Raw genomic sequence first — 57217 nt, forward strand, 5'->3', positions numbered from 1 at the left:
GTGGTGGGGACCGTCCCAGCTACCCGCGTCGTGACGACCGGGGTGACCGCCCCTCCGGTGGTGGTTTCCAGCGTCGTGATGACCGTGGTGGGGACCGTCCGAGCTACCCGCGTCGTGACGACCGGGGTGACCGTCCCACTGGTGGTGGTTTCCAGCGCCGCGATGACCGCGGTGGCGACCGCCCCAGCTACCCGCGTCGTGATGACGACCGGGGTGGGCGTCCCAGCTACCCGCGTCGTGACGACCGGGGTGACCGTCCCACTGGTGGTGGTTTCCAGCGGCGTGACGACCGTGGTGGGGACCGTCCCAGCTACCCCCGTCGCGACGACCGGGGTGACCGCGGCGGTGACCGTGGTGGGTTCCGTGGCGGCCGTGATGACCGCGGTGGCTACCGCGGCCGTGATGACCGTGGCGGCGACCGCGACTTCCGTGCCGACCGCGACCGCGACCCGGTCAAGCGGCTTCCGATCGACGAGGACATCACCGGTCACGAGATCGACGCCGACGTGCGTCAGGAGCTCCTGAGCCTGCCCAAGGGCCTGGCCGAGGAGGTCTCGCGCAACCTGGTGATGGTGGCCCGGCTGATCGACGAGGACCCCGAGCAGGCGTACGCGTACGCCCGGATCGCCCTGCGGCTCGCCTCCCGCGTCGCCGCCGTCCGCGAGGCCGCCGGTTTCGCCGCGTACGCCACGCAGAAGTACAGCGAGGCGCTCGCGGAGTTCCGCGCCGCCAAGCGCATGACCGGTTCCGTGGAGCTGTGGCCCGTCATGGCCGACTGCGAGCGCGGCCTCGGCCGTCCGGAGCGGGCGCTGGCGATGGCCGGCGAGCCCGAGGTGCAGAAGCTGGACAAGGCCGGTCAGGTCGAGATGCGGCTCGTGGCCGCCGGTGCCCGGCGGGACATGGGCGAGCTGGACGCCGCCATCGTGACCCTGCAGAGCCCGGAGCTGGCTTCGAACTCCGTGCAGCCGTGGACCGCGCGGCTGCGGTACGCCTACGCCGACGCCCTGCTGGCGGCCGGTCGTGAGGACGAGGCGCGCGAGTGGTTCGCCAAGACCGCCGAGGCCGACAAGGACCAGGCGACGGACGCCTCCGACCGGCTCGCCGAGCTCGACGGGGTCGAGTTCGTGGACGCCGCCGTGCCGGACGACGAGGACGACGACCTCGAAGGCCTCGAAGACGTTGACGACGCCGACGGCGTCGACGACATCGAAGAGGACGAGGACGACGCCGAGGTGGCGGCCGCGGAGCGTGCCGCCGACCAGGCCGAGTACTACGACGAGGACGACGAGGAGTACGAGCCCCTCGACGCCCCCGCCGGCGACGCGGAGCGGGCCGAGGGCCGCGACAAGGCCTGACGGCTGAACTGAAAGGGCGGTACCCCCTTCCCGGGGGTACCGCCCTTTCGCATGTCCGCAGTCGGCCGGCGCGGGTCAGTCCAGGCTGCGCAGCACCAGGCCGGTGGCCGGCTTGGGGCCGAAGGACGTGGACTTGCGGGGCATGGTGACGCCCTGGCGGGCCAGGTCCCGGACCACGTCCTCCCGTACGGGGTGCAGCAGCACCGCCGTGCCGCCGTGCCGTTCGGCCATCTCGACGGTGGCGGCGGCGTCGTGGATGTACGAGATGTGCTCCGGCTCGTCGGGGATCCGCCACAGGGTGTCGAGGAGAGCGGCGTGCAGCACCGTCGCGTCCAGCCGGCGCCAGGCCTCGGGGCGGTCGTGGCGGACGGTGCGCTCGATGAGGGCCGGGTCCGGGTCGGTGACCAGGTGGAAGGTGCCGTCGCCGGTGAGCAGGAAGGCGTTGCCGCGTTCCGAGGCGTCGGCGAGCGCCTCCAGGGCGAGCGGGAGCGGGCCCTCGACGGGGCGGATGCGGAACGATCCGTCGAGCGCGGCCAGCGCCTGCGGCTTCGGCAGCCGGCGCAGCATCCGGTGGATGGCGCGGACCTGGAGCGGGTAGCGGGCGGTGTCCACGAGCAGTACGAGGCCGAAGTCCCAGGCGGTGGGAGAGGGGTGCTCCTGCTGGAGGCGCAGGTACGTCGCCCAGCGGTGGTGCCCGTCGGCGATGAGCGCCTGGCGGTGGCCGAGGTCGGCGGTGACGGCGGCCAGGTCGGCGGGGTCGGTGATGGCCCACAGGCTGTGCCGGAACCCGTCCTCGGTGACGGTGGAGAGCAGCGGCTCCCGCTGCGCGGTCCGTTCGATGACCGCGGCCGCGCCCGTGGCGGGGTCGCCGCCGCGGTAGGTGAGGAGGAGCGGTTCGAGGTTCGCGGAGGTGGCGCGCATCAGGCCGGCGCGGTCGGTGACCACGTGCGGCATGACGTCCTCGTGGGGCAGCACGATCCCGTCCTCGGCGGTGGTCAGGGCCAGGGCGCCGATGACGCCGCGCTGGAGCACGCCGGGCTTGCGCTGCTCGTACACGTACAGGGCGGGCTCGGGGTCGGCGCTGAGGACGCCCTCGGCGAGCCAGTGGCGCATGGTGCGCGCGGCCTGTTCGTTGCGGGCGGCGGGGGTGTCGGCCTGGGGGAGGATCAGGCGGACGATGTTGTGCGGGTCGGCGGATTCGAGGTAGTCGACTCCGTCGGGTCGTACGACCACGTCGTAGGGCGGTGAGGTGACGGCGGCCAGGCTGCCGACGCGTTCGGGGTCATAGCGCAGTCCGTGGAAGGGGATCAGGCGCAGTCCTCGGTCCGCGTTACCAGGTGTGGTCATTGGTGCATGGTAAGACGCGTCTCACGGTGCGGGATGATCGGGGGAGTGACTGAGCAGGGCAGCTACGGACAGAATCGATCGAAGATCGAGTGGACGAGGGAGCGGACACGATGACCCGGCAGAGCAGGACCAGTCCCGCGGGCAGTGAGCGGAGTCTGCACCAGGCGTACGACACGGCCCTGCTGGACCTGGACGGGGTGGTGTACGCGGGCGGCCGGGCCATCGCGCACGCGGTGGAGTCGCTCGGGACGGCCCGGGTGCAGGGCATGCACCTGGCGTACGTCACCAACAACGCGCTGCGGACCCCGGACGCGGTCGCGGAGCACCTGTGCGAGCTGGGGATCCCGACGGAGGCGGCCGAGGTGATCACCTCGGCGCAGGCGGTGGCCCGGCTGATCGCCGATCAGGTGGCGCCGGGTTCGAAGGTGCTGGTGATCGGCGGGGACGGGTTGCGGGTCGCGCTGCGGGAGCGCGGGCTGGTGCCGGTGGAGTCGGCCGACGAGGAGGACCTGGCGGCGGTCGTGCAGGGGTACGGCGGCCCGGACCTGGCGTGGGGGCGGTTCGCGGAGGCTTCGTACGCGGTCAACCGCGGGGTGCCCTGGTACGCGTCGAACACGGACCTGACGATTCCGGGGGCGCGCGGGATCGCGCCGGGCAACGGGGCCGCCGTGGAGGTGGTACGGATCGCCACGGGCGCGGAGCCGCAGGTGGCGGGCAAGCCGCTGCCCCCGATGCACCGGGAGACGGTGTTGCGGACCGGGGCGCGGCGGCCGCTGGTGGTCGGGGACCGGCTGGACACGGACATCGAGGGCGCGTTCAACGGGGAGGTGGACTCGCTGCTGGTGCTGACCGGGGTGACGGACGCGGCGCAGCTGCTGCGGGCCGAGCCGAAGCACCGGCCGACGTACGTGGACCGGGACCTGCGCGGGCTGCTGACCGGGCAGCCGGAGGTCGTGGCGGCCGGGGAGGGGTTCCGCTGCGGTGCGTGGACGGCGGTCGCGCTGGACGGCGTACTCACCCTGCGCGGGGAGGACGGTGACCCGCTGGACGGGCTGCGGGCGCTCTGCGCGGCGGCCTGGACGTCGGCCGGGGAGGGCTCCGCGGGGCTGGAGGCGGGGAAGGCGCTGGCGCGGCTGGGGCTGTAGTCCGAGGCCGGGGGATCTCGACTGGGGCAGGGTAGGCTAACCTAACTTCCGTGTTGGTCGAGAGTCCCCCCGAACCGAGCGCCGCGCCCGTCGCCGCCTCCCGCGCCCGCCACGGCGCCCGCGCGGCAGGCCTGTTGGCCGCCCTCGCGGCACTGGCGCTGGTCGCGGTGGCGAGCATCGCCGTCGGCGCCAAGCAGATGCCCCTCGATCAGGTCTGGCACGGCCTGTTCCACTACGCGGGGACCCCGGGTGATGTGGTGGTGCGCGACCTGCGGGTCCCGCGGACCCTCCTCGGGGTGCTGGTGGGCCTCGCCCTCGGCCTGTCCGGCGCGGTGATGCAGGCGCTGACCCGCAACCCGCTCGCCGAGCCCGGCATCCTCGGCGTCAACGCGGGCGCCGCGGCCGCCGTCGTCTCGGCGATCAGCTTCTTCGGGGCCTCCTCGCTCAGCGAGTTCGTGTGGTGGGCCTTCCTCGGAGCGGCCGTCGTCTCGGTCGTCGTCTACGTGCTCGGCGGCAGCCGCAGCGCGACGCCGGTGCGCCTCGCGCTCGCCGGTACGGCGGCCAGCGCGGCCCTGGTCGGCTACATCAACGCCGTGCAGCTGATGGACAGCAAGGCCCTGGACAAGCTCCGCTTCTGGACGGTCGGTTCGCTGGCCTCGGCCACCATGGACACCGTCCGCCAGGTCGCCCCCTTCCTGGTGGCCGGGGCGGTGCTGGCGCTCTCGCTCGGCCGGCCGCTCAACGCCATGGCCATGGGCGACGACACCGCCCGGGCGCTCGGCGCGAACCTGACGCGGACCCGGATCGTCGCGATGACCGCCCTCACCCTGCTGGTCGGGGCGGCGACCGCCGCCTGCGGGCCGATCCTCTTCATCGGGCTGATGATCCCGCACCTGGTGCGCCTCATCACCGGCCCGGACATGCGCTGGGTGCTCGCCTACTCCGCGGTGCTGTCCCCCGTACTGCTGCTGGGCACCGACGTCATCGGACGGGTCGTCACCCGCCCCGCCGAGCTGCAGGTCGGCATCGTCACCGCGCTCGTCGGCGGCCCGGTCTTCATCTACCTCGTCCGGCGCAAGAGGATGGCCCAGCTGTGACGCGGAATACGGCGGCGGAGCCGCGGAAGTCCACCCGGAGCCGGTCGCGGGTGCTGCGCGGACCCGGCGGGACGGCGCTGCGCGTGCAGCCGCGGGCCCTGGCGGCCGGGCTGCTGCTGGCGGCCGTGGCGCTGGTCATGGCGGTCGTGCTGACCGGCACCGGCGACTTCGAGATCGCGCCCTTGGACGTGGTGCGGACCCTGCTGGGCGCGGGCAGCCCCGCCGACGACTTCATCGTCAACGACCTGCGGCTGCCGCGGGTGCTGGTCGCGCTGCTCGTCGGGGCCTCGCTCGGGATGGCCGGTGCCGTCTTCCAGTCCGTGTCCCGCAACCCGCTGGGCTCCCCGGACCTGCTCGGCTTCGGTTACGGATCGGCGGTCGGCGCGCTCACCGTCATCATCGTCTTCCACGGCGGCTCCACCGAGGTGGCGCTGGGCGCGGTGGCCGGCGGGCTGCTGACGGGCGCCGCCGTGTACCTCCTCGCGTACAAGCAGGGCATCCACGGCTACCGGCTCGTGCTCGTCGGGATCGGCGCCTGCGCGATGCTCGTCGCCGTCATCCAGTACCTGCTGACCAAGGCCAAACTCGTCGACGCGACCCGCGCGCTGGTCTGGCTGACCGGCTCGCTGGCGGGCCGGGACTGGTCACAGGTGTGGCCGCTGCTGGCGACCTGCGCGGTGGTGTTCCCGCTCGTCCTCGGGCAGGGCAGGGCGCTGCGGATGATGGAGATGGGCGACGACGCCGCGTACGCCCTGGGCGTCAGGGTGGAACGGACCCGGCTGCTCCTGATGGCGGCGGCGATCGTACTGACCACGGCGGCCGCCGCCGCGGCCGGGCCGATCAGCTTCGTCGCGCTGGCCGCACCCCAGCTGGCCCGGCGCCTGACCCGTTCGTCCGGGCCGAACCTGCTCACCGGCGCCCTGATGGGGGCCGTGGTGCTGCTGGTGTCGGACTGGGCCTCGCAGCGGGCCTTCGGGGCGGACCAGCTGCCGGTGGGCGTGGTGACCGGGCTGGTCGGCGGTGTCTACCTGCTCTGGCTGCTCGTCACCGAGCGCAAGGCGGGACGTATATGAGCGACGTGAGGAGTGGGCAAGTGCAGCAGCGGCTGACCGCGCGGAACGTGACCCTCGGCTACGACCAGCGGGTCATCGCCGAGGACCTCTCGGTGGAGATCCCCGACAACTCCTTCACGGTGATCGTCGGCCCGAACGCCTGCGGCAAGTCCACGCTGCTGCGCGCCCTGGCGCGGATGCTGAAACCGTCGGCCGGGCAGGTCCTGCTGGACGGCCAGGCCATCGCGTCGCTGCCGGCGAAGAAGCTGGCCAAGACGCTGGGGCTGCTCCCGCAGTCCTCGATCGCGCCCGACGGCATCACCGTCGCCGACCTCGTCTCGCGCGGCCGCTACCCGCACCAGGGGCTGCTGCGGCAGTGGTCGCAGCAGGACGAGCGGGTCGTCGCCGAGTCGATGGCCGCGACCGGTGTCGCCGAGCTGGCCGGCCGGGCCGTGGACGAGCTGTCCGGCGGGCAGCGCCAGCGGGTGTGGATCGCGATGGCGCTGGCCCAGCAGACCCCGCTGCTGCTGCTGGACGAGCCGACCACCTACCTGGACATCCAGCACCAGCTCGACGTCCTCGACCTGTGCGCCGAGCTGCACGAGAACCAGGGCCGGACGCTGGTCGCGGTACTGCACGACCTCAACCACGCCGCCCGCTACGCCACGCACCTCATCGCGCTGCGCGCCGGGGTGGTCGTGGCCGAGGGGCCGCCCGCCGAGGTGGTCACCGCCGAGCTGGTGGCGGAGGTGTTCGGGCTGCGCTGCCGGATCATCGAGGACCCGGAGACCGGTACGCCGCTGGTGGTCCCGGCCGCCCGCACGGCGCGGACGCGGCTGCCCGCCTGAACCGGCCCGCGGGGCCGGACCGGGCTGCGGGGCCGGACCGGGCTGCGCGGGTCAGAGCAGGCTCTTGAGGCGGAGCAGGTCGCGCAGGCCCGCCTCCAGCCTGACCCGGCCCGAGGCCCAGGCGCGGGCGAAGTTCAGCTCGCCCGCCACCAGCGCGAGCAGGTCGTCGCCCGTCATCGCGAGCCGGATCTGGGCCTTGGCGGCGGGCGGCCCGGGTGTGCAGGCGTCGACCCGGATCCGGCCCCCGTCGAGCCGGCCGGAGAACGTCCGGTCCAGGTCGGTGATGTGGCAGCTGAGGGAACGGTCGAGCGCGACCGCGCCGCGCACGTCGCCCTGGGCCCGGGTCAGGTTGTCTGAGAGTCGGTCGAGTGCTGCGCGGCACTCCTCGGTGGTAGCCATCGTGATCACGACCGTACCGCAGAGCCGTACGTGGTCGCGGCGCGCTTCGCGGTAGCGTCAGGGGCATGACCGACGAAGCACCGGAAGCCGCCGCGGACGTAGCCGGGGCCCCGGCCGAGCCCGCCGGACCCGCGCCGCTGGGCGTCGTACGCACGCCCACCGGCCACGCCGGGGTGGACGGTCCGCTGGAGCGGCTGGCGGCCGTCGACCACCTCACGGCGGACGGACACGTCGAGGTGTACGAGGATGTGCACAGGGGGTTGCGCGACGCGCTGGACGCGCTGGACGCACCGCCCGTCCCCGGACCGTACGAAAACAGGAGCTGAACCGAACGTGGCAGGAGTGGCACGCCGCCGCCTGGACGCCGAACTGGTACGCCGCAGCATGGCCCGCTCGCGGGAGCACGCGGCCCAGCTGATCGCCGCGGGCCGGGTGACCGTGGGCGGCACCACCGCCACCAAGGCGGCCACCCAGGTCGAGACCAGCGCGGCCCTCGTCGTCCTCAAGGACGACAGCGACCCCGACTACGTCTCGCGCGGCGGCCACAAACTGGCGGGCGCCCTCGCCGCCTTCCAGCCGCTGGGCCTGGTGGTCGAAGGCCGCCGGGCGCTGGACGCCGGCGCCTCCACCGGCGGTTTCACCGACGTGCTGCTGCGCGCCGGGGTCGCCCACGTCATGGCCGTCGACGTCGGCTACGGGCAGCTCGCCTGGTCGCTGCAGAGCGACGAGCGGGTCACCGTCAAGGACCGCACCAACGTCCGCGAGCTGACCGTCGAGCTGCTCGACGGCGCTGCGGTGGACCTCGTCGTCGGGGACCTGTCCTTCATCTCCATCGGCCTGGTGCTGCCCGCGCTCGTCCGGTGCTGCGCGCCCGGCGCGGACCTGGTGCTGATGGTCAAGCCGCAGTTCGAGGTCGGCAAGGACCGGCTGGGCAGCGGCGGAGTGGTGCGCAGCCCCGAGCTGCGCGCGGAGGCCGTACGGGACGTCGCGGCGCAGGCCTGGAAGCTGGGGCTGGGGGTGCTCGGGGTGACCGCGAGCCCGCTGCCCGGGCCGTCGGGCAACGTCGAGTACTTTCTGTGGCTGCGGGCGGGGGCACCGGCACTCGACCCGGGGGATGTCGATCGTGCAGTGGCGGAGGGGCCGCAGTGACCGATGCAGCGGGAACGTCAGAAGCGGGAACGTCAGGAGCGGGAACGTCAGCGGGCGGGGCGGATCCGACGCGGGAACGGACCGTCTTCCTCGTCGCGCACACCGGGCGGCCGGCGGCCATCCGCAGTGCCGAGCTGGTGGTGCAGGGGCTGCTGAAGTCGGGGCTGGGGGTGCGGGTCCTCGCGGACGAGGCGGTGGACCTGCCGCTGCCGCCCGAGGTGGAGCTGGTGGCGGAAGGCACGCCCGGCGCCCTGGAGGGGTGTGAGCTGCTCATCGTGCTCGGCGGCGACGGGACCCTGCTGCGGGGCGCGGAGTTCGCGCGCGGCTCCGGGGTGCCGATGCTCGGCGTCAACCTGGGGCGGGTGGGGTTCCTCGCCGAGGCCGAGCGGGACGACCTGGACAAGGTCGTGGACCGGGTGGTGACCTGCGCGTACGAGGTCGAGGAGCGGATGACCATCGACGTGCTCGTGCGGACCAACGGTGACGTGGTCCACCGGGACTGGGCGCTGAACGAGGCCGCCGTGCAGAAGGTGTCCCCGGAGCGGATGCTGGAGGTGGTCCTGGAGATCGACGGGCGTCCGGTGTCCGGCTTCGGCTGCGACGGGATCGTCTGCGCGACGCCGACGGGCTCGACGGCGTACGCCTTCTCGGCGGGCGGGCCGGTGGTCTGGCCGGAGGTGGAGGCACTGCTGATGGTGCCGATCAGCGCGCACGCGCTGTTCGCGAAGCCGCTGGTGACCTCGCCGGACTCGGTGCTGGCGGTGGAGGTGCAGACCGGGACCCCGCACGGGGTCCTGTGGTGTGACGGACGGCGCACGCTGGAGCTGCCGTCCGGGGCCCGGGTGGAGGTCCGGCGCGGGACGGTGCCCGTGCGGCTCGCCCGGCTGCACCACGCGTCCTTCACCGACCGGCTGGTGGCGAAGTTCGCCCTGCCCGTCTCGGGCTGGCGCGGGGCGCCGCATTAGCGCGCTATTAGCACATCCGTTCGGGGAACTCCCGGAGGGTGACGTCGCATGGCACCGCTGAAACCTCGGTATCGTCGTCCCGTGCTTGAGGAGATGCGGATACGGTCGCTCGGGGTCATCGACGACGCGGTGGTCGAGCTGTCGCCCGGTTTCACCGCGGTGACCGGCGAGACCGGCGCGGGCAAGACGATGGTCGTCACCAGCCTCGGGCTGCTGCTCGGCGGTCGCGCCGACCCGGCCCTGGTACGGATCGGCGCCAAGGCGGCCGTGGTCGAGGGACGCGTCGTGCTGCCGCCGGGCGCCTCCGCCGCCCTGCGGGCCGAGGAGGCCGGAGCCGAACTCGACGACGGCGCCCTGCTGATCAGCCGGACCGTCTCCGCCGAGGGCCGCTCGCGGGCCCACGTCGGCGGCCGCTCCGTACCCGTCGGCCTGCTCGCCGAACTCGCCGACGACCTGGTCGCCGTCCACGGACAGACCGACCAGCAGGGACTGCTGCGCCCGGCCCGGCAGCGCCAGGCCCTCGACCGGTACGCCGGGGACGCGGTCGCCGTCCCGCTGGAGAAGTACACCGGCGCCTACCGGCGGTTGCGCGCGGTGGCCGCCGAGCTGGAGGAGATCACCACCCGGGCCCGGGAGCGCGCCCAGGAGGCGGACCTGCTGCGCTTCGGCCTGGACGAGATCGCGGCCGTCGAGCCGCTGCCCGGCGAGGACGCCGAACTGGCCGCGGAGGCCGAGCGGCTGGGCCACGCCGAATCCCTCGCCTCGGCGGCGCAGGCCGCGCACGCCGCCCTCGCGGGCAACCCCGAGGACCCCGAGGGCATCGACGCCAACACGCTCGTCGCGGGCGCGCACCGGGCGCTGGAGTCCGTACGGGCCCACGACCCGGCGCTGGGCGGGCTCGCCGAACGCATCGGGGAGCTGGGCATCCTGCTGGCCGACGTGGCCGGGGAGCTCGCCGGATACGCCGACGACCTCGACGCCGACCCGCTGCGACTGGCCGCGGTGGAGGAACGCCGGGCGGCCCTCACCCAGCTCACCCGCAAGTACGGGGACTCCGTCGACTCCGTCCTCCAGTGGGCCCAGCAGGGCTCCGCGCGGCTGCTGGAACTGGACGGCGACGACGAGCGGATCGCGGAGCTGACCGCCGAGCGGGACGGGCTGCGGACCGAGCTCTCCCAGCTGGCCCAGGCGTTGACGGACGCCCGGGTGGAGGCCGCCGCGCGGTTCGCCTCCGACGTCACCGCCGAGCTGGCCTCGCTGGCGATGCCGCACGCCCGGGTCACCTTCGACATCCGCCAGACCGAGGACCCCGAGGGGGTGGAGGTCGACGGCCGGCCCGTCGCGTACGGTCCCGCGGGCGCCGACGAGGTGGAGCTGCTGCTGGCCCCGCACCCGGGCGCGCAGCCAAGGCCGATCGCCAAGGGCGCCTCGGGCGGTGAGCTGTCGCGGGTCATGCTGGCCGTGGAGGTCGTCTTCGCCGGGTCCGACCCGGTGCCGACGTACCTCTTCGACGAGGTCGACGCGGGCGTGGGCGGCAAGGCGGCCGTGGAGGTCGGGCGGCGGCTGGCGAAACTGGCCCGCTCGGCGCAGGTCGTCGTGGTCACCCACCTGCCGCAGGTGGCGGCCTTCGCGGACCGGCAGCTGCTGGTGGAGAAGACCGTCGACGGATCGGTGACGCGCAGCGGGGTCACCGTGCTGGAGGGCGAGGACCGGATCCGCGAACTGTCGCGGATGCTGGCCGGCCAGGAGGACTCGCACGCGGCCCGCGCACACGCCGAGGAACTGCTGGCGGCGGCCCGCGCGGACGGCTAGGGGGTGGCCCGGGCCGCGCGGGCGTAGCCCGTGTGGGTGAGGCTGGGGGGCGCACGGTGGTGTCTCCCGCCGGATCCGCACCCGTATGGTCCCGGAACGCGCGTGCGGACTGGCATTCTGGGCGACGTCTCTGACTCCCTCACCCTGGAGCTTCGGCCCGTGAGCAGCTCCCCGGTTCCGCCTCCCGCCCCCGCGCAGCCGTACGGGCGGGAACCGCTGCGTACCGTCCAGGTCCTCGGCGGCGCGGGGGCGGGGAGCTGCGCGCACGTGCGCTCCCTCGCGACGGGGCTCGCCGCCAGGGGCGTACGGGTGACCGTGTGCGCCCCCGTGGAGGCGGAGGGCACGTACGACTTCACCGGCGCGGGGGCCGAGTTCACGCCCGACGCGGCGGCCGCCCTGCGCGCCGCCTGCGCGGGGGCCGACCTGGTGCACGCCCACGGGCTGCGGGCCGGGATGCGGGCCGCGCTGGCGCTGCGCGGGGACCGGCGCGGGCGGCGGGTACCGCTGGTGGTGACCTGGCACGGCGGCGCCCCGGAGGCGGCGGGCGCGCTCGGGCGCATGGGCCGGCTGCTGGAACGGCACGTGGCGCGGGCGGCGTCGGTGGTGCTCGGGGCCTCCCCGGACCAGGTCGACCTGGCCCGGCTGCGCGGGGCGCGGGACGCCCGGCTGGCGGCGGTCGCCGTACCGGTGGCGGCGGTGCCGGAGCCGGCGGAGTCGGAGAAGGTACGGGCGGAACTGGGCGCGGTGGAGCGGCCGCTGCTGATCGCGGTCGGCAGCCTGGTGGCGCGGCGCGGGTACGGGCTGCTCCTGGAGGCGGCGCGGGAATGGCGGACGCTGGACCCGGTACCGCTGCTGGTGATCGCGGGGGAGGGGCCGCTACGGGCGGAGCTGACCCGGCGCATCGAGGCGGAGGGCCTTCCGGTGCGGCTGCTGGGGCGGCGCCGGGACGCGGACCGGCTGCTGGCGGCGGCGGACGTGGCGGTGCTGCCGAGCCGCTGGGAGGGCCGGTCGCTGCTGGCCCAGGAGGCCCTGCGGGCCGGGGTGGCGCTGGTGGCCACACGGGTCGGGGGAGTCCCGGAACTGGTGGGCGACGCGGCGGTGCTGGTGCCGTACGGGGACGCGGCGGCGCTGGCGGCCGCGGTGACGGCCCTCCTCGCCGACCCGGCCCGCCGGGCCCGGCTGGCCGCGGCGGGGCCGGTGCAGGCGGCGACGTGGCCGTCGGAGGACGAGACGGTGGCGCAGGTCCTGTCGGTCTACGACGAACTGATGGACCGCCGGCGGGCCTAGCCGGCCGCTGCCGGCGCCCTGTGGGTCCTGTGGGTCCTGTGGGTCCTGTGGGTCCTGTGGGTCCTGTGGGTCCTGTCCCTGGGCTCCGCCCGGACCCGCGCCTCAAACGCCGGCGAGGCTGATTTTTCAGCCCCGCCGGCGTTTGAGGCGCGGGGTCTGGGGCGGAGCCCCAGGACGACGGCGCGCACCGGCGCCCCCGGCGGAGTCCCGCCCGGCGCCCGCCGGACGGAGTTCGGCGCAGCGGCCCGAAGCCCGGGAGGCCCGCCAGGGCGGGGGCGGTGCGAGGGGCGCGTCAGGAAGGTGCCACGTGGCGGCGGGCGCGGAGGGCCAGGCTGAGGGAGAGGACCGTTTCGGGGTCATCCAGGTCGGTGCCCAGGAGCTCCGAGATGCGGGCCAGCCGGTTGTACAGGGTCTGCCGGTTCAGGTGCAGCTCGCGCGCCGTCTCCGCCTTGCGGCCCGCATGGGCCAGGTACGTCTCCAGCGTCGGCAGCAGCGGCGGCCGCGAAGCCGCGTCGTGGACCCGCAGCGCCCCGATCGCGCGGTCCACGAACGCCGCCAGATCGGGGTGTTCGCGCAACCGCCACAGCAGCAGGTCGATGTCCAGGCGGCGCGCGTCGTACCAGGGCCGGGCCGGCAGGCCGTGGGCCGCGGTGGCCGTCTCCGCCGCGTGGCGCAGGCCCGCCGAAGCCGCCGCCCAGCTGCCGGAGACGCCGACGACCACCGCCGTCGGCGCCCCCGCCCGGTCCAGGCCCGCGCGTTCCACGCCGGCCCGCAGCGCGGCCGCCACCCGGTCCGCGACCGTCGTGCGCTCCGACTCGGTGCGCAAGGACACCAGCAGCGGGACCCGCCCCTCCACCGGCCGCACCCCCAGCAGCACCGGCACGCCGACCGCGGACAGTTCCTCCAGCACCGCCCGGGCCAGCACCGCCCAGTTCCCCGACGGGCCCGGGTCCGACGACAGCCGCATGACGACGGGCAGCAGCGGCCCCGCCCCGGGCCGGAAGCCGAGGACGCGGGCCTGCGCCGGCGCGTCCTCGGCCGAGATGCGGCCCTCCGCGAGGTCGGTGAGGAAGTCGCCCCGGCCGCGCGCGGCCAGCTCGTCCTCCTGGCGCGCCTGCATCAGTACCACCGCCAGCACCCCCGCCGTCCGCTCCGCCGCCATCCGGTGCACCGGCAGCAGCGGCGACGAGACGCCCAGCAGGACGACCCGGGCGCGGACCGAGCCGGTGCCGGGGCCGCCGCCGGGGACGTCGATGACCACGGTGTTGGCGGACGGCTCGGCCTCGCGCTGGCCCCGCAGGCCCTCCCACACCTGGAGCGGGTCCGCGGCGGCGTCGCCGCCCGCCGGACCGGCGGCGTACAGCAGCTGCCCGTCGGGCGTCTCCAGGAAGACCGGGTTCGCCGTGAAGTCGGCCAGGATGCGCAGCACCTGCGGGATCCCGCCACCGCCCAACAGCGCCTCCGTACATCGCCGGTGGACTTCCTCGGCGCGCTGGAGCAGGGCGTAGTGGCCGTTGACGATCTCGGTGTGGACCTCCTCCGTCACCGTGACGAAGGGGACTTCCCGGTGCAGTTGGACGAGCGGCAGGCCGGCCGTGCGGGCGGTCTCGACGATGGTCGCGGGCAGCCGGGTGAAGCGGGGCCCCAGCTCGACGACGAGCGCGGCGATCCCCCGGTCCGCGAGGCGCCGGACGAAGGCCCGCTGCTCGGCGGGCCGGGTGCCCAGCCCCAGCCCGGTGGTCAGCAGCAGTTCCCCGCCCTTGAGCAGCGACGCGATGTTGGGAACCTCGCCCGCGTGCACCCAGCGCACCGTGCGGCCGAGGCGGTCGGCGCAGGCCACCACCTCCGGCAGTCCGCTGCGCAGCCCCGGCAGTTCCAGCGCCCGCTGAACCGTGATGCCGCCCTGATTGTCCATATCGCGGGACGGTACCGCCCGTCGTGTTCCCCGCACATCACCGGGCGGTTTCGGCGCCCGATCCGTCCCCTTCCGGCCCGACAACTCGTATGACACGCAAGGAGATTATCGGACCGCTTGCCGATTGTGGCGTGCGTCACTCACCGACAGAGTGGCGCCCCTCCCGACAGGAACGAGGACGGCATGAGCAGAGATGTCACCGGCACCCCGCCCGCGGCGGCCGCAGCACCCCAGGTCCAGCGGCTCAAGGCCAACTCCGTCGGCCTGGTCGGCGTGGTGTTCATGGCCGTCGCCACCGCCGCGCCGATCACCGCGATGACCGGCAACCTGCCCATCGCGGTCGGCTTCGGCAACGGCACCGGCGCCCCGGCCGGCTACCTCTTCGCGACCGCCGTGCTCACCGTCTTCGCCGTGGGCTACGTCGCCATGGCCAAGCGGATCACCGCCGCGGGCGCCTTCTACGGGTACATCTCGCACGGTCTCGGCCGGATCGCCGGCATGGCCTCCGGCATGCTCGCCGTCCTCGCCTACATCGTCTTCGAGGCCTCGATCGTCGGCGTGTTCTCCTACTTCGCCAAGACCACCGTCCACGACCAGCTCGGCGTCGACCTGCCCTGGATCCTCTACGCCGCCGCGATGCTCGCCGTCACCGCCGTCCTCGCCCACTTCGACATCAACCTCACCGCCAAGGCCCTCGGGGTAATGCTGGTCGCCGAGATCGCCGTGCTGTTCGCCGTCGCCACCGCCGTCCTGATCGCGGGCGGCGGCCCCGACGGCATCCCCGTCGAACCGGTCAACCCGAAGAACGCCTTCACCGGCACCTCCGCCGGGCTGGGCCTCTTCTTCGCCTTCTGGTCCTGGGTCGGCTTCGAATCCACCGCGATGTACGGGGAGGAGTCCCGCGACCCGAAGCGGGTGATCCCCAAGGCGACCCTGATCTCCGTCGTCGGCGTCGGCCTCTTCTACATCTACGTCTACTGGATGACCATCGCCGGCAACGGCCTGGCGAAGTCGGTGGAGCTCTCCGCCTCCGCGAACCCGCTCGACCTGTTCTTCGCACCCACCGCGACGTTCATCGGCGGCTGGGCCGTGAACGCCTTCCAATGGCTGCTCCTGACCGGCTCGTTCGCCTGCGGCATGGCCTTCCACCAGTGCGCCGCGCGCTATCTGTACGCCATCGGCCGTGAGGGCTTCCTGCACCCCGCCCTCGGCCGTACGCACGTCAAGCACGGGTCGCCGTACCTCTCCTCGGTCGTGCAGACCGTCATCGCCACCGCCCTGGTGGCGCTGTTCTGGCTCACCGGCCAGGACCCGTACATCCACCTGTACACGCTGCTCGCGATCCTCGGCACGATGGCGATCCTCATCGTCCAGACGCTCTGTTCCTTCGCGGTGATCGGCTACTTCCGCAAGAACCACCCCGAGGACCGGCACTGGTTCAAGACCTTCACGGCGCCGCTGATCGGCGGGGTCGCCATGGCCGCCGTGGTCGTCCTGCTGGTGGTCAACATGGAGACCGCCGCCGGGCTCGCCGCCGATTCCTTCTTCTTCACCCTCATCCCCTGGATCGTCGGCGCCGTCTTCTTCGGCGGCCTGGGCCTGGGGCTATGGCTGAAATTCAAGGCCCCCGAGCGCTACGAGATCATCGGCCGCGTCGTGCTGGAGGACTCCGCCGAACGGGCCGAGGAACCCGCCCCGGCCGCCGCGACCGCCCGCTGACCGGCACCCCCCATCGGGCCCCCACCGGCCCCCACCGGCTCTGCCCCTCCCCAGCGTCTCCCCCCGACAAGGAGCCCCCGCCATGGCCCGTACGCCCCAGATGAACGCGCTCCGCCGGCTCGCCGCCGAGCACGCGGCCGCCCGCCGCCTCGGCCTGCCCGTGGCCGAGGTCCGCGGCCTCGGCCGCCGCGAGCTGCTCGGCCGGGCGGCCGCCCTCGGTCTCGGAACCGTCCTCGCCTCCGCCCCGGGCGCGTACGCCGCCGAATCCGCCCCCGCCCCGAAGCCGCCCGTCTCACCGGCCCGCGTCGCCGTCGTCGGCGCCGGCATATCCGGCCTCACCGCGGCCCTCACGCTCAAGGACGCCGGCGTCGCCTGCACGCTCTACGAAGCCAACCCCAGCCGGGTCGGCGGCCGCATGTACAGCCAGCGCACGCACTGGGCGTACGGCCAGACCTCCGAGATCGGCGGTGAGCTGATCGACACCAGCCACAAGAAGATCCTGGAGCTGTGCCGGCGCTTCGACCTGCCGGTCGAGGACTTCCTCGGCGGCGGCCCCAACGGCGCCGAGGAGATCCTCTGGTTCAACGGCACCTACTACCCGCGCACCCAGGCCGACGAGGACTTCAAGGCCGTCTACCAGGCGCTGCACCGCGATCTCCAGGACGCCGGCGAGGTCTCCTGGAACTCCAGCACCCCCGCCGGCGTCGCCCTCGACGAGATGACGCTCCACGAGTGGATCGAGACCCGGGTCCCCGGCGGGCACTCCTCGCAGCTCGGCCGGTTCCTCGACGTCGCCTACAACGTCGAGTACGGGGCCGACACCACCCGGCAGTCCGCACTGGCCCTGGTCCTGCTGATGGGCTACCAGCCCAACCCGGGCAACTTCAACGTCTGGGGCCTGTCCAACGAGCGCTACCACATCACCGGCGGCAACGACCGCCTCCCGAACGCCATCGCCCAGGCCCTGCCGGCCGGTTCGCTCGTGATGGGCCGCGAACTGGTCGCCGTGAAGGTGGCGGCCGACGGCACCCAGACGCTGACCTTCAACGACGCCGGGGCGGTCCGCACGGTCGTCGCCGACCACACCGTCCTGTGCCTGCCGCTGCCGGTCCTCCAGCGGATCGACCTGTCCGGGGCCGGCTTCGACCCGCTGATGAAGAACCTGCTGCGCGACGCCCGCATGGGCTACTGCACGAAGCTCAACATGCAGTTCACCGCCCGCCCCTGGCGCGGCACCGGCCCCTGGCCCGGCGTCTCGGCCGGCGACTGCTTCACCGACTCGCCCGTCCAGCAGGTCTGGGACACCACCAAGGTCCAGCCGGGCACCGGAGGCATCCTGCTCCAGTACGGCGGCGGCAGCCTGGCCGGGGCGCTCACCCCCGGCTCGCCGTTCGCCACCGACGCCGACCCGTACGTACGCGACCTCGCGGGCCGGGTGCTGACCGGCGTCGACGCCTTCTTCCCCGGCACCAAGGCCGTGTGGAACGGCCGCGCCCAGCTCTCGGCCTGGCACCTGAACCCGTACTCGCTGGGCGCCTACTCGTACTGGCCCACCGGCTACCTGCACCGGTACGCCAAGTACGAGGGCACCGCGCAGGGCCGCATCCACATCGGCGGCGAGCACTGCAGCTACGACTTCCAGGGCTTCATGGAAGGCGGCGCCACCGAGGGCGAGCGGGCGGCCCGGGAGGTGATCACCGCCCTCTCGTAGCGGCCATGATCCGTCAGACACCCTTTAAGCGGGCTTGACGTTGTGGTTGAAGCGGAAGACGTTGTCCGGGTCGTACTGCCGCTTCACCGCACCCAGCCTGCCCAGGTTCTCCGTGCCGAGCCCCGCGGCCACCCGCTCGGGTCCCTCGTCGCCGATGAAGTTGAGGTACACCGCGCCGGTGCTCCACGGCCGGGCGGCGGCGCGGACGTCCTTGACCCACTGGCGGCACCGCTCGTCGTCGGCCGGGTCCGCCCAGATGCCGGAGGGGTGCACGGCCCAGGGCGCGTCGCGGTAGGGCACCGGCCACTCCTGGGGGCCGGCGGCGATCGCGCCGCCCTGCGGCAGGACCAGGTGCCGGGTGCCCGTCGGCACCGGCAGGGCCTCCCCGCGCGCGCAGAAGACGTCCACGAACTCGTCCGGCAGGCCGGTCAGGTACTCCGCCGACCAGTAGTTCCGCATGTCGGGCGGGTCGTCCAGCATGCACTGGAGATCGGCGTAGGGGATCGCCGTCACCCTCTCCACCTCGTGCGGGATCGCGAGCAGCGGCTCGGCGAGCTTGCGCACTTCCTCCTCGGGACCCGCGTACGTCACCAGCGCGGCCGCCAGCAGCTTCCCGACCAGGGGCGGCGGGATGAACTCCTCGGGCGGCCCGGTCAGGTAGAGAGCGGCCCCGCTCGCCTCGGGCGGGGCCGCTTCCAGGACCTCCCGGAACGTGCGGATCACGTCGCGCCCGTGCTCGGGCAGGTAGATCAGGAACACGATGGACATGGCCGGCAGGTCGTGCAGGCGCAGGGTCAGCGAGGTGGCGACGCCGAAGTTCCCGCCGCCGCCGTGCAGCGCCCAGAACAGCTCGGGGTTCTCGTCGGCGGTGGCCTCCACCACGCTGCCGTCCGCGGTGACCAGCTCCGCGCCCAGCAGGTTGTCCACGGCCAGCCCGAACTTGCGGTCCAGCCAGCCGGTGCCGCCGCCCAGCACGCAGCCGCCCACCCCCGTGGTGGAGGCCCGGCCGCCGGTGGTCGCCAGGTCGTACGGCTGGCACGCCCGGTCCAGGTGGCTCATCGTCGCCCCGCCCTCGACGCGCACGGCCTTCGCCGCCGGGTGGACCGTCACCTCGTGCATCCGGCGCAGGTCGATGACGACGCCGCCGTCGTTGACGGACATCCCGGCGACGCTGTGCCCGCCCCCGCGCACCGCGACGTGCAGGTCCAGGTCCCGCGCGAAACGCACGGCGGTCACGACGTCGGAAACGCTCTCGCACCGCGCGATGACGGCCGGCTTCCGGTCGATCATCGCGTTGAAGACGGTGCGGGCCTCGTCGTAGCCCGGATCACCGGGGGCGAAGACCTCCCCGGCCAGATCCTCGCGGAGCGCGGCAAGGGCCGTGGCCGCCTTGGTGAAGGGTGCCATGACCAACCCCTCCTTCCCTGGAGGGCGAAGAACCCTTCCAGCCTAGGCGGGGGCCACCGTCCCGGCGCGCCGGAGCGCGCCGGGACCCGCGTCAGCCTCCGTACGCCCCGCTCGCCGTCAGCCGCAGCGCGGTGTCGATCAGCGGGACGTGGCTGAACGCCTGGGGGAAGTTGCCCACCTGCCGCTGGAGCTTGGGGTCCCATTCCTCCGCCAGCAGCCCCAGGTCGTTGCGCAGCGACAGCAGCTTCTCGAACAGCCTGCGCGCCTCGTCGACCCGGCCGATCATCGCGAGGTCGTCGGCCATCCAGAACGAGCAGGCCAGGAACGCCCCCTCGTCGCCCTCCAGGCCGTCGACCCCGGCGTCCTCGCCGGCGGTCGGGTAGCGCAGGATGAAACCGTCCTGGGTGGACAGCTCGCGCTGGATCGCCTCGATGGTGCCGATGACCCGCTTGTCGTCGGGCGGCAGGAAGCCCATCTGCGGGATCAGCAGCAAGGAGGCGTCCAGTTCCTTCGACCCGTAGGACTGGGTGAAGGTGTTGCGCTCCTTGTCGTAGCCCTTCTCGCAGACGTCGGCGTGGATCTCGTCGCGCAGCTCGCGCCAGCGCTCCAGCGGGCCGTCCACGTCCCCGCTCTCGATCAGCTTGACGGTGCGGTCCACCGCGACCCACGCCATGACCTTCGAGTGCACGAAGTGGCGGCGCGGCCCGCGCACCTCCCAGATGCCCTCGTCCGGCTCGTTCCAGTGGGTCTCCAGATAGCGGATCAGCTTCAACTGGAGCACCGACGCGTAGTCGTTGCGGGCCAGGCCCGTCATGTGGCCGAGGTGCAGGGCCTCGGTGACCTCGCCGTACACGTCGAGCTGGAGCTGGTGGGCGGCGCCGTTGCCGACGCGGACCGGCCGGGAGTTCTCGTAGCCCGGCAGCCAGTCCAGCTCGGTCTCGCCGAGTTCCCGCTCGCCCGCGATCCCGTACATGATCTGCAGGTTCTCCGGGTCGCCGGCGACCGCGCGCAGCAGCCAGTCCCGCCAGGCGGAAGCCTCGTCGCGGTAGCCGGTGCGCAGCAGGGAGGAGAGGGTGATCGCCGCGTCCCGCAGCCAGGTGTAGCGGTAGTCCCAGTTGCGGACGCCGCCGATCTCCTCCGGGAGGGAGGTGGTGGGCGCGGCGACGATCCCGCCCGTGGGGGCGTACGTCAGCGCCTTGAGCGTGATCAGCGAGCGGACCACCGCCTCCCGGTAGGGGCCGTGGTACGTGCAGTGCTCGACCCAGCCCCGCCAGAAGTCGGCGGTGGCCTCCAGGGCCGCCTCGGCGTCGGGGCACTCGGGGGCGCCCTTGTGGGAGGGCTGCCAGCTGATGGCGAAGGCCACCCGGTCGCCCGGCCCGACGGTGAAGTCGGAGTACGTCGTCAGGTCCTTGCCGTAGGTCTGCGCGTCGGTGTCCAGCCAGACCGAGTCCGGGCCGGCGACGGCCACGGTGCGGCCGTCCACCTTGTGCACCCACGGCACGATCCGCCCGTAGGAGAAGCGCATCCGCAGGGCGGAGCGCATCGGGACGCGGCCGCTGACGCCCTCGACGATGCGGATCAGCTGCGGGGCGTGGTCCTCGCGGGGCGGCATGAAGTCGATGACGCGCACGGTCCCCCGCGGCGTGTCCCACTCCGATTCCAGCACCAGGGAGTCACCGCGATAGCGCCGGCGGTCGGCCCGGGGGGCCGGGGTGCCGGACGGGACCGCGGGGCCGACCCGCCAGAACCCGTGTTCCTCGGTGCCGAGAATGCTCGCGAAGACAGCATGGGAGTCGAAGCGTGGCAGGCATGCCCAGTCCACGGCCCCGTCCCGGCAGACCAGAGCCGCGGTCTGCATGTCGCCGATCAGTGCGTAATCCTCGATGCGCCCGGACACGTTGCATCTCCAGTCGAACAGCCACGTCCGCCCCTGAGGGCGCTTGCAATGCGCGGATGCGCGGTCACTTGTGTGAAGGGATCCCCGCGTCGAGCCTAGATTGCCGGATGTGGCGTGGTTACACCGTATGCCGGACTGCTCGGCGGCGATGTGCAGCGATATTCGAGCAGGATATGACGGCACACTAGTGATCTCCTTAAGCCCCGGGACAATGTGACTCGGCCGAATGGGTGACCAGGGCGGATACCCACGCCCGGCGGGCCCCAACCGGGTCCGGCGAAGGTCCGGGGAGCGTGGCCGGAAGCGGACGGGTCCGGGCGCTGATAGGCTGGTACCCCGTGGACCGGTGGTCTGCCTGTGCGAATCAGGAGCCCCGAAACCGCAGCTTCGGCGCCCCCAGAGACCCTCGGATCTCCGCGGAACGGCGCCGGACGCACCTCACCTCGCGACCACGGGAGCCCCCTCTTGGCTATGCCGCCCGCTGCTTTTCGAAACAGCACAGCCATGACGACCAAGCACATCTTCGTCACCGGGGGTGTCGCTTCGTCCCTCGGCAAGGGCCTGACGGCCTCCAGCCTGGGTGCGCTGCTGAAGGCGCGCGGCCTGCGGGTCACGATGCAGAAGCTCGACCCGTACCTGAACGTCGACCCGGGCACGATGAACCCCTTCCAGCACGGAGAGGTGTTCGTCACCAACGACGGTGCCGAGACCGACCTGGACATCGGCCACTACGAGCGGTTCCTCGACGTCGACCTCGACGGCTCGGCCAACGTCACCACCGGCCAGGTCTACTCGCAGGTCATCGCCAAGGAGCGGCGCGGCGAGTACCTCGGCGACACCGTGCAGGTCATCCCGCACATCACCAACGAGATCAAGCACCGCATCCGGCGGATGGCCACCGACGACGTCGACGTGGTCATCACCGAGGTCGGCGGTACGGTCGGCGACATCGAGTCGCTGCCGTTCCTGGAGACGGTCCGCCAGGTCCGCCACGAGGTAGGCCGCGACAACGTCTTCGTCGTGCACATCTCGCTGCTCCCCTACATCGGCCCGTCCGGCGAGCTGAAGACCAAGCCGACCCAGCACTCGGTGGCGGCGCTGCGCAACATCGGCATCCAGCCCGACGCGATCGTGCTGCGCGCCGACCGCGAGGTGCCGACCTCCATCAAGCGCAAGATCTCGCTGATGTGCGACGTCGACGAGGCCGCGGTGGTCGCCGCGATCGACGCCAAGTCGATCTACGACATCCCCAAGGTGCTGCACACCGAGGGCCTGGACGCCTACGTCGTCCGCAAGCTCGACCTGCCCTTCCGCGACGTCGACTGGACGGTGTGGGAGGACCTGCTGGACCGGGTCCACAACCCCGACCACGAGGTCAAGGTCGCGCTCGTCGGCAAGTACATCGACCTGCCCGACGCCTACCTGTCGGTGACCGAGGCGCTGCGCGCCGGCGGCTTCGCCAACCGGGCCCGCGTCCAGATCAAGTGGGTCACCTCCGACGACTGCAAGACGCCGGAGGACGCCGCCGCGCAGCTGGGCGACGTCGACGCGATCTGCGTGCCCGGCGGCTTCGGCGACCGGGGCGTCAACGGCAAGGTCGGCGCGATCACCTACGCCCGCGAGCACAAGATCCCGCTGCTGGGCCTGTGCCTGGGTCTGCAGTGCGTGGTCATCGAGGCCGCGCGCAACCTGGCGGGCATCGAGGAGGCGAACTCCACCGAGTTCGACGCCTCCACCCCGCACCCGGTCATCTCGACCATGGAGGAGCAGCTGGCCTTCGTCGAGGGCGCGGGCGACCTGGGCGGCACGATGCGCCTGGGCATGTACCCGGCGAAGCTCGCCGAGGGTTCGATCGTGCGCGAGGTGTACGGCGACCAGGCGTACGTGGACGAGCGCCACCGCCACCGCTACGAGGTGAACAACGCCTACCGCGGCGAGCTGGAGAAGAAGGCCGGCCTGGTCTTCTCCGGCACCTCCCCGGACAACAAGCTCGTCGAGTACGTCGAGTACCCGCGCGAGGTCCACCCCTACCTGGTGGCCACCCAGGCCCACCCGGAGCTCCGCTCCCGTCCGACCCGGCCGCACCCGCTGTTCGCGGGCCTGATCAAGGCCGCGGTGGAACGCCAGCAGTCGGCGAAGTGATCGCGTAAGCGCATAACGTAGGCAGCCGGGGCACGCGATCGTGCCCCGGCTGTCGCGTTTCTCCGGAAGGTACTGGGCATGGGGATGACCATGGGCAACGACAACGGCATCGGCACCGGCATCGACATCGCGGACACACCGGAGTCCTGGGAGGTCGTCGCCTCGCGGACCCCGTTCCAGGGCGCGAAGACGGCGGTCCGCTCCGAACAGGTGCGGATGCCGGACCGGGCGGTGGTCCGCCGCGACTACCAGGTGCACCCCGGCTCGGTGTGCGTACTCGCCCTCGACGAGGAACAGCGGGTCCTGGTCCTCAAGCAGTACCGGCACCCGGTGCGGCACAAGCTGTGGGAGCTGCCCGCCGGACTGCTGGACGTGCCCGGCGAGAACCCGCTGCACGCGGCGCAGCGCGAGCTCTACGAGGAGGCGCACGTCGAGGCCCGGGACTGGCGGGTGCTGGTCGACTTCTTCGCCACCCCCGGCGGCTCCGACGAGGCGATCCGGGTCTTCCTCGCGCGGGACCTCGCCCAGGCCTCGGGGGAGCGCTTCGCGGTGTCCGAGGAAGAGGCCGACATGGAGCTGGCCCGGATCCCGCTGGAGGAGCTGGTCGGGGGCGTGCTCGCCGGTGAACTCGGCAACCCCGGCCTGGTCACCGGGGTCCTCGCGCTGTCCGTGGCGCTCGCCCGCGACGGCGGCACCGACTCCCTGCGCCCGGCCCTCGCGCCCTGGCCGGCCCGGCCGTACGAGGCCTAGCCGGCGGCCGCTGGGCCGGACGGGCTGCTGATGTGACGATCGGCTGATCCGATCGGGCGATCTACCCGCCGCGCTCGACACGGACCGTCGCTCTGCGTGAACTACGCTCGGCAACCCTAAGGCAGGGAGAGGAGCGGATCCGTGACGGATTTCGTCGGGCGGCGGCGTGAGCTCAAGGAGCTGCGCGAGGACATCGCGCGGACCGGACTCGACACCCTCTCGGGCCGCAAGGCCAAGGCCCCCCGCGCGCGGGTGCTGCTCATCGCCGGACGTCCGGGATCGGGGCGCACGGCCCTGGCCGAGGAGTTCGTACGGGAGGTCCGCGACCAGTACCCCGACGGGCTGCTGCGCGTACGGCTCACCCTGCCCGGCGGCGGAACCGTCGCCACCGAACGGGCGGTGCGCACCCTGCTGGAGGGGCTGGGGCGGCCCACCCCGCCCGGTGCCTGCGAAGACGACCTCAGCTCCGCCCTGCGCGCCGCCCTCAAGGGCAAGCGGGCGGTCCTGCTCGTGGACGACGCCGCCGACCCGCACCAGGTCGACGCGCTGCTGCCGGACACCCCCGAATGCCTGGTGGTGGTCACCGCGGAGGGGCCGCTCACCGGGATTCCGGATGTCCGCCCCTGCACCCTCGGCGGCCTCGACACCCCCTCGGCGGTCAAGATGCTGGCCGGTGGCATCCGCGACACCCGGATCACCGTCGACCCGCTCGCCGCCGAAGCCCTCGCCCAGGAGTGCGGGGGGCAGCCCGCCGCGCTCAGCCTGGCCGGCGGCTGGCTCGCCGCCCATCCGCAGGCCTCCGTCGCCGACGTGGCCAAGCAGCTCCACGACATGCCGCCCGGCACCGACGGGCCGCTCGGCCGCGCCTTCCGGCTCGTCTACGAGTCCCTGCCGCAGCCCGCCCAGCGCACCCTGCGGCTGCTTCCGCTCGCGCCCGCCGGGATCGTCGACTCGCACACCGCATCCGCCCTCGCCGGCTGTTCCGTCGCCGCGGCCCAGTCCACCCTGGAGGACTTCGCCGGGCTGGGCCTCGTACGGCACGCGCAGGACGGGCTGTTCCTGCTGCCCGGCTGCCTGGCACCGCTGCTGCGGGCGCTGCTGGAGGCCCGGGAGCGGCCGGCCGAGGTGCAGCTGGCCCGCGCCCGGATGCTGGAGCGCACCGTGCGGCTGCTGGGCTCCTGCCGGGCCATGGCCGCGGACGACGAGGAACACGTACGGGAGCGGCTGGACGGGCTGCCGCGCGCGCTGCGCTTCCCCGACCGGCGCGCGGCGGCCACCTGGCTGGACACCCGGCTGCCCGCCCTGACCGCCTCGGCCTCCCTCGCGGTGGCGGACGGGGAGCTCGACACCCTGGCCCGGCGGCTGGTCGCCGCCCTGGTCCGGGCCCTGGCCGAGCACCGCGGCACCACCGCCGCCGCGCCCGAGCTGTACGGGCTGCACCGCCTGGTCCTCGGCGTCGCCGAGCGCCGCGGGCTGCACCGGGAGCGCGCCGCGGCGTTGCTGAACCTGGCCGATCTGGATGCCGAGACGGGCCGTACCCACGAGGCACTGGAGCGCTACCGGGCCGCGCTGGACGCCGGAAAGGCGGCGAACGACCCCTACGCGACGGGCCGCGCGATGGAATCCGTAGGCGGTGCGTACCAGGAGCTGGCGGACTGGCACCGGGCCTGCGACTGGTTCGGCCGGGCCCTGTCCCAGGCACTCGCCCGGGGGGAGCGCGCGGACGAGGCGAGGCTGTACGGACGGCTGGGCAACGTACACACCTATGCGGGCCGGTACGGGGACGCGCTGCGCAGCTGGCGGGCGGCCGCCGCGGGGTACCGGAAACTGGCCGATGTCCCGGGCCAGGCAAAGGCGTTGAGCGAGATGGCGCGCATTCAGGAGTACGCCGGCCGGCCCGCGGAATCGCTGCACACCTGCCGTCAGGCCGTCGAGCTGGCGCGCAGGGCGGGAGACCTGCGGCTCCAGGCCGCCCTCCAGGTGCGACTGGCCGACACGCTCGACCGGCTGGGCGACCCGGCGGCCGCGCGGCTGCACCGGTCCGCGGCCGACAGATTGCTGGGAGACGACCCCGCAGCCTGCGAAATCCGCAGTGATTCCGACTGAGATTATTTGTTTGCAAGGCTAGACAGCGCCTCATCCTTCATTAGACTGGCTTCACCACGTCATCTCGTGGTGCATCCCGTTGCGCGTTCTTGTGGGCGGGTATGTATGGAAGTGCCCCGAAATATCCCCTGAGCCAAGGACCGTGATCGACGATGAAGGTCGGCATCCCCCGCGAGGTCAAGAACAACGAGTTCCGCGTGGCCATCACCCCCGCCGGTGTCCACGAGCTCGTCCGCAACGGCCACCAGGTCTTCGTCGAGCAGAACGCCGGTGTCGGCTCCTCGATCACGGACGCCGAGTACGTCGCCGCGGGCGCCGAGATCCTCGGTACCGCCGACGAGGTCTGGCAGACCGCTGACCTGCTGCTGAAGGTCAAGGAGCCGATCGCGGAGGAGTACCACCGCCTCCGCAAGGACCAGACCCTCTTCACCTACCTGCACCTGGCGGCCTCCCGCGAGTGCACGGACGCCCTGCTGGAGTCCGGCACCACCGCCATCGCGTACGAGACGGTCGAGCTCGCCAACCGCGCGCTCCCGCTGCTCGCCCCGATGTCCGAGGTCGCGGGCCGGCTGGCCCCGCAGGTCGGCGCCTACCACCTGATGCGCTCGGCCGGCGGCCGCGGCGTGCTCCCCGGCGGCGTCCCCGGCACCCACGCCGGCGAGTGCGTGGTCATCGGCGGCGGCGTCTCCGGCTGGAACGCCGCGCAGATCGCCATCGGCATGGGCTTCCACGTGACCCTGCTCGACAAGGACATCAACAAGCTCCGCGAGGCCGACAAGATCTTCGGCACGAAGATCAAGACGATCGTCTCCAACGCCTACGAGCTGGAGAAGGCCGTCATCGAGGCCGACCTGGTCATCGGTGCGGTGCTGATCCCGGGTGCGAAGGCCCCCAAGCTGGTCACCAACGAGCTCGTCGCCAAGATGAAGCCCGGAAGTGTCCTTGTCGACATTGCGATCGACCAGGGCGGCTGCTTCGAGGACTCCCGTCCGACCACCCACGCCGAGCCGACCTTCCAGGTCCACAACTCGGTCTTCTACTGCGTCGCCAACATGCCGGGCGCCGTGCCGAACACCTCGACCTACGCCCTCACGAACGCGACCCTGCCGTACATCGTGCAGCTCGCGAACCTCGGCTGGGTCGAGGCGCTGCGCCGTGACCCGGCGCTCGCGCTGGGCCTCAACACCCACGACGGCAAGGTCGTTTACGGTCCGGTCGCCGAGGCCCACGGCCTTGAGACCCTGCCGCTGAACACGCTGCTGGGCTGAACCGTCAACGACTGACGTCAATCTCACGTCTCCGGCCGGACCTTGCCCGCAAGGTCCGGCCGGACGCGTTTGCGCGGCGCGCGGGGACCCCGCTCAACTCGCCTCGAACGTAACCCTTTAACCCTTTCGCACACCCGCGAAACTTCGCAGTGACAGCTCGTACGCCCTTGACAGAGTGGTGTTCGCTTGCCGACACAACGCGGCGGGTCCGGCGGATTGTGTTGCCGCTGAGTGGTGACACGCCATAGAGTCGCCAACCGTCGGCATGGTGCCACGCTGACCTATCGATAAGTGTCCTGGTCACGTCCGAGGAGGTAAGACGACTTGTGAATGAGTCGACATTTGCTCCTGGGGGTGGTCGAGCAGGAACGCCAGAGCGGGGCCGAGGTCCCGCCGGAGCCGAGCCTGTCGGCTCCGTCGCAGTCCGCACCTTCGCAAACCACCAGCACATGACGACGCCCCAAAAGAGCATGGACGGCCTAGACGTGAACTCCAGGGCCGGCGACCCGAGCGGCGAACAGCCCGTGGGATTCGCCGACTACGACCAGGTGCCCGAAGGGCACTTCTACGACCCCGACGCGGAGTACGAGCCCGACCCCGAGTACGCGGCCACTCTCGCCCCCGACGCTGCCCGCCAGCGCCGCGAGCGGATCGGCCCGACCGGACGGCCGCTGCCGTACTTCCCGATCCCGGGCCCGCTGACCGACCACGGTCCCGCGAAGATCATCGCGATGTGCAACCAGAAGGGCGGCGTGGGCAAGACCACGTCGACCATCAACCTGGGTGCCGCGCTCGCCGAGTACGGGCGCCGCGTGCTGCTCGTCGACTTCGACCCGCAGGGCGCGCTGTCCGTGGGCCTCGGCGTCAACCCGATGGAACTCGACCTGACGGTCTACAACCTGCTCATGGAGCGGGGCATGTCGGCCGACGAGGTGCTGCTCAAGACGGCCGTGCCCAACATGGACCTGCTGCCGAGCAACATCGACCTGTCCGCCGCCGAAGTGCAGTTGGTCAGCGAGGTCGCGCGCGAGTCCACCCTCCAGCGGGCGCTCAAGCCGCTGATGCAGGACTACGACTACATCGTGATCGACTGTCAGCCCTCGCTCGGCCTGCTGACCGTGAACGCCCTGACGGCGGCTCACAAGGTCATCGTGCCGCTGGAGTGCGAGTTCTTCGCGCTGCGCGGTGTGGCGCTGCTGACCGAGACGATCGAGAAGGTGCAGGAGCGGCTCAACCCCGAGCTGGAGCTCGACGGCATCCTCGCCACGATGTACGACTCCCGTACGGTGCACAGCCGTGAGGTGCTGGCGCGCGTCGTCGAGGCGTTCGACGACCACGTCTACCACACGGTCATCGGCCGCACGGTGCGCTTCCCGGAGACCACGGTCGCCGGCGAGCCGATCACCACCTACGCCTCCAACTCCGTCGGCGCCGCCGCCTACCGCCAGCTGGCCAGGGAGGTGCTCGCCCGGTGTCCCGCCGAGTGAGTCTGCCCGGAGCCGACGAACTGTTCCGTACGACCGGGGGGATGGCGCTCCAGTCGTCCTCGCCGCGGCGCGGGGTGGAGGAGCCGGTGACGAACGGCTCGCCTTCGCCGTCGCCCTCACCGTCCGCTTCGGCGGACGAGGGCCGGGGCGGCCGGGAGGCCGGGGAACCGGCGGTGGGCGCGCAGCGGCGTCCGCAGGAAGGTTCTGCCACCGCGGCCGGGGCGTCCTCGCCCCGGCCGGGCAAGGGTCAGGGCCGGGGCGCGAACCGGCGCCCCAGCGGGCGTGAGCGGCACGACGAGAAGATCACGGTCTACGTCTCCGCGGAGGAGCTCATGGACCTGGAGCACGCGCGGCTGGTGCTGCGCGGGGAGCACGGCCTGGCGGTCGACCGCGGCCGTATCGTCCGCGAGGCGGTGGCGGTGGTCCTGGCCGACCTGGAGTCGCGCGGCGACGCCAGCATCCTGGTCCGCCGCCTCCGCGGCCGCTGACCCGCCCGGACCCGGCTCCTGCGCCGGGCCGCCTCCGCGACGCCCGTGCGCCCCGGCTTCCGTAACGGGCAGTCCCCTCGCCGCCTGCCCCGCCGCTTCGCCGCCCGTCGTGACCGCCCGTCCTCTGGCGCGGCCGGATCATCGGGGCGCCCGCCACCGGCCGCCTGCCGCCCCCGGCCGGCCCGTCGCTCGTCGGCCGGGGAACGCCGTTGAGGGGGCGCGGTGCTCGCCCCGTCCCACCGTCCCACCGTCCCACCGTCCCACCGTCCCCCCGCTCCGGCGCCTCGGCCAGGGACTGCCCCCGGCCCCGGCATTCGTGTGGCGGGGCCAGACCGTCAGGACGTGACAGCGGGTCGGCCGCCGCTGCTGCCCGAGGCCGTCGGCTTCGGCTGGGCCGTCGTCGGGCGGCCCCCCGCGTCGGCCCCTGGCCGGCTCCCGCTCCGGGGAAGCTGCCCGGCGCCTGCCCCGCACCCCCGCCTCGGCGCCCCGGTGCCTGGGGCGGGGCGCCAACCGCCCGCCCTACGGCGCTGCCGGGCCTGGGCGGCCAAGCCGCCGGGGAGTGCGCCGCCTGCCGCTGGGCCGGGCGGGCGCGCCTGGCCGGTGGTGCCGCTCGGTCGGCTTCGGCTCCGCCGTCGGTCCTCGGTCTTGTCCGGGGCGGGCGGTCATCGGCCGCTCGTCCGGGGTCCGCGGGGGCGCGCTTGCCGTGGACCGGGTGCGGCCCGTTCCCCGGGACGCGGGGGGTTGGGTTGCGCCGGTCGGCAGGAGCGGGCGGGCCGGTGGTTAGGCTGCTGGCACGGTCGTCTCCGTACCACCCCGAACCTGGATCCCGATGCCCTTTCCCGCCGAACCCGGCCGCCCGCCCCGTCGCCACCTGGGACGCGGCCCGGGCGCCGCTGCCCCGGCCGCCCCCCGGCCGGACGGCACCGAGGCCGAGGGCCGCGACCGGCGCGACGCGGCCGGTACCCGTACCCCCCGGGCTCCGGATGCCGGTCCCTCAGCCCCGGCGTGCCAGGAGTCCGAGCCCCACGGCCCCGACCACGTCCACCGCCCCGGCCCCGCCGCCGGTGGTTTCGGGCCGGCGGGCCCCGAGGCGGGGACTCCCGGCGCGGTGGCCGAGCAGGGGCGGGGCTGGGGTCCGCGGGACCCCGGAGCTCGGGTGGCCTCGGCCGCCGCTGTCCGTCGCCCCGGGCCTTCCGGCCCGGCGGGTCCGATGGGTCCGGTGGTCCCGGCGGCGGAGGGTCCCGGCCCGGTCCTGGATGCCGGTGGTTTCGGGCCGGCGGGCCCCGAGGCGGGGGCTCCCGGCGCGGTGGCCGCCGGTGCTGCCGTACGTGGCGAGGTGGCTGCGGCGGCGCCGGAGGGAGTAGGGCTCACCGGGCAAGCAGGCCCGGCGGCGTCGGCGGCACCCGTCCCGGCGGACCGTGCCGACCGCCCCCGGCCCTCCGGCCTGGAGGGCCGGGTTCCGGATGCTGGGGGCCCCGGCTCGGCGTCGGCGGCATCGGACCGCTCCGGGGAACGGCGGTTCACGTTGCGGCTGGCCAATTTCGAGGGGCCGTTCGATCTGCTGCTCCAGCTGATCTCCCGGCACAAGCTCGACGTCACCGAGGTCGCGCTCTCCCAGGTCACCGACGAGTTCATGGCGTACATCTGTGCCATGGGCCCCGACTGGGACCTCGACCAGACCAGCGAGTTCCTCGTCGTCGCCGCGACCCTGCTCGACCTCAAGGCCGCCCGGCTGCTCCCCGCCGCCGAGGTGGAGGACGAGGCCGACCTCGCCCTGCTCGAAGCCCGGGACCTGCTCTTCGCGCGGCTGCTCCAGTACCGGGCGTACAAGCAGGTCGCCGCGCTGTTCCAGGACTGGACCCGGCAGGAGGGCAAGCGGTACCCCCGTACCGTGGGACTGGAGCCCCACCACGCCGAGCTGTTGCCCGAGGTCGTCATCAGCATCGGCGCCGACGGCTTCGCCCGGCTCGCCGTACAGGCCATGCGGCCCCGCGCCGAGCCCCAGGTGTACGTCGAGCACATCCACGCCCCGCTCGTCAGCGTCCGCGAGCAGGCCGGCCTGGTCGTCGCCCTGCTCAAGGCCCGCGGCGAGGCCACCTTCCAGGAGCTCACCGAGGGCGCCCCCGACACCCTCACCGTCGTCGCGCGCTTCCTGGCCCTGCTGGAGCTCTACCGCGAGAAGGCGGTGGTCCTCGACCAGGAGCAGGCCCTCGGGACGCTCACGGTGCGCTGGAGCGGCGGGGACGGCGACGGCATGCCGAGGGTGACGGACGAGTTCGACCAGATCGTGGAGGCGAAGGAATGACCGAGGTGGCCGAGGTGGCCGAAGGGGCCGATGTGGTGGCCGACGTGGCCGGGCTCGCGCTCAAGGGCGCCCTGGAGGCCGTCCTCATGGTCGTGGACGAGCCCGCGACCGAGGAGCACCTCGCCAAGGTGCTGGAGCGCAGTCCGCGCGAGGTGGCGGACGCCCTGCGCGAGCTCGCCGACGAGTACACCGTCCAGCGGCGCGGATTCGAGCTGCGCCCCGTCGCGGGCGGCTGGCGGTTCTACAGCCGCGCCGAGTACGCCCCGGCGGTCGAGGCCTTCGTCCTGGACGGCCAGCAGGCCCGTCTCACCCAGGCGGCCCTGGAGACCCTGGCCATCGTCGCGTACCGCCAGCCGGTGAGCCGCTCGCGGGTCTCGGCGGTCCGCGGGGTCAACTGCGACGGGGTCATGCGGACCCTGCTCCAGCGGGGTCTGGTGGCCGAGGCGGGGACGGAACCCGAAACAGGTGCGATCCTGTACAGGACGACGAACTACTTTCTGGAGCGGATGGGCCTGCGCGGCCTGGACGAGCTCCCGGAGCTCGCGCCCTTCCTCCCCGAGGCGGACGCGATCGAAGCCGAGACGCAAGAGGGTGTTCCGTCGTTCGATCCGGATGCACCGGATACCGATGAAGACGACAAGACGACGGAACTTTGATGCGAAGCAGCGGTAACGGCAACGGCGGCGGCAACAGGAACAGCGGCGGCGGTGGTGGCGGGCGCGGAAACTCCCGCGGCGCCGGCTCCGGCGCGGGCGGTGGCTACCGCGGCGGCGGCTCCGGCGGCGGTGGCGGCTACCGCGGTGGCGGCTCGGGCTCGGGCGCGGGCGGTTCCCGCGACCGGGACCGCGACCAGGCGCCCCAGCGTCCCCGCAACCCCCGCCCCGAGGAGCGGCGCTACGACGTCGGCCCCGAGGGCGAGCGTTCGGGCCGCAGCGGCCCGAAGGCGGGCGGCGGCGGCGCCCGCGGTGCCTCCGACGGCGCCCGGGGCGGTGCGCGCGGCGCGGCCGCGCGCGGTGGTGCCAAGGGCGGCCCCAAGACCTCCAAGACCCCCGGCATCGGCGGGGCCGGCGGTCCGCGCCGCGGCCCCGGCAGCCGCAGCGGCCAGTCCCGCCCCCGCGAGCTGGACGCGCGGATCGAGGAGCGCGTGCGCGACCGGTACGCGGACAAGCCCGTCGTCAAGACGCCGAAGACCTTCCCGGGCGCCGAGGAGGAGGGCGAGCGGCTGCAGAAGGTGCTCGCCCGCGCCGGCATGGGCTCGCGCCGTGCGTGCGAGGAGCTCATCGAGCAGGCGCGCGTCGAGGTCAACGGCGAGATCGTGCTGGAGCAGGGCAAGCGCGTCCAGCCGAAGGACGAGATCAAGGTGGACGGCCTGACCGTCGCCACCCAGTCGTACCTGTTCTTCGCGCTGAACAAGCCCGCCGGCGTCGTCTCCACCATGGAGGACCCGGACGGCCGCCAGTGCCTCGGCGACTACGTGACCAACCGCGAGACGCGGCTGTTCCACGTCGGCCGGCTCGACACCGAGACCGAGGGCATCATCCTGCTCACCAACCACGGTGAGCTGGCCCACCGCCTCACGCACCCCAAGTACGGCGTGCAGAAGACGTACGTCGCCGCCATCACCGGCTCCCTGCCCCGGGACATCGGCAAGCGCCTCAAGGACGGCATCGAGCTGGAGGACGGCTACGCCCGCGCCGACAACTTCCGCGTCCTGGACCAGGTCGGCAAGAACTACCTGGTCGAGGTGACCCTGCACGAGGGCCGCAAGCACATCGTCCGCCGCATGCTGGCGGAGGCGGGCTTCCCGGTCGACAAGCTCGTGCGCACCGCATTCGGGCCGATCGAGCTGGGCGACCAGAAGTCCGGCTGGCTGCGCCGCCTGACCAACACCGAGGTCGGCATGCTGATGCGCGAGGTCGGCCTGTAGGCCGTCCCGCCCGGCTCGGACAGGACCCGCGGTGCCTTCGGGCGCCGCGGGTCCTTCCGTATGCGGTCGATCTCGGGCGGCCTTCCCCCTTGTCGCAGCCCCGCGGTGCTGTTTATAGTCATGATGACTATAAAGGGAGTGGGGCCGCCATGGGCTGGAACACGAGCTGGACCGAAATCCTCGGGTCGGCCACGGGCGCCGTGTGCGTCTGGCTGGTGGCCCGGCAGCACATCGCCAACTGGCCGATCGGCATCGCCAACAACGTCTTCTTCATCGTGCTGTTCGCCCAGGCCGGCCTCTACGCCGACGCCGGCCTGCAGATCGTCTTCATCGCCCTCGCCGCGTACGGCTGGTGGGCCTGGACCCACGGGGGTGGACCAGGAACCGCCGGGGCCCTGCCGGTGCGCCGCACCACGCGCGCCGAATGGGCCGCGCTCGCCGCGGCGGGGGCGGTGGGGATGCTCGGCCTGACGCTGCTGCTCGGCCGGGTCACCGACTCCACCGTCCCGTTCTGGGACGCGCTGACCACCGCGCTCTCCCTCATGGCCACCTACGGGCAGTGCCGCAAGCTCCTGGAGTCCTGGTGGCTGTGGATCGCCGCCGACCTCGTCTACATCCCGCTGTACGTCTACAAGGGGCTCTACCTGACCTCCGTGCTCTACGGCGGCTTCCTCCTGCTGTGCGTGGCCGGACTGGCGGGCTGGCGCCGCGAGCTCGCCGAGCGCGGCGCCCGTACGGCCGTGGCGGCGACGGCGTGAGCGGCGGGAAGCGGTACGGGCACGGGCTGGTGCTGGGCAAGTTCTACCCGCCGCACGCCGGCCACCACCACCTGGTGCGCACCGCCCAGGACCAGTGCGAGCGGCTGACCGTCCTGGTCTGCGCGGCCTCCGTGGAGTCGGTGCCGCTGGCGGACCGGGTGGCCTGGATGCGTGAGGAACACCCGGGCGCCCACGTGGTCGGCGCGGTCGACGACATCCCCGTGGACCTGCACGACCCGGCGGTCTGGGAGGCCCACATGGCGATCTTCCGCGCCGCGGTGCCCCGGCGGGTGGACGCCGTCTTCACCTCGGAGGCGTACGGGAGCGAACTCGCGCGGCGCTTCGGCGCGCAGGAGGTACTCGTGGACCGGGAGCGGACGCTGTTCCCGGTGTCGGGGACGGCCGTGCGCGCCGACCCGGCCGGTTGCTGGGAGTTCCTCGGACCGGGCGTACGGGCGGCCCTGACCCGGCGGGTCGTCGTCCTGGGCGCCGAGTCCACCGGCACGACGACCCTGTCCCGCGACCTGGCGGCCCACTACCGGCGGCTGGGCGGGGTGTGGTCGAAGACCGGCTGGGTCGCCGAGTACGGGCGCCGGTACAGCGAGGAGAAGCTCGCGGTGGCGCGGGCCGCCGACCCGGACGCCTCCTGGGCGGACGTGACGTTCACCTCCCGCGAGTTCCCGGTGATCGCCCGGCGCCAGGACGCGGAGGAGGAACGCGCCGCCCGGCTGGGCTCGCCGGTGCTGTTCTGCGACACCGACTCCTTCGCCACGGGGATCTGGCACGAGCGGTACCTGGGCACCCGCAACGCGGAGGTCGAGAAGATCGCCGCCCTGACCCGGCGCGACCTCTACCTGCTGACGGACGACGCGGACGTGCCGTTCGAGGACGACGGCCTGCGCGACGGAGAGCACCTGCGGCCCTGGATGACGGGCCGGTTCCGGGAGGAACTGGAGCGGACCGGCAGACGTTTCCTCGTCATGCGCGGCGACCGCGAAGCGCGGCTCGCCGCGGCCGTGGCGGCGGTCGGCGAACTGCTGGCCGAGGGATGGTACTTCGCGGACCCGCTGCCCGAGAACGTCCGGCTGCCCCAGAACGTGCGGCAGTCCGGCGGCGTACGGCCGGAGGACCGGTGAGCGCGGCCTACGACCCCCACGCCTTCGAGCCGTTCGCCGTGACGGTCGACCTCGCCGTGTTCACCGTGCGCGGCGGCGCCCTGCACGTCCTGCTGATCCGGCGCGGTCAGGAACCGTACGCGGGCGCCTGGGCGCTCCCCGGCGGCTTCGTCCGGCCCCGCGAGTCCGCCGAGAGGGCCGCCCGCCGGGAACTCGCCGAGGAGACGGGCCTCTCACCCGGCCTGGTGGCCGCCCTGCACCTGGAACAGCTGCGCACCTACAGCGAACCCGGCCGCGACCCGCGGATGCGGGTGGTCTCGGTGGCGTTCACCGCGCTGGTCCCCGACATGCCCGAGCCCGCGGCGGACGGCGGCGGTGACGCCGACCGGGCCCGCTGGGTGCCCGTGGAGGAGGCGGCCGGCCTGGCGTTCGACCACGCGGTGATCCTCGCGGACGCCCGCTCCCGGGTGGGCTCGAAGCTGGAGTACACCTGCCTGGCCACCGCCTTCTGCCCGCCCCAGTTCACCCTCGGCGAGCTCCAGGCCGTCTACGAGACCGTCTGGGACACGGCCTTGGACCGCCCCAACTTCCGCCGCAAGGTCCTCGCGACGCCCGGCTTCGTCGAGGCCGTACCCGGAGCCGCCCGGCTGACCGGCGGCCGTGGCAAACCGGCCGCGCTCTACCGCCCCGGACCGGCGACGGCCCTGCACCCGCCCCTGCTCCGCCCCACGGAAGGACATCCGCGATGACGCAGACGATGACGGCGACGCCGGCCAAGGCCCCGGTGGTGAAGCGCGCCGCCACCGGCGCCCTGATCGGCCTGGCCCTCGGCGACGCCCTCGGGTTCCCGACGGAGTTCAACGACGTGCCGTCGATCCTGGCGAAGACCGGCCCCTGGCGGGAGATGCGGCTGCCCCGGCCGGCGCTCATCACGGACGACACCCAGATGACCCTGGCCCTGGCGCGCGGCATCCGGACGGCGACGGACCGCGGCCGGATCGGCCCGCTGCGGCTGACGCGTCCGGTCCGGGAGGAGTTCGTCGACTGGTACCACTCCCCGGAGAACAACCGGGCCCCCGGCAACACCTGCCTGCGCGCCTGCCGGCTGCTGGACGAGCCGGAACGGGACTGGCGCGCCGCCAGCCAGACCGGCTCCAAGGGCTGCGGGGCGAACATGCGGGTCGCCCCCGTGGGCCTGGTACCCGGCTGGACGGAGGAGGAGCGGGCGGGCGCCGCCCAGCTCCAGTCGGCCCTCACGCACGGCCACCCGACGGCGCTGGCCGCCTCCGACCTGACGGCGCGCGCCGTCCACCTGCTGGCGCGCGGCGCGGAGCCCACGGGGCTGGTGGGCCTGCTGCGCTCGTACGCCCTGGACAACCGCACCCGCTACCACGAGCGCTGGCTGGGCGACCTGTGGATGCGCACCGGCTCGGACGCCACCCCGGAGTCCTTCATCGCGCGGGGCTGGGACGACTGCCTCGCCGTCCTGGACCGCCTCGCCGCGGCCCTGCGCGACCCGTCCCCCGAAACGGACCCGTGCCTCACCACGGGCGACGGCTGGATCGCCGAAGAGGCCCTCGCCACGGCCCTGCAGTGTTTCCTCCTCTTCCCCGAGTCACCGCTGCTCGCCCTGCGCCGCGCCGCCTGCACCCAGGGCGACTCCGATTCCCTCGCCTGCCTCGCCGGTGCCTTCGCGGGCGCCCACCTCGGCGCGGCGGCCTGGCCCGCCGACTGGCAGGACCGGATCGAACACCGCGACGAGCTGCTGGAGTTCGGCGCGCTCTGGGACGCCTGAGCGGCGCTAACCGGCCGACGCGCGGCGGGCGCGGTGCAGGAAGTCCGCCACCCGGGCGGTGTCCGGCCCGGCCGGAAGCGGGCTGGTGGGCAGGGCGGACTCGCACTCCTGCGTGAGGCGGGACATCCAGGCATCGGTCTCGGCCCAACTCAGCTCGCCGCGCCTGACCGCGAGGAGCCGGTCGCGGTGCGGGGTCACGTCGATCGTCAGCCGGCCCGTGCGCAGCAGGTCGCGGCAGGACAGGAGCAGGCGCAGCAGGTGCATGGCGTGCTTCCAGCGCGGGGCGCCGTGGATCCGGACGTCCGCGAGGAGTTTGCGGTGCTGGCTCGCGGCATAGCGGGTGAAGCTGGTGTGGGCCTGGCGGGAGAGGAAGGCCGGGCGCAGGGAGCGGAGCTCCTCGCCCACCGGGGTGAGCCGCTCCACCAGCGGGGAGTGCAGGCACTCCAGGACGTTCGGATTGGCGCGCAGGGCGAGCTCGCAGAAGCGTTCCAGCTCCCAGGAGAACTCCTCGTCCCGGGGCCCCTCCACATGGGTGGGCGGCTTCTCGAACCGCCAGAACAGCGGCGTCGGGGCGAGGTAGACACCGCGCCGGTCGGTGTCGCTCGCCTCCGTCGCCAGGCCGAACGCCCGGGAGCCCATGACGCACGCGTAGACGGTGTGGTCGCGTACGAGGGCGAGACGGGTCTCCTCGGGTGTGGTCGCCTCGTTCATCCCCGGAGCGTAGGCGGGCGCGGCCCCCTACGCGAGGGAGATATTGCCGTCCGGGGCCACGGTGATCTGCTTTTCCGGGAGCGGCCGGGTGGCGGGGCCGTGCGCCACCGCGCCGTCGGCGATCTGGAACTTGCTGCCGTGGCAGGGGCAGTCGATGGTGCCGCTCTGCACCGTGCCCACGATGCAGCCCTCGTGCGTGCACACCGCCGAGAAGCAGCGGAAGGAGCCTGCCGTCGGCTGGGTGACCACCAGCTTCTCGGCCTTCAGGATCCTCCCGCCCCCGACGGGTACGTCGGAGGACTTCAGCAGGGGCTTGGCGGCGCCTCCCGAGGAGGGCGTGGGCGAGGCGCCGCCATCGCCGGCCGGGGAGCTGGGGGCCTGGTCCTTCGGCTTGTCCGCACTGCCGCAGGCGGCCAATGCGCCGCCGGCCAGGACCACTGCCCCCGCCGCCAGAACGGTGCGACGGGCGGTGGGTGTGGGGTCGCTCATGGAACGTTCTCCTCGCTTCGTGGCCGCTGGGCGAGCAGCATCCTGGCGTGCGCCGGCCCCCAGGAGAAGCCCGCCGCGCCATGCTGTCCGCCCCGCCCTCAGATTCCCGGCCGCCATGGGGCCAGTGAGGCGGGACGGCCTGGTGTGCGTACGACTTCCCACACGCGGCCCACCGCGTCCCGGTTCAACGGTCCGTGGACGTGCGGATAGCGGCCGCCGGATTCACCCGCACGGCGGACCTCCGGGAGCAGCGCGCCCTCGTCGAGCTCCACGGCCAGCAGGGTCCCGGGCGTCTCCCGGTAATGGGACTCGACGATCGCGAGGGCGGTCGCGCGGTCCGCCGAGCAGTGCACGAACCCCTCCGCGGCGAGCGAGGGCGGGGCGTACGGCAGATCGGGCGCGGCGGTCCAGTCGGCGAGCGGGACGATGTGGAAGATCATGCCGCCCGTTCTACCGCAGCGGGCGGCGGACCCCGGCCGCCCGGGGCTGGCTACCCTGAGTCAGGCCCGAAGTCATGCGATCACCCTGGAGCGCCCCGTGAGAACCGCCGTCGTCATCGGAACCGGACTGATCGGCACCTCCGCGGCGCTCGCCCTGACCGCCCGGGGGATCACCGTCCACCTCGTCGACCACGATCCGGCGCAGGCCCGGACGGCCGCGGCGCTGGGCGCCGGCACCGACGAGCCCCTCGAAGGCACGGTCGACCTCGCGATCGTGGCCGTACCGCCCGCGCACGTCGCGGCGGCGCTGGCCGACGCGATCGGGCGCGGCCTCGCCCGGGCGTACGTGGACGTCGCGAGCGTCAAGGGCGGACCCCGGCGGGAGCTGACCGCGCTCGGCGTGGACGCGTCGGCGTACATCGGCACCCACCCGATGGCCGGCAAGGAGCGCTCGGGCCCCCTCGCGGCGACGGCGGACCTGTTCGAGGGCCGGCCCTGGGTGCTCACCCCGACCCGGGACACCGACCACGAGGTGCTGAACCTGGCGCTGGAGCTGGTGGCCCTGTGCCGGGCCGTCCCGGTGGTGATGGACGCGGACGCGCACGACCGGGCGGTGGCGCTGGTCTCGCACACCCCGCAGCTGGTGTCGAGCATGGTGGCGGCGCGGCTGGAGGAGGCGGACGAGACGGCGGTCCGGCTCTGCGGACAGGGCATCCGGGACGTGACCCGGATCGCGGCCTCCGACCCGCGGATGTGGGTGGAGATCCTGTCCGCCAACCCCGGTCCGGTCGCCGACGTGCTCGCCGGGATCGCCGCCGACCTGGCCGAGACGGTGGAGGCCCTGCGCGGACTCCAGTCCGGCGACGAGGCCGAGCGGCGCGGCGGCGCCGCCGGCATCGAGGACGTGCTGAAGCGGGGCAACGCCGGCCGGGTCCGGGTCCCGGGCAAGCACGGGGCGGCGCCCATGGCGTACGAGACGGTCGGCGTGTTCATCAGCGACCGCCCGGGCGAGCTGGCGCGGATCTTCGCGGACGCGGGCCGGGCCGGGGTCAACATCGAGGACGTACGGATCGAGCACGCGACGGGCCAGCAGGCGGGCCTGGTGCAGCTGATGGTGGAGCCGCGCGCCGTCCCCGGCCTGGAGGCCGAGCTGCGCGAGCGCGGCTGGGCGCTGCGCCAGCAGTAGGGCACGGCCGGCGGTAGGGCACGGGCCGGCAGCGGCGCCCGGGCCGCCCGGGGCCCGTGGGGCGCCGTCCGGGAGGCCGGGCTCCGGCCGGGCGGTGGGGGCGCTGGAAATGCCCGGTAACCTGGAGGAGGGGCGCTCTTGGCGCGCCCGGACACGTACGCGCAACCAGGAAGGTGCCCGCACCGTGGAAACCGCAGCTCCGGCCGCCGTGATCGTCGCCATCGACGGTCCCTCCGGCACGGGCAAGTCCAGCACGTCCAAGGCCGTGGCCGCCAAGCTCGGCCTGCGCTACCTGGACACCGGTGCCCAGTACCGGGCCATCACCTGGTGGATGATCACCAACGGCGTCGACACCGACGACCCGCAGGCGATCGCCCTCGCGGCCGGCAAGCCCGCCATCGTGTCCGGCACGGACCCGAGCGCGCCCACGATCACGGTCGACGGCCTCGACGCCGCCGGCCCGATCCGCACCCAGGAGGTCACCTCCAAGGTCAGCGCCGTCAGCGCCGTACCCGAGGTGCGCACCCTGATCACCGACCTCCAGCGCTCCATCGCGGCCGAGGCCGCCCAGAACGCCGACGGCATCGTCGTCGAGGGCCGGGACATCGGGACCACCGTCTTGCCCGGCGCCGACCTCAAGGTCTTCCTCACCGCCTCCGCCGAAGCCCGGGCCGCCCGCCGCAACGGCGAGCTGCTCGGCAAGGGGGCCACGGACCTCGCGGCGACCAAGGAAGCCCTGATCAAGCGGGACGCGGCCGACTCCGGACGCAAGACCTCCCCGCTCGCCAAGGCCGCCGACGCCGTCGAGGTGGACACCACCGAGCTGACGCTGGAGCAGGTCATCGAGTGCGTTGTCACCCTGGTGGAAGAGAAGCGGGCGGTACGCAGGTGAGCGATACGCCCTCCCTCAAGGGTGCGGCGGTCGGGCGGCGGATCGGCATCGGCCTGATGTACGGGCTGTGGAAGCCGCGCGTACTGGGCGCTTGGCGGGTGCCCGCCACGGGCCCCGTGATCCTCGCCGTGAATCACTCCCACAACATAGACGGCCCCATGGTCATGGGCACCGCGCCGCGGCCGCTGCACTTCCTGATCAAGAAGGAAGCGTACGTCGGCCCCCTCGGCCCCTTCCTGGACGGGATCGGGCAGGTGAAGGTGGACCGGACCGGGACCGACCGGACCGCCGTCAGCCGCGCCCTCGGCGTCCTGGAGAACGGCGGCGCGCTCGGGATCTTCCCCGAGGGCACCCGCGGTGACGGCGACTTCGCCTCGCTCCGCGCCGGGCTCGCGTACTTCGCGGTCCGCAGCGGCGCGCCCATCGTGCCTGTCGCCGTCCTCGGCAGCACCGAGAGCCGCGGCAGGCTGGTGAAGGGACTCCCCGCCTTCAAGAGCCGGGTGGACGTCGTCTTCGGCTCCGCCTTCGACGCCGGGGACGGCACCGGCCGCCGCACGCGCACCGCGCTGGACGGGGCCACCGTACGCATCCAGGACCGGCTGACCGCCCACCTGGCCGACGCCAAGCGCCTCACCGGGCGCTGAGCGAGACTTGACCTAGTAGTGGAACCGCGCTGCGCGGTTGCCACCGACCACCACGGACGACGAGGAACGGACTTCATGAACGACCAGCACGACCACGGAGCACTTGGCGACGCCGAGTACGCGGAGTTCATGGAGCTCGCCGCGGAGGAAGGCTTCGACCTCGAAGACGTCGAAGGCGCGATCGAGGAGGCCGGCCACGGCCCGCTCCCCGTCCTCGCCGTCGTCGGCCGCCCGAACGTCGGCAAGTCGACCCTGGTGAACCGCATCATCGGCCGTCGCGAGGCGGTCGTCGAGGACAAGCCCGGCGTCACCCGCGACCGCGTCACGTACGAGGCCGAATGGGCCGGCCGCCGGTTCAAGGTCGTCGACACCGGCGGCTGGGAGCAGGACGTCCTCGGCATCGACGCGGCCGTGGCCGCCCAGGCCGAGTACGCCATCGAGACCGCCGACGCGGTCGTCTTCGTCGTGGACGCCAAGGTCGGCGCCACCGACAGCGACGAGGCCGTCGTCAAGCTGCTGCGCCGGGCCGGCAAGCCCGTCGTGCTGTGCGCCAACAAGGTCGACGGCCTGAGCGGCGAATCCGACGCCGCCTCCCTGTGGTCCCTCGGCCTCGGCCTGCCGCACCCGGTGTCCTCCCTGCACGGCCGCGGCACGGGCGACATGCTCGACGCCGTCCTCGACGCGCTGCCCGAGGCGCCCGCCCAGACCTTCGGCGCCGCCCCGCTCGGCGGACCGCGCCGCATCGCGCTGATCGGCCGCCCCAACGTCGGCAAGTCCTCCCTCCTGAACAAGGTCGCCAAGGAGGACCGCGTCGTCGTCAACGAACTGGCCGGCACCACCCGCGACCCGGTCGACGAGCTGATCCAGCTCGGCGGCGTGACCTGGAAGTTCGTCGACACCGCCGGCATCCGCAAGAAGGTCCACCTCCAGCAGGGCGCCGACTACTACGCCTCGCTGCGCACGGCCGCCGCCGTCGAGAAGGCGGAGGTCGCGGTCATCCTGATCGACTCGACCGAGACCATCAGCGTCCAGGACCAGCGCATCATCACCATGGCCGTCGAGGCCGGCCGTGCCATCGTGATCGCGTACAACAAGTGGGACGAGCTCGACGAGGAGCGCCGCTACTACCTCGAGCGCGAGATCGAGACCGAGATGCAGCAGGTCTCCTGGGCGCCCCGGGTGAACGTCTCGGCGCTCACCGGCCGCCACATGGAGAAGCTGGTCCCGGCGATCGAGACCGCCCTCGCCGGCTGGGAGACGCGCGTCCCCACCGGCCGGCTGAACGCCTTCCTCGGCGAGGTCGTCGCGGCGCACCCGCACCCGATCCGCGGCGGCAAGCAGCCCCGCATCCTGTTCGGCACCCAGGCGGGCAGCAAGCCGCCGCGGTTCGTCCTCTTCGCCTCCGGCTTCCTGGAGCACGGCTACCGGCGCTTCATCGAGCGCCGCTTGCGCGAGGAGTTCGGCTTCGAGGGCACCCCGCTGCACATCTCGGTGCGGGTGCGCGAGAAGCGCGGTGCGCAGTACAAGAAGAAGAAGTAGGCGTACGAGGTGACGTGCCGCCGGGGTCAGTAGCCCCGGCGCGGAGCGGGCGGCAGGGCCGCCGGGATGTGGTGCATCCCGGTCTGGTACTGCCGCCCGCTGCCGTTGGCCTCGTAGTTGCCGCTGCCCGTGCTCCCCGCGTACGCGTACGCGGGCTGCGGCAGCGGCTGGGGCGCCGGGGCGTACGCGGGCTGCCAGGCGTCCGCCGGCTGCCAGGAGGAACGGGTCCAGCCGCTGCCGTACGAGCCGCCGCCCCCGCCGGTGTACGCGATGCCGGTGGAGGTGCCGCCGTAGGAGAACGAGGTGAAGCCCAGGTCCTCCTCGCCCGTACGGTCGCCGGGGAGCGCCCGGAAGGCGCGCAGGTACTCCGAGTACAGCAGGTCGTAGATCGGGGTGTGCGAGGCGGCCGGAGCGGTGTCCCGGGACGGGCGCATCTGGGGGACGCTGCTCGGAAAGGACGGGGCGCGGGTGGGGTCGTATGAATGCACGTATCAGCCAACGAACCCGAAGCCCTGCGGATGCGGCCTGACCGGGGCGAAAACGCGGCTCGCCGCCGGGGTGCCGGCACGCCGCAACGGCCGCCCGGCCCCTGGGGAGAGGGGCCGGACGGCCGTTGCGGCGGGTGCCGGGCGGGGGCGTCAGGGCGTGCGTCAGGCGCCCGGCGTACCGGCCAGCGGCATCGAGGCGGCGACCAGCTGGCCGTCGGCCGCGGCCTTGTCGAGGGCGTCGCGGAGCAGGTCCTCGCGGGGCTGCTGGCCGATGGAGCCGACCGGGGCGGCGTAGACGAGGACGCGCTGGGTCTTGTTGACGGCGGCCCGCCAGCCGTCGGTGACGGAGAGCGCCTGGTGCGCCTGCCACCAGTGGATCGGGCTGCCGCCCTGCGGGCCGGGCTGGAGCACCGCGTGCAGCTGACCGGCGGCGAGCAGCACCGACCAGCCGTGCAGCGGGGAGGGCAGCTCGCTGGTGTCGGTGACCGGGATGAAGCCCTGCTCGATGAGGAGCGGCAGGAAGTCGTCGCCGGGGCCGGTGGAGCCGGGCCGGGCGATCGGCGCGGTCGGCTCGACCACCAGCGCGGGGTGCAGCTCGCCGCCGATCAGGACCAGGCCGCTGGTGATCCCGAGGACGGCCTGCCCGCCGGGCACGGCCTGCGGCTCGCCGCCGGCCGCGGGCGGGGCGGCGGCCGGTGCCGGACTGTCGCCCGTGATGGAGCGGACGGCGCCCTGGAGCTGCTCCTCGGAGACGGAGACGACCTGCGAGGGGATGCAGTTGGCGTGCGCGAAGGCGAGCACCGCGGTCTCCTCGCCGACGAACAGCACCGTGCTGGTGGGTTCGCGCTCGGGGTCCCCGGGGGTGCGGCAGGAGGTGCAGTCGTAACTGCCCGGCGCGTCGTCGCCGACGAGCAGCCTGTCGGCTTCTTCGTCACCGATCTCGGCACGTACCTCATCACTGACGTCGAGCATGCGCGGCACGGGGTGGCTCCTCGGACTAGGCGAGCGGGCGCCGGGGGGTTCCCGGCTCGCCGGGCACAACGCGGGAGCGGTGCGCGGGGTCACGCCGTTTGAGGGAACGGAATCGAACCGGCCACCCGGGAGGGTGAACGGCCTCCTGGGCGCTTCGGGTTTGTGACAACTGTGGCTCGGTTGGGTCCAGTTGGTGGTAGAAGCTGGCCGTTTCGCGGGGTGGGTGGCGGGTCGGCCGTCCGGGTGGGGCGCGGGGGTGCGCCGCGTGGCGGGGCGGGCCGGGGCCGGGGGCGTGCGTAGCGTGGCCCGATGCCCAACCTCCGGACCCGGTGGGCCGCCTCGGCGGCCGTGACCGCCGCCGCGCTGGTGTTCGTACTCCCCTCCTGCGCGACCGCGGCTCCGCCGCCGCCGGCGCCCGGGCCCGCGGGGGCGGCGCATCCCGGGTCGCCCGGGGTGATCGGGCGCGGGCCGGGGGACTGCGGGCCGGGTGGGGAGTGGCCCTGGGACTGCGTGGCGGACTGCGAGAGCAGTGGGCGCTGGTCGGTCAACACGGGCAACGGGTTCTACGGGGGGCTCCAGTTCCGGCAGCCGACCTGGGAAGGGCACGGGGGGCTCGCCTTCGCGCCGCGGGCCGATCTGGCGCGCCGGGAGCAGCAGATCAGGGTGGGGGAGGAGGTGCTGGGCACACAGGGGTGGGAGGCGTGGCCGGTGTGTTCGAAGCGGTACGGGCTGGCGGGGCGGATGCACGTGGTGCGGGAGGGGGAGTCGCTGGACTCGATCGCGCGGCGGCGGAAGGTGGCGGGGGGTTGGCGGGCGCTTTACGAGGCGAATCGGGAGGTGCTCGGGGGGCGGCCGGAGGCGGTGGCGGCGGGGACGATGCTGGTGCTGCCGGTGGCTTCGCCGGTGGCTTCGCCGGTGGCTCCGCCGGTGCCGGTGCCGGTGGCTTCGCCGGTGCCGGTGCCGGTGTCTTCGGCGAGTGGGGCGGGGTCGGCGGGGGCGGCGCCGCGCTGACGTCCGGACCCGGGCTCCGCCCGGGCCCGCGCCTCAAACGCCGGCGGGGCTGGAAATGCCGCGTCAAACGCCGGCGGGGCTGGAGGAGCCGCGTCAAACGCCGGCGGGGCTGGAAGAGCCGCGTCAAACGCCGGCGGGGCTGGAGTGGGTCGGCGGGGCTGGAGTGGTGGTGCCGCGGGGGTGGGGAGGGCAGGGCTGACCGGTGGGGGTGGAGGGGCGGCGGGATACTTTGGGGATGCTTGAGACCTCCGCGCGGTTGTTGCGACTGTTGTCGCTGTTGCAGGCTCACCGGGAGTGGACCGGGGCCGCGCTGGCCGAGCGGCTCGGGGTGACCCCGCGGACCGTACGGCGCGACGTCGAACGGCTGCGGGAGCTCGGGTACCCGGTGACCGCCAGCCCCGGCACCGGCGGCGGGTACCAGCTCGGGGCCGGGGCCGAGCTGCCGCCGCTGCTGCTCGACGACGACGAGGCCGTCGCGGTGGCCGTGGGCCTGCGCACCGCCGCCGGGAACGGCGTCGAGGGGATCGGGGAGTCCTCCGTACGGGCCCTGGCCAAGCTGGAGCAGGTGCTGCCGGCCCGGCTGCGCCGAAGGGTCGCCGCGCTGAACGAGTTCACCGTGCCGATGCTGCGGGGGCCGCAGGGCCCCACCGTCGACCCCGCCGTGATCACCGGGCTCGCCGCCGTCTGCCGGGACAGCGAGCGGCTGCGCTTCGACTACCGCGACCACGACGGGGCCGTCACCCGCCGCACGGTCGAACCGCACCGGCTGGTGTGCACCGAGCGGCGCTGGTACCTCGTCGCCTGGGACCTCGGCCGGGAGGACTGGCGGACCTTCCGCGCCGACCGGATCGACCCCCGGCCCCCGCACGGCCCCCGCTTCACCCCCCGCCCGCCGCCCGCCGCGGACCTCGCCGCGTACGTCTCCCAGGGCGTGTCCGAGCGCGCGTACGCGGCGCGGGCACTGGTGCGGCTCAAGGTGTCGGCGGAGCAGGCCGCGCTGACCGTCGGGCCGAGCGACGGGACCCTGGAGCCGGTCGACGCGCGGAGCTGCCTGCTGCGCACCGGGGCGGTGAACCTCGACGTCCTGGTGATTCACCTCATGCTGCTCGGCTGTGAGTTCGAGGTGGTCGAGCCGGTGGAGCTGACCGAGCGGATCCGGCGCCTGCGGGACCTTCTCGACCGTTCGGTGAAGGAAATGTAAGGAAACTGATGGGGGCTCAGCCGCGGCCGCGCGGCGGAATTCCCGGCGCGGATTGGGCCGGATCCGACGGCCGTCGGAGGAATTCCAAAAGCGTCTTGCGCACACCCGGGAATCACCTTGCGGGCCCGCGTATTTCCGGCCCCGGACGAGGCGCCCGGCCGAAGGGACGTCGGCAAGAAACTGTCGACAATCCGTGACACAAGCGTGACCCGGTACGGAGGAACGTCCGGGCGTCGCGCTGACGGACCGGGCATATCAACGACAACGGCGGGCCGGTTCGGTGAACCGGCCCGCCGTCGCGGCGCCGTGCTGCGGGGTGGCTGTGCGTACCGTCCCGCGGGGCCCGGGCGGCTCAGCCGCCCGCGACCGGGCGGGCCGCGGTGCTCCGGGCGCCGGCCCGCTCGGTGTGCGCCGGACGGCGGCTGCCGGCCGGGGTGACCGGGGTGCGCTCGGACCGGATGACGTGCGGCCGGGCGGCGGCGTGCGGGACGGGCCGCGCCGCGGCGGCGCGGCCGCCGGACGACCCTGCCCCGGCGGCCGCGTCGGCGGTGCGCCGCAGCTGCCACTTGCCGCCCGCGGAGACCAGCGGGACGAGCGCGGCGGCGACCGGCTCGGACACCTGCCCCTCCTCCAGGCGGTTGCGCAGCCGCTCCCGCACCTCGAAGACATAGGCCTCGGAGCGGGCGATCAGCGGCTCGAACCACGGCAGGGCGAGCAGCACCAGCAGGCCGGCGGACCAGCCGAGCAGTACGTCGCTGACCCAGTGGGTGCCGAGGTAGACGGTGGTGGCGCCGACGCTCAGCGAGACGACGGCCGACACCAGCGACAGCACCCGGCGGGTGACCACGGTGGAGGCCAGGTAGGCCAGGATTCCCCAGGTGACGACGGCGTTGGCGGTGTGACCGGAAGGGAATATATCGCCGCCGGCGAAGAGCTCGGCGGAGCCGATCTGGGTGGCGTAGTGCGGACCGAGCCGCCCGAGGCCGAGCTTCACGGAGCCGACGGTGATGTTCAGCAGCAGCAGTGCGACGCCGAGCGTGATCAGCGGGCGGAGCGTGTGCTGGCGCCAGGAGCGCCAGCCCAGCCAGGCCGCGACCATGACGGCGGTGGGCCCGCGCTGGCCCAGGACCACGAGGTAGTCGAGGAAGGCGTGCAGCTGCGGCCACTGTTCGTAGGGCCGGAAGAACATGATCTGCCAGTCCAGCCGGACCAGCCAGGACGTGGTCAGCACCGCCACCACGATCGCGATGTAGAAGACGAGTGTCGATGCCAGGAGCACGACGCGATGCCGGCTCATCCGCGGAGTTTGCAGATGGGCCGGTCGCTCTGGTTCCCGGTCCAGCCGGGCGAAGACCCGCTCCAGACGGGTCAGCATTTGGTCGGTACGCACTCAATCGACGTTACCGCGCGCCGAAGGGCGGCCCGGGCGAATCGCGGGCTTTGTGATGACCATGTGATGTGGAGTTGGTCTCACGCGGGCCTTAATTCCCGCTATTTCGACTGCGGTTGGAACTCCCGCGCGGCAATTATCCGCACACTTACTCGCCGTTTATTGCCGCCGCTCAATCACTTTGCTCAAACATGGATCGGAATGATCCATTCCGTGATCACCCCACCGGCGTCCGGCTCTTACGGGGGACCCGACCCGTTCAGCCAGAAGGCCCCGTACACCGCCGACACCAGGGCCAGCGCCCCCACGACGGCGGCCGCCCGCCCCGTCCGCCACTTCGCCAGCGCCACCGCGACGGGCAGCAGCAACGGGAAGGCGGGCAGCAGCAGCCGGGGCTTGGAGCCGAAGTACCCGGACGCGCACAGCGCCAGCGCCACCACGATCCCGCAGTACACCAGCAGCGCCGCGGGCTGGCGCCCGCGCACGCACAGCCCGTACAGCCACAGCACCAGTACGACCCCGGCGATCAGCCCCGCCCCGGCCGCGAAGGCCGGCGACGCCAGGCGGGCCCCGATGAACCGGGCGAAGGCCCAGCCCCCGTCGAAGCCGTTCCCCCAGCCGGCCTGTACGTCCAGGTAGCCGAGTAGCCCGGTGCCCGTGCGCGCGCCGACCCACAGGACGTACGCCGCCGCGCCCGCCGGGGCCAGCAGCGCCGCCGCCGCCATCCGCCAGGACCGCTCCCCGCGCCGCCAGGCCAGTGCGACCGCCACCCACACCGCCGCGACCACGGCCGCGCCGACCGGGCGGGTCAGCCCCGCCCCGGCCGCGAGCAGGCCCGCCGTCAGCCACCGCCCGCGCAGCACCCCGTACAGCGCCCAGGCGGCCAGCGCGGTGAACAGCGATTCGCTGTACGCCATGGACTGCACGACGGCGACGGGCAGCGCCGCCCAGAGCGCCACGGCCACCACCCCGGCCCGGCGACCGTAGAGGAGGCAGGCGACGGCGAAGATCCCCCAGGCCGCCGCGAAGCCCGCCACCACCGACACCACCAGGCCCGCGGAGCCGTACGACAGCCCGGTGGGCGCGGCGACGAGCCGCTCCAGCCAGGGCAGCAGCGGGAAGAACGCCAGGTTGGAGTGGACGGCGCCGTTCGGCAGGGCAACCTCGTACCCGTAGCCCTCGGCGGCGATGCGGGCGTACCAGAGCGAATCCCAGCGCGCCGAGAGCAAGGTGTGCGGGCTGCTGCCGGCCGCCGCGCCCCACGCGGCGAGCGCGGCCAGCCCGAGCAGCCGGATCGCCGCGAAGGCGATCAGCGCGGGCGCGGCCCGACGCAGTACGAGATCTTTCACGGGCACGATTATCGACGCCGCCGTTCCCGCATCACGGACCGGAACCACGGGCGGCCGCCGTGCGTGCACCGAGGGGGAAAGGGGGAGTGGCACACGCCACACGGGGGCCGTCACGACGATGAGAGCTTGACCACGTGTCGGACAGGCGAACTCGCGTACGCTGACCCTTCACTCGCGCGAGTCGATGCCGGACCCCGCAGGACGCCGCAAGCGCACCACCCTCCGCGGCTCCACAAGACGCTGGTCCGCCGAGTGCGAGGGATCACCTGGGAGGTACATGCATGTCGGGGACGAACACGACCGGCGACGGTGAGCGCACTCCGGTTCCCCCCGCCTCTCCCTGGCAGCGGATCAGCGCCTGCTCCGGCGGGACCAACCGCTGGCTGGTGCTGGGCGTGCTGTGCGTGAGCCTCGTCCTGGTCGCGCTCGACGCGACGATCCTGCACGTCGCCGTCCCCTCCGTCACCGAGGACCTGCGTCCCGGCGCGATGGAACTCCTGTGGATCGTCGACGCCTACCCGCTGGTGTGCGCGGCGCTGCTGATCCTCTTCGGAACCCTCGGCGACCGGGTCGGACGCCGCCGGATACTCCTGTTCGGCTACGCACTCTTCGGCGTCGCCTCCGCGATCGCCGCCCTCGCCGACAACGCGCAGGTGCTGATCGCCGCACGCGCCCTGCTCGGCGTCGGCGGGGCGATGATCATGCCCGCCACCCTGTCGATCCTGCGCCAGGTCTTCCCCGACCGGCGCGAGCGGGCGCTCGCCATCGGGATATGGACCGCCGTCGCCGCGATCGGAGCGGCGAGCGGGCCGGTGCTCGGCGGGTTCCTCGTACAGCACTTCTGGTGGGGTTCGGTCTTCCTCATCAACATCCCGCTGATGGCGTTGATCCTTCCGGTGGGCCGCTGGCTGCTGCCGGAGTCGAAGGGTTCCGCCGACGGGCCGTGGGACGTACTGGGCGCGCTGATGGCGGCCGTCGGCGTGCTCGGGGCGGTGCTCGGGGTCAAGCGGCTCGGTGCGGAGCGGGACCTCGCCGACGCGCAGGCGCTGCTGCCGCTGGTGCTCGGCGTGGCGCTGCTCGTGCTGTTCGTGCGGCGCCAGAAACGGCGCGAACACCCGCTGATCGACATGCGGATGTTCTCCCGCGCCGCCTTCTCGACGTCCGTCGGCTGCATCGTGCTGGCCATGCTGGCGCTGGTCGGCCTGGAGCTGATCGCCGTCCAGTACCTCCAGCTGGTGCTGCACCTGAGCCCGCTGCGGACGGGCCTGCGGCTGCTGCCGCTGACCTTCGCCGCCATGGCCGCGGGCGCGACCGGTTCGTACACCCTCCAGCGGATCGGGCCGCGCACGATGGTCTCGCTGGGCTTCGTGCTCACCGCCTGCGCGGTGCTGCTGCTGACCCTGATGGGGCAGCAGGACCGGCCGGTGCTGCTGACCGTCGGGTTCGTGCTGCTCGGCTTCGGGCTCCAGACGACGCTGTTCGCGGCGTACGAATCCATGCTCAACGAGGTGCCCGCGGCCAAGGCGGGCGGGGCGGCCTCGATAGGGGAGACCTCGTACCAGCTCGGCGCGGGCATGGGCATCGCGCTGCTGGGGAGCGTGATGAACGCGGCGTACGCGCCGGGGCTGGCGCACGTACCAGGGGTGTCGGGCGCCGATTCGGCGAACGCGGCGCATTCGCTGGGCGAGGCGTACCAGATCGCGGCCCGCCTCGGCGGCGCGGCGGGGGAGTCGCTGCACGCGGCGGCCCGGCACTCCTTCGTGCACGGGCTGCACGTGACGCTGGTGGTGAGCGCGGGACTGCTGTTCGCGGGGGCGGTGATGGCGCTGAAGCTGCCGCGGGTCATGGAGTGCGGCGAGCCGTCGGCGGAGCCGCCGCGGGTGCCGGCGCAGGGCCGGCCGGCCGGCGCGCAGCCGGAGTGCGGCTCGGCGGCGCGCCGGGCTTGAGCCGGGCCCCGCGTCGGCGGGCTGCGGTGGGGGCTGGAAATGCGGGCGGCCCGGGGAGAAACTTGCGGCGCTAGGTTTCTTCCCCAGGCCGCCGGGAGGCCACGTGTCCTTCGTACCCACCGATCCGCTCGGGCTCGACGAGCTGCTGAGCCCCGAGGACCTCGCCGTCCGCGACGCCGTGCGCCGCTGGGCCGCGGACCGGGTGCTGCCGGAGATCGCCGACTGGTACGAGCGCGCCGAGCTGCCCGGGATCCGGGAGCTGGCCCGGGAGCTCGGGGGGATCGGCGCGCTCGGGATGTCGCTGCGGGGCTACGGGTGCGCCGGGGCCAGCGCCGTGCAGTACGGGCTGGTCTGCCTGGAGCTGGAGGCCGCCGACTCCGGGATCCGCTCGCTGGTCTCCGTCCAGGGCTCCCTCGCCATGTACGCGATCTGGAAGTACGGCTCCGAGGAGCAGAAGCAGCGCTGGCTCCCCGGCATGGCGGCCGGTGAACTGATCGGCTGCTTCGGGCTGACCGAGCCCGACGTCGGCTCCGATCCGGCGGCGATGCGCACCTACGCGAAGCGCGACGGCACCGACTGGGTGCTGAACGGCCGCAAGATGTGGATCACCAACGGCAGCGTCGCGTCCGTCGCGGTGGTGTGGGCGCAGACCGACGAGGGGATCCGCGGCTTCGCGGTCCCCACCGACAGCGCCGGTTTCGCCGCGCCGGAGATCAAGCACAAGTGGTCGCTGCGCGCGTCGGTCACCAGCGAGCTGGTGCTGGACGACGTACGGCTGCCCGCGGACGCGGTGCTTCCCGGCGTCACCGGGCTCAAGGGGCCGCTGGGCTGTCTCAGCCACGCGCGGTACGGGATCGTCTGGGGCGCCATGGGGGCGGCGCGGGCCAGTTTCGAGGCCGCGCTCGACTACGCGAAGACGCGGGAGCAGTTCGGCAAGCCGATCGGTGGCTTCCAGTTGACCCAGGCCAAGCTCGCCGACATGGCGCTGGAACTCCACAAGGGCATCCTGCTCGCCCACCACCTGGGCCGGCGCATGGACGCGGGCACTCTGCGGCCGGAGCAGATCAGTTTCGGCAAGCTCAACAACGTCCGCGAGGCCATCGAGATCTGCCGCACCGCGCGGACCATCCTGGGCGCCAACGGGATCTCGCTCGAATACCCCGTCATGCGGCACGCCACCAACCTCGAATCGGTCCTCACCTACGAGGGCACCGTCGAGATGCACCAGTTGGTGCTGGGCAAGGCGCTCACCGGGCTCGACGCCTTCCGGTAAGGGCCCTGCTCAGCTCTGGTTGAAGAAGTCGCGGGCCCGGCCGCCCGCTTCGCCGCTGACGATCTGGGTGTCGGCCGGGGTCAGCAGGAAGACCCTGGTCGCCACCCGCTCGATCGAGCCGCGGAGCCCGAAGGTCAGACCGGCGGCGAAGTCGACCACGCGCTTCGCGTCGGCCGGTTCCATGGACGACAGGTTCACGATCACCGGGACGCCCTCGCGGAACAGCTCGCCGATTCCACGCGCGTCACGGAAGCCGTCGGGGGTCACGGTCGCGATCCGCCGGCCCTGCTCGACCGCGGACTCCGAGGCCACCTTGACGCGGGGGTCGGTGACCCACTGGTCCCCGGGGCCGGACACCGAGCCGCCGTGCTGGCGCTCCACGGCCTCCGCGTAGTCGTCGTCGTAGTACCGCTCGTCGTCGTTGTCCTCCACGAGACCCAACCAGGCACTCGCCTTGCGCACCGAACCCATGGACGCCTCCTTTCACCGCGGTCAGTTGTCTTCTCTTCCGCTGCCCCTATGGTCGTCCATGATGCTGACAACGCGCCAAGTGGATAGTCGGCGCGCACGGGTTTCGTGACGGTACTGGTGCAGAACATCCGTTGCACCGTCAAGGTTCCGAGCGCCTGCCGCTGCTGACTGAGTGAAAATACGACTGCGGACGCCGTACGGGTGAGCCCTGCGGGCGTACGGGTGAACGACCGGGCTGGGTACCATGCCCGCCAGGCACGCGTATGACACGGGGGAAGCGCACTTGTTCGGCATCGTCAGACCTTGCACGCACCGGCTGGGGGAGCGGTTCAAAGCCGAGTGGACGGCTCATCTGTGCGGGCTGTGCCTGGCACTTCGGGGGGACCACGGCCAGTTCGCCAGGATCGTCACCAACTACGACGGGCTGCTGGTCTCCGTTCTGACGGAGGCTCAGTCCGGTCCGGCCGCCGGCTCGCGGCGCACCGCCGGGCCGTGTCCACTGCGGGGGATGCGGACCGCTTCGGTGGCCGAGGGGGAGGGGGCCCGCCTCGCCGCCGCCGTCTCCCTGGTGCTGGCCTCCGCGAAGGTCCGCGACCACGTCGCCGACCGGGACGGGCTGTTGGCGCGGGCCCCGATCGCGGCGGCCGCCCGCAAGGTCGCCCGGGGCTGGGACCGGGCCGGCGCCCGTACCGGGGCCTCGCTCGGCTTCGACACGGCGGTGCTCGTCGACGCCGTCGACCGGCAGGGCGGCATCGAGGCCCTGGCCGGGCCCGGCACGCCCGTGCTGGTGGTCACCGAGCCGACGGAGACCGCGACCGCGGCGGCCTTCGCACATACCGCGATCCTCGCGGGACGGCCAGGCAACGCCGCGGCGCTCGCCGAGGCGGGCCGCTACTTCGGGCGGCTCGCGCACCTGCTGGACGCCGTGGAGGACCGGGCCGCCGACGCCGCGGCGGGCGCCTGGAACCCCCTCACGGCCACCGGGACCTCCCTCGGCGAGGCCCGGCGGCTGTGCGACGACGCCCTCCACGGCATCCGGCTCGCCCTGCGCGAGGTGGAGTTCGCCGACGCGGGCCTCGCCCACCGGCTGCTGGTGCACGAACTGCGCACCTCCGTGGACCGCGCCTTCGGGACCGGCGGCTGCGCCCACACCGGCACGGACTCCGCCGGGTACGGCGGCGGGCCGCTCCCGCCCCCGAACAAGCCGCGCCGCGGGCTGCTCGCGGGGTGCGCGGTGGCCGTGGGGCTGTTCTGTACGTGCCGGCTGTGCTGCACCGATCACGAGGGCCCTTGGTCGCGCAAGAAGCGGGACGCGTGGTGCGACGACTGCGACTGCGGTGACTGCGGTGGGTGCGGAGGGTGCGACTGCGGCGGCTGTGACGGGTGCGACTGCTGCTGCCCCTGCGACGGCTGCTGACCGCCTGTCAGGTGACGCGCAGGCCCGGACGGAGTACCGGGAGGTTCCCCCCACCGCCCGTGTGGAAGGGCTGAGAGCCATGAGCGATCACGAAGCGGGCGGTTACCCGGCGGACGACCCGGACACCGCCTGGAAGCAATGGCACGAACGCCGCCTGGCCACCGTGTCCGCCCCTTACGGACCACTCTCCCTGACCGGTACGCACTGGCTCGCCGACTACCCGGACGGTCGAATTCCGGCCGTTCCGGGGCGCTGGCGCGCCACCGACGGCGGGGTGGCCCTGACCGCCGGGTCCGGGGACGGCCTCAGCCTCGACGGCGAACCCTTCACGGGTGACGCCGTGCTCGCCGCCGACGACGGTCCGGCCGGGCAGGCGCGGGTCGCCGCCGGGGACGTACGCCTCGTGGTGATCCGGCGGGAGGGGGAGTGGGCGGTCCGCGTCTACGACCCGGCCGCCGCCGCCCGCCGTGCCTTCGGCGGCATCGAGGCCGGGCCCTACGATCCCGACTTCGTGCTCGCGGGCCACTTCCGCCCCTACGGCGAGGACCAGAGCGTCCAGGTCGAGAACGTCGACGGGCGGACCCGGGGGCTCGGCCTCGGCGGCGAGCTGAGCTTCGTGCACGGGGGCGTTGAGCACACCCTCCAGGTCGCGGTGGACCGCAAGGACGGCAGCCTCTGGGCGGTGTTCGGCGACGCCACGAGCGGTGACTCCAGTTACCGCTTCCGTTTCCTGAAGCCCGGAACCCCCGCCGCGGACCGCTCGGTGACCGTCGACTTCAACCGGGCGCTGCTGCCGCCGTGTGCCTTCGCCGATCATTTCATCTGCCCCTTCCCCCCGCCGGGCAACACCTTGCCGTTCGCGGTCGCGGCGGGCGAGCGACGGCCGAAACCCGCCCTTGCTCCAGCAATCTGACGCCAGGACACTCCCGTCAGCGTCTCTCTAGGGACTTGTCAGGGGCACGGCGAATCCACCCGCTGCCCCCGGCCGGTCCCGCCCAGGCACCGGCACCCCCACAGCCGCCGGGCCCCGATCCCTTACCCGGGAGGACGAAGTGAGGACCAAGATCACCCGTACCAGGCTGCTCGCGGCCGCCGTAGGCGCGGCTGCCGTCGCCGCGCTCGCGCTGCCCACCGCCGCCAGCGCGGACACCAAGGACAGCGGCTTCAGTGCCGACCGGCTGGCCTCGGCCGAAGCCTCCGTCCTGCGGGCCGACGTGGCCGGCACGGCCTGGAACACCGACCCCGCCACCGGGACCCTCGTGGTCACCGCCGACTCCACCGTCACGGCTGCCGACATCGCCCGGATCCGCCGCGAGGCCGGGGCCGACGCCGCCGCCCTGCGGATCGAGCGCACCGCGGGCAAGCTGCGGAAGCTGCTCTCCGGCGGCGACGCCATCTACGCGTCCAGCTGGCGCTGCTCGCTCGGCTTCAACGTCAGGAGCGGGTCCACCTACTACATCCTCACCGCCGGGCACTGCACCGACGGCGCGGGCACCTGGTGGACCAACTCCTCGCACTCCAGCACCATCGGGACCACGGTCGGTTCCAGTTTCCCGACCAATGACTACGGCCTGATCAAGTACGCCAGCAACTCGCCCGTCCCGCCCGGCACCGTCGGCAGCCAGGACATCACCAGCGCCGTCGACGCCACCACCGGCATGTCCGTCACCCGGCGCGGCTCCACCACCGGGATCCACGGCGGCACCGTCACCGGCCTCAACGCCACCGTCAACTACGGCAACGGCGACATCGTCTACGGCATGATCAAGACCAACGTCTGCGCCGAACCCGGCGACAGCGGCGGCCCGCTCTACTCCGGCAGCCGCGCGGTCGGCCTCACCTCCGGCGGCAGCGGCAACTGCTCCTCGGGCGGGACCACCTTCTTCCAGCCCGTCGTCGAAGCCCTCAACGCCTACGGCGTCAGCGTGTACTGAGCCACCCGGCCTCCGGCCCCCTGGACGTCCTCCCGCCTTCTGGGAGGATGTCCAGGGCGTGCGTGTTTCCGGGGGGAGGCAGGTTTCCGTATGAAACGCATCGGGGTGACCGGACACCGGTCGATTCCCGTCGAGGCGCTCGGACACGTCAGGCAGGGCCTGCGGGGCGTACTGTGCGGCCGCCAGGGGCCGTTGGAGGTGCTCTCCAGCCTCGCGGAGGGCGCGGACCAGCTGTTCGCCGGCATCGCCCTGGAATGCGGCGCCGACCTCACCGTGGTGATCCCCAGCGAGGACTACGAGCACGATTTTGCGGACGCCGCGGCCCTGGCCCGCTACCGGCAGCTCAGGCACCGGGCCGCCCAGGAAGTGCGGATGGGCTTCGCCCGCTCCACCGACGAGGCGTACTACGCCGCCGGCACCTACATCGCCGAGTCCTGCGACCGCCTGGTCGCCGTCTGGGACGGGCAGCCGGCCCGCGGGCACGGCGGCACCGGCGAGATCGTCGCCTACGCCCGGGCGCTCGGCAAGCCCGTCACCGTCATCTGGCGCGAGGGCGTGACCCGCGACTGAGCCACGCCCCGGCCGGAACCGCGTTCAACTGCTGTGCCGGGCCAGCCA

51 protein-coding genes and 1 pseudogene (1 of these 52 cut by a window edge) are annotated in these 57217 nt (G+C 73.4%); 37 read left to right on the forward strand and 15 right to left on the reverse strand.

Annotation, left to right across the window (positions count from 1 at the left end):
* Nucleotides 1-491: pseudogene (locus ACZ4M3_RS32100) on the reverse strand (hypothetical protein); the annotation flags it as partial.
* 15 nt (nt 492-506) lie between these two features.
* On the opposite strand from ACZ4M3_RS32100, the gene ACZ4M3_RS32105 reads away from it, so the two are divergent.
* Nucleotides 507-1355 carry a tetratricopeptide repeat protein gene (locus ACZ4M3_RS32105; RefSeq protein WP_467738634.1) on the forward strand — a complete coding sequence of 283 codons (849 nt, stop codon included), beginning with the start codon at nt 507-509 and terminating at the stop codon, nt 1353-1355.
* 75 nt (nt 1356-1430) lie between these two features.
* Here ACZ4M3_RS32105 and ACZ4M3_RS32110 read toward each other — a convergent pair whose 3' ends face one another.
* Nucleotides 1431-2702, reverse strand: coding sequence for a DUF1015 family protein (locus ACZ4M3_RS32110; protein WP_467738636.1), 1272 nt, complete (start codon nt 2700-2702; stop codon nt 1431-1433).
* A 110-nt stretch (nt 2703-2812) separates the two neighbouring features.
* Between ACZ4M3_RS32110 and ACZ4M3_RS32115 the strand changes: the two genes are divergently transcribed.
* Genes ACZ4M3_RS32115 through ACZ4M3_RS32130 form a run of 4 tightly spaced genes read left to right on the forward strand, consistent with a single transcriptional unit; the run spans nt 2813 to nt 6844 of the window.
* Nucleotides 2813-3847 carry an HAD hydrolase-like protein gene (locus ACZ4M3_RS32115; RefSeq protein ID WP_467738638.1) on the forward strand — a complete coding sequence of 345 codons (1035 nt, stop codon included), beginning with the start codon at nt 2813-2815 and terminating at the stop codon, nt 3845-3847.
* A gap of 50 nt (nt 3848-3897) precedes the next feature.
* Nucleotides 3898-4944 carry a FecCD family ABC transporter permease gene (locus ACZ4M3_RS32120; protein WP_467738640.1) on the forward strand — a complete coding sequence of 349 codons (1047 nt, stop codon included), beginning with the start codon at nt 3898-3900 and terminating at the stop codon, nt 4942-4944.
* Nucleotides 4941-6017 (forward strand): FecCD family ABC transporter permease, encoded by a 1077-nt coding sequence (locus ACZ4M3_RS32125; protein ID WP_467738642.1) that lies wholly within the window; start codon nt 4941-4943, stop codon nt 6015-6017. The genes ACZ4M3_RS32120 and ACZ4M3_RS32125 overlap by 4 nt, the downstream gene beginning before the upstream one ends.
* Nucleotides 6014-6844: an ABC transporter ATP-binding protein gene (locus ACZ4M3_RS32130; RefSeq protein WP_467738644.1), complete on the forward strand. Its 831-nt coding sequence runs from the start codon at nt 6014-6016 to the stop codon at nt 6842-6844. The genes ACZ4M3_RS32125 and ACZ4M3_RS32130 overlap by 4 nt, the downstream gene beginning before the upstream one ends.
* Nucleotides 6845-6895: 51 nt before the next feature.
* On the opposite strand, the gene ACZ4M3_RS32135 is transcribed toward ACZ4M3_RS32130, so the two are convergent.
* Nucleotides 6896-7243, reverse strand: a complete 348-nt coding sequence (locus ACZ4M3_RS32135; RefSeq protein WP_467738846.1) for an SCP2 sterol-binding domain-containing protein — start codon at nt 7241-7243, stop codon at nt 6896-6898.
* Between the two features lie 65 nt (nt 7244-7308).
* On the opposite strand from ACZ4M3_RS32135, the gene ACZ4M3_RS32140 reads away from it, so the two are divergent.
* The 5 genes from ACZ4M3_RS32140 (at nt 7309) to ACZ4M3_RS32160 (ending at nt 12456) form a co-directional block, all read left to right on the forward strand.
* A complete protein-coding gene (locus tag ACZ4M3_RS32140; protein WP_467738646.1) occupies nt 7309-7569 on the forward strand; it encodes a hypothetical protein in 261 nt (86 codons plus the stop codon).
* Between the two features lie 7 nt (nt 7570-7576).
* A complete protein-coding gene (locus ACZ4M3_RS32145) occupies nt 7577-8392 on the forward strand; it encodes a TlyA family RNA methyltransferase (RefSeq protein ID WP_467738648.1) in 816 nt (271 codons plus the stop codon).
* Nucleotides 8389-9357 (forward strand): NAD kinase, encoded by a 969-nt coding sequence (locus ACZ4M3_RS32150; RefSeq protein WP_467738650.1) that lies wholly within the window; start codon nt 8389-8391, stop codon nt 9355-9357. Before ACZ4M3_RS32145 ends, ACZ4M3_RS32150 begins: the two co-directional genes overlap by 4 nt.
* Before the next feature lie 93 nt (nt 9358-9450).
* Nucleotides 9451-11169 (forward strand): DNA repair protein RecN, encoded by a 1719-nt coding sequence (gene recN / locus ACZ4M3_RS32155; RefSeq protein WP_467738848.1) that lies wholly within the window; start codon nt 9451-9453, stop codon nt 11167-11169.
* Between the two features lie 159 nt (nt 11170-11328).
* The gene (locus tag ACZ4M3_RS32160) at nt 11329-12456 is read left to right on the forward strand and encodes a glycosyltransferase family 4 protein (protein ID WP_467738651.1); all 1128 of its coding nucleotides are present in this window, start codon (nt 11329-11331) and stop codon (nt 12454-12456) included.
* Between the two features lie 292 nt (nt 12457-12748).
* On the opposite strand, the gene ACZ4M3_RS32165 is transcribed toward ACZ4M3_RS32160, so the two are convergent.
* The gene (locus tag ACZ4M3_RS32165; RefSeq protein ID WP_467738653.1) at nt 12749-14371 is read right to left on the reverse strand and encodes a PucR family transcriptional regulator; all 1623 of its coding nucleotides are present in this window, start codon (nt 14369-14371) and stop codon (nt 12749-12751) included.
* 183 nt (nt 14372-14554) lie between these two features.
* Between ACZ4M3_RS32165 and ACZ4M3_RS32170 the strand changes: the two genes are divergently transcribed.
* Nucleotides 14555-16090 (forward strand): APC family permease, encoded by a 1536-nt coding sequence (locus ACZ4M3_RS32170; RefSeq protein ID WP_467738654.1) that lies wholly within the window; start codon nt 14555-14557, stop codon nt 16088-16090.
* Between the two features lie 82 nt (nt 16091-16172).
* Nucleotides 16173-17801, forward strand: coding sequence for a flavin monoamine oxidase family protein (locus ACZ4M3_RS32175; RefSeq protein WP_467738656.1), 1629 nt, complete (start codon nt 16173-16175; stop codon nt 17799-17801).
* Nucleotides 17802-17825: 24 nt separating this feature from the next.
* On the opposite strand, the gene ACZ4M3_RS32180 is transcribed toward ACZ4M3_RS32175, so the two are convergent.
* Nucleotides 17826-19208, reverse strand: a complete 1383-nt coding sequence (locus ACZ4M3_RS32180) for an FAD-binding oxidoreductase (RefSeq protein WP_467738658.1) — start codon at nt 19206-19208, stop codon at nt 17826-17828.
* 91 nt (nt 19209-19299) lie between these two features.
* Complete coding sequence (locus ACZ4M3_RS32185; protein ID WP_453354553.1) at nt 19300-21105, reverse strand: glycoside hydrolase family 15 protein; 1806 nt, start codon at nt 21103-21105, stop codon at nt 19300-19302.
* Nucleotides 21106-21576: 471 nt separating this feature from the next.
* On the opposite strand from ACZ4M3_RS32185, the gene ACZ4M3_RS32190 reads away from it, so the two are divergent.
* The 13 genes from ACZ4M3_RS32190 to ACZ4M3_RS32250 all read left to right on the forward strand — a co-directional run bounded on the left by ACZ4M3_RS32190 (nt 21577) and on the right by ACZ4M3_RS32250 (nt 37246).
* The gene (locus tag ACZ4M3_RS32190; protein WP_467738850.1) at nt 21577-23247 is read left to right on the forward strand and encodes a CTP synthase; all 1671 of its coding nucleotides are present in this window, start codon (nt 21577-21579) and stop codon (nt 23245-23247) included.
* Nucleotides 23248-23367: 120 nt separating this feature from the next.
* The gene (locus ACZ4M3_RS32195; protein ID WP_467738852.1) at nt 23368-23997 is read left to right on the forward strand and encodes an NUDIX domain-containing protein; all 630 of its coding nucleotides are present in this window, start codon (nt 23368-23370) and stop codon (nt 23995-23997) included.
* A gap of 141 nt (nt 23998-24138) precedes the next feature.
* Nucleotides 24139-26103 (forward strand): AAA family ATPase, encoded by a 1965-nt coding sequence (locus ACZ4M3_RS32200; protein WP_467738660.1) that lies wholly within the window; start codon nt 24139-24141, stop codon nt 26101-26103.
* 152 nt (nt 26104-26255) lie between these two features.
* The gene (ald, locus tag ACZ4M3_RS32205) at nt 26256-27371 is read left to right on the forward strand and encodes an alanine dehydrogenase (RefSeq protein ID WP_453354555.1); all 1116 of its coding nucleotides are present in this window, start codon (nt 26256-26258) and stop codon (nt 27369-27371) included.
* Nucleotides 27372-27697: 326 nt separating this feature from the next.
* The gene (locus tag ACZ4M3_RS32210; protein ID WP_467738662.1) at nt 27698-28858 is read left to right on the forward strand and encodes a ParA family protein; all 1161 of its coding nucleotides are present in this window, start codon (nt 27698-27700) and stop codon (nt 28856-28858) included.
* Entirely contained in the window at nt 28843-29346 is a 504-nt protein-coding gene (locus tag ACZ4M3_RS32215) for a hypothetical protein (protein ID WP_467738664.1), read from the forward strand. Before ACZ4M3_RS32210 ends, ACZ4M3_RS32215 begins: the two co-directional genes overlap by 16 nt.
* Nucleotides 29347-30871: 1525 nt before the next feature.
* The gene (locus tag ACZ4M3_RS32220; protein WP_467738666.1) at nt 30872-31651 is read left to right on the forward strand and encodes a segregation and condensation protein A; all 780 of its coding nucleotides are present in this window, start codon (nt 30872-30874) and stop codon (nt 31649-31651) included.
* Nucleotides 31648-32307, forward strand: coding sequence for an SMC-Scp complex subunit ScpB (gene scpB / locus ACZ4M3_RS32225; RefSeq protein ID WP_467738668.1), 660 nt, complete (start codon nt 31648-31650; stop codon nt 32305-32307). Before ACZ4M3_RS32220 ends, scpB begins: the two co-directional genes overlap by 4 nt.
* Nucleotides 32307-33578 carry a pseudouridine synthase gene (locus ACZ4M3_RS32230; RefSeq protein WP_467738670.1) on the forward strand — a complete coding sequence of 424 codons (1272 nt, stop codon included), beginning with the start codon at nt 32307-32309 and terminating at the stop codon, nt 33576-33578. Before scpB ends, ACZ4M3_RS32230 begins: the two co-directional genes overlap by 1 nt.
* Before the next feature lie 149 nt (nt 33579-33727).
* Nucleotides 33728-34336: a nicotinamide riboside transporter PnuC gene (gene pnuC / locus ACZ4M3_RS32235; RefSeq protein ID WP_467738672.1), complete on the forward strand. Its 609-nt coding sequence runs from the start codon at nt 33728-33730 to the stop codon at nt 34334-34336.
* Entirely contained in the window at nt 34333-35472 is a 1140-nt protein-coding gene (locus ACZ4M3_RS32240; protein WP_467738674.1) for an AAA family ATPase, read from the forward strand. The genes pnuC and ACZ4M3_RS32240 overlap by 4 nt, the downstream gene beginning before the upstream one ends.
* Nucleotides 35469-36200 carry an NUDIX hydrolase gene (locus tag ACZ4M3_RS32245; protein ID WP_467738676.1) on the forward strand — a complete coding sequence of 244 codons (732 nt, stop codon included), beginning with the start codon at nt 35469-35471 and terminating at the stop codon, nt 36198-36200. Before ACZ4M3_RS32240 ends, ACZ4M3_RS32245 begins: the two co-directional genes overlap by 4 nt.
* Before the next feature lie 8 nt (nt 36201-36208).
* On the forward strand, nt 36209-37246 hold the full coding sequence (locus ACZ4M3_RS32250; protein ID WP_467738854.1) for an ADP-ribosylglycohydrolase family protein: 1038 nt from the start codon (nt 36209-36211) through the stop codon (nt 37244-37246).
* Between the two features lie 6 nt (nt 37247-37252).
* On the opposite strand, the gene ACZ4M3_RS32255 is transcribed toward ACZ4M3_RS32250, so the two are convergent.
* The 3 genes from ACZ4M3_RS32255 to ACZ4M3_RS32265 form a co-directional block, all read right to left on the reverse strand.
* Nucleotides 37253-37957, reverse strand: coding sequence for a nucleotidyltransferase domain-containing protein (locus tag ACZ4M3_RS32255; RefSeq protein WP_467738678.1), 705 nt, complete (start codon nt 37955-37957; stop codon nt 37253-37255).
* A gap of 27 nt (nt 37958-37984) precedes the next feature.
* On the reverse strand, nt 37985-38446 hold the full coding sequence (locus ACZ4M3_RS32260; protein WP_467738680.1) for a Rieske (2Fe-2S) protein: 462 nt from the start codon (nt 38444-38446) through the stop codon (nt 37985-37987).
* Between the two features lie 98 nt (nt 38447-38544).
* On the reverse strand, nt 38545-38886 hold the full coding sequence (locus ACZ4M3_RS32265; RefSeq protein ID WP_467738682.1) for a DUF952 domain-containing protein: 342 nt from the start codon (nt 38884-38886) through the stop codon (nt 38545-38547).
* Between the two features lie 97 nt (nt 38887-38983).
* On the opposite strand from ACZ4M3_RS32265, the gene ACZ4M3_RS32270 reads away from it, so the two are divergent.
* From ACZ4M3_RS32270 to der, 4 genes are all read left to right on the forward strand, one after another.
* The gene (locus tag ACZ4M3_RS32270) at nt 38984-40072 is read left to right on the forward strand and encodes a prephenate dehydrogenase (protein WP_467738684.1); all 1089 of its coding nucleotides are present in this window, start codon (nt 38984-38986) and stop codon (nt 40070-40072) included.
* Between the two features lie 184 nt (nt 40073-40256).
* Nucleotides 40257-40964, forward strand: a complete 708-nt coding sequence (gene cmk, locus ACZ4M3_RS32275) for a (d)CMP kinase (protein ID WP_467738686.1) — start codon at nt 40257-40259, stop codon at nt 40962-40964.
* A gap of 56 nt (nt 40965-41020) precedes the next feature.
* The gene (locus ACZ4M3_RS32280; protein ID WP_467738856.1) at nt 41021-41608 is read left to right on the forward strand and encodes a lysophospholipid acyltransferase family protein; all 588 of its coding nucleotides are present in this window, start codon (nt 41021-41023) and stop codon (nt 41606-41608) included.
* Between the two features lie 75 nt (nt 41609-41683).
* Nucleotides 41684-43147: a ribosome biogenesis GTPase Der gene (gene der, locus ACZ4M3_RS32285; protein WP_453355076.1), complete on the forward strand. Its 1464-nt coding sequence runs from the start codon at nt 41684-41686 to the stop codon at nt 43145-43147.
* A 26-nt stretch (nt 43148-43173) separates the two neighbouring features.
* On the opposite strand, the gene ACZ4M3_RS32290 is transcribed toward der, so the two are convergent.
* Both ACZ4M3_RS32290 and ACZ4M3_RS32295 read right to left on the reverse strand, forming a co-directional pair.
* Nucleotides 43174-43581: a hypothetical protein gene (locus tag ACZ4M3_RS32290; RefSeq protein WP_467738688.1), complete on the reverse strand. Its 408-nt coding sequence runs from the start codon at nt 43579-43581 to the stop codon at nt 43174-43176.
* 216 nt (nt 43582-43797) lie between these two features.
* On the reverse strand, nt 43798-44616 hold the full coding sequence (locus tag ACZ4M3_RS32295; RefSeq protein WP_467738690.1) for a hypothetical protein: 819 nt from the start codon (nt 44614-44616) through the stop codon (nt 43798-43800).
* Between the two features lie 300 nt (nt 44617-44916).
* Between ACZ4M3_RS32295 and ACZ4M3_RS32300 the strand changes: the two genes are divergently transcribed.
* Nucleotides 44917-45618, forward strand: a complete 702-nt coding sequence (locus tag ACZ4M3_RS32300) for a LysM peptidoglycan-binding domain-containing protein (protein ID WP_467738692.1) — start codon at nt 44917-44919, stop codon at nt 45616-45618.
* 235 nt (nt 45619-45853) lie between these two features.
* Nucleotides 45854-46819, forward strand: a complete 966-nt coding sequence (locus ACZ4M3_RS32305) for a helix-turn-helix transcriptional regulator (RefSeq protein ID WP_467738694.1) — start codon at nt 45854-45856, stop codon at nt 46817-46819.
* Nucleotides 46820-47171: 352 nt separating this feature from the next.
* Here ACZ4M3_RS32305 and ACZ4M3_RS32310 read toward each other — a convergent pair whose 3' ends face one another.
* Together ACZ4M3_RS32310 and ACZ4M3_RS32315 are read right to left on the reverse strand one after the other, a co-directional pair.
* Nucleotides 47172-48209: a phosphatase PAP2 family protein gene (locus ACZ4M3_RS32310; RefSeq protein ID WP_467738696.1), complete on the reverse strand. Its 1038-nt coding sequence runs from the start codon at nt 48207-48209 to the stop codon at nt 47172-47174.
* Between the two features lie 239 nt (nt 48210-48448).
* A complete protein-coding gene (locus tag ACZ4M3_RS32315) occupies nt 48449-49558 on the reverse strand; it encodes a mannosyltransferase family protein (RefSeq protein WP_467738698.1) in 1110 nt (369 codons plus the stop codon).
* A 281-nt stretch (nt 49559-49839) separates the two neighbouring features.
* Between ACZ4M3_RS32315 and ACZ4M3_RS32320 the strand changes: the two genes are divergently transcribed.
* Both ACZ4M3_RS32320 and ACZ4M3_RS32325 read left to right on the forward strand, forming a co-directional pair.
* Complete coding sequence (locus ACZ4M3_RS32320; RefSeq protein ID WP_467738700.1) at nt 49840-51504, forward strand: MFS transporter; 1665 nt, start codon at nt 49840-49842, stop codon at nt 51502-51504.
* A 103-nt stretch (nt 51505-51607) separates the two neighbouring features.
* Nucleotides 51608-52777 (forward strand): acyl-CoA dehydrogenase family protein, encoded by a 1170-nt coding sequence (locus ACZ4M3_RS32325; protein WP_467738702.1) that lies wholly within the window; start codon nt 51608-51610, stop codon nt 52775-52777.
* A gap of 9 nt (nt 52778-52786) precedes the next feature.
* On the opposite strand, the gene ACZ4M3_RS32330 is transcribed toward ACZ4M3_RS32325, so the two are convergent.
* Nucleotides 52787-53248, reverse strand: a complete 462-nt coding sequence (locus ACZ4M3_RS32330; RefSeq protein WP_136214944.1) for a cell division protein SepF — start codon at nt 53246-53248, stop codon at nt 52787-52789.
* Nucleotides 53249-53531: 283 nt separating this feature from the next.
* On the opposite strand from ACZ4M3_RS32330, the gene ACZ4M3_RS32335 reads away from it, so the two are divergent.
* The 4 genes from ACZ4M3_RS32335 to ACZ4M3_RS32350 all read left to right on the forward strand — a co-directional run bounded on the left by ACZ4M3_RS32335 (nt 53532) and on the right by ACZ4M3_RS32350 (nt 57169).
* Complete coding sequence (locus tag ACZ4M3_RS32335) at nt 53532-54665, forward strand: DUF5685 family protein (RefSeq protein WP_467738704.1); 1134 nt, start codon at nt 53532-53534, stop codon at nt 54663-54665.
* Nucleotides 54666-54744: 79 nt separating this feature from the next.
* Nucleotides 54745-55578, forward strand: a complete 834-nt coding sequence (locus tag ACZ4M3_RS32340; protein WP_467738706.1) for a DUF1684 domain-containing protein — start codon at nt 54745-54747, stop codon at nt 55576-55578.
* A gap of 139 nt (nt 55579-55717) precedes the next feature.
* Complete coding sequence (locus ACZ4M3_RS32345; RefSeq protein ID WP_467738708.1) at nt 55718-56599, forward strand: S1 family peptidase; 882 nt, start codon at nt 55718-55720, stop codon at nt 56597-56599.
* Nucleotides 56600-56689: 90 nt separating this feature from the next.
* Complete coding sequence (locus tag ACZ4M3_RS32350) at nt 56690-57169, forward strand: OTU domain-containing protein (RefSeq protein ID WP_467738710.1); 480 nt, start codon at nt 56690-56692, stop codon at nt 57167-57169.
* A 24-nt stretch (nt 57170-57193) separates the two neighbouring features.
* Here ACZ4M3_RS32350 and ACZ4M3_RS32355 read toward each other — a convergent pair whose 3' ends face one another.
* A protein-coding gene (locus ACZ4M3_RS32355; protein ID WP_467738712.1) for a DUF4231 domain-containing protein crosses the window boundary here: on the reverse strand, nt 57194-57217 show its end. 873 nt of this gene lie beyond the right edge of the window; the window shows 24 of its 897 coding nt (coding positions 874-897); its start codon lies off the right edge, out of view; it ends in the stop codon at nt 57194-57196.

The sequence above is a fragment of the Streptomyces sp. NPDC026522 genome, assembly GCF_055567555.1.

Bases quoted from the DNA above. Each gene is read 5' to 3' on its own strand.
- ACZ4M3_RS32110 (WP_467738636.1), bottom strand. From the start codon at position 2,702: ATGACCACACCTGGTAACGCGGACCGAGGACTGCGCCTGATCCCCTTC.
- ACZ4M3_RS32115 (WP_467738638.1), top strand. From the start codon at position 2,813: ATGACCCGGCAGAGCAGGACCAGTCCCGCGGGCAGTGAGCGGAGTCTG.
- ACZ4M3_RS32130 (WP_467738644.1), top strand. From the start codon at position 6,014: ATGAGCGACGTGAGGAGTGGGCAAGTGCAGCAGCGGCTGACCGCGCGG.
- ACZ4M3_RS32135 (WP_467738846.1), bottom strand. From the start codon at position 7,243: ATGGCTACCACCGAGGAGTGCCGCGCAGCACTCGACCGACTCTCAGAC.
- ACZ4M3_RS32140 (WP_467738646.1), top strand. From the start codon at position 7,309: ATGACCGACGAAGCACCGGAAGCCGCCGCGGACGTAGCCGGGGCCCCG.
- recN (WP_467738848.1), top strand. From the start codon at position 9,451: ATGCGGATACGGTCGCTCGGGGTCATCGACGACGCGGTGGTCGAGCTG.
- ACZ4M3_RS32165 (WP_467738653.1), bottom strand. From the start codon at position 14,371: ATGGACAATCAGGGCGGCATCACGGTTCAGCGGGCGCTGGAACTGCCG.
- ACZ4M3_RS32170 (WP_467738654.1), top strand. From the start codon at position 14,555: ATGAGCAGAGATGTCACCGGCACCCCGCCCGCGGCGGCCGCAGCACCC.
- ACZ4M3_RS32175 (WP_467738656.1), top strand. From the start codon at position 16,173: ATGGCCCGTACGCCCCAGATGAACGCGCTCCGCCGGCTCGCCGCCGAG.
- ACZ4M3_RS32180 (WP_467738658.1), bottom strand. From the start codon at position 19,208: ATGGCACCCTTCACCAAGGCGGCCACGGCCCTTGCCGCGCTCCGCGAG.
- ACZ4M3_RS32190 (WP_467738850.1), top strand. From the start codon at position 21,577: ATGCCGCCCGCTGCTTTTCGAAACAGCACAGCCATGACGACCAAGCAC.
- ald (WP_453354555.1), top strand. From the start codon at position 26,256: ATGAAGGTCGGCATCCCCCGCGAGGTCAAGAACAACGAGTTCCGCGTG.
- scpB (WP_467738668.1), top strand. From the start codon at position 31,648: ATGACCGAGGTGGCCGAGGTGGCCGAAGGGGCCGATGTGGTGGCCGAC.
- ACZ4M3_RS32230 (WP_467738670.1), top strand. From the start codon at position 32,307: ATGCGAAGCAGCGGTAACGGCAACGGCGGCGGCAACAGGAACAGCGGC.
- pnuC (WP_467738672.1), top strand. From the start codon at position 33,728: ATGGGCTGGAACACGAGCTGGACCGAAATCCTCGGGTCGGCCACGGGC.
- ACZ4M3_RS32250 (WP_467738854.1), top strand. From the start codon at position 36,209: ATGACGGCGACGCCGGCCAAGGCCCCGGTGGTGAAGCGCGCCGCCACC.
- ACZ4M3_RS32255 (WP_467738678.1), bottom strand. From the start codon at position 37,957: ATGAACGAGGCGACCACACCCGAGGAGACCCGTCTCGCCCTCGTACGC.
- ACZ4M3_RS32260 (WP_467738680.1), bottom strand. From the start codon at position 38,446: ATGAGCGACCCCACACCCACCGCCCGTCGCACCGTTCTGGCGGCGGGG.
- ACZ4M3_RS32265 (WP_467738682.1), bottom strand. From the start codon at position 38,886: ATGATCTTCCACATCGTCCCGCTCGCCGACTGGACCGCCGCGCCCGAT.
- ACZ4M3_RS32280 (WP_467738856.1), top strand. From the start codon at position 41,021: ATGTACGGGCTGTGGAAGCCGCGCGTACTGGGCGCTTGGCGGGTGCCC.
- der (WP_453355076.1), top strand. From the start codon at position 41,684: ATGAACGACCAGCACGACCACGGAGCACTTGGCGACGCCGAGTACGCG.
- ACZ4M3_RS32290 (WP_467738688.1), bottom strand. From the start codon at position 43,581: ATGCGCCCGTCCCGGGACACCGCTCCGGCCGCCTCGCACACCCCGATC.
- ACZ4M3_RS32300 (WP_467738692.1), top strand. From the start codon at position 44,917: ATGCCCAACCTCCGGACCCGGTGGGCCGCCTCGGCGGCCGTGACCGCC.
- ACZ4M3_RS32305 (WP_467738694.1), top strand. From the start codon at position 45,854: ATGCTTGAGACCTCCGCGCGGTTGTTGCGACTGTTGTCGCTGTTGCAG.
- ACZ4M3_RS32320 (WP_467738700.1), top strand. From the start codon at position 49,840: ATGTCGGGGACGAACACGACCGGCGACGGTGAGCGCACTCCGGTTCCC.
- ACZ4M3_RS32330 (WP_136214944.1), bottom strand. From the start codon at position 53,248: ATGGGTTCGGTGCGCAAGGCGAGTGCCTGGTTGGGTCTCGTGGAGGAC.
- ACZ4M3_RS32340 (WP_467738706.1), top strand. From the start codon at position 54,745: ATGAGCGATCACGAAGCGGGCGGTTACCCGGCGGACGACCCGGACACC.
- ACZ4M3_RS32350 (WP_467738710.1), top strand. From the start codon at position 56,690: ATGAAACGCATCGGGGTGACCGGACACCGGTCGATTCCCGTCGAGGCG.